Raw genomic sequence first — 53,299 nt, forward strand, 5'->3', positions numbered from 1 at the left:
CCCGGCTCGACGAAGCCGGCGAGGCAGGAATACATGCCCTCGGGCCAGCCCGGCGAGCGGCCGATCAGCGCCCGGTTGCCATGGGTGACCAGCATGATCACCACCGGATCGGTGCGCGGGAAGTGATGCGCGGCGCAGACCGTGCAGACCCGCTGCCACCCCGCCATCGCCGGGGCCGAGACCGCGCCGCAGGCCGAGCAGTAGCCGTGGCTGCGGTGCCATTGCACCAACGCCTTGCCGGTCGCCGCCAGCTCCGCCTCGCGCGGGGTCAGAAGCAGCATCGCCCCGCGCAGCTCGCCGAAGGCAAGGCTCTCCGGCAGCGCCGGATGGGTCTGGAACGAGGGATCGAAGAAACCGGCCTGCACCGCCTCGGCCCCTGCCTCGGGCGACCAGTCCGAGATGTCGACGGCGAAGCAGCCGCGCCCCTCGTTCCGCCCGAGGAAGATCGGTGCCCCGCCGCCCGCCAGCACCGGGCTGTCGGCCGCGACCCAGCCCAGCGCCGCGCCGTCCCGCATCAGGGGCTTGCCGCGCCAGATCGGCAGCACCAGCCCCTCGGCCAGCAGCGCCGCCATCCGCTCCGGGTCGCCGCGCAGCTCTGCCGCCCGGTCCAGCCCAGAGCCCCCGAAAGTCACCGTCTCCGCGATCCGCATCCGTCCGTCCCCTGCCCCACCGGCCCGCCCCTCATGCCATGCCGGCCCGGTGGTGGCAAATGCGGCAGTCTTGCCGCCTGCACCCTTCCCGAGCGGGGGTCGATCCGCTAGATCAACAGCAGACAGAAGGAAGATACATGTTCGATGCAGTGATTTTCGATCTCGACGGCACCCTGATCGACACGGAAAGCCTCGCGCTGGCCTCCGGGATCGAGGCCTTCGCAAGCATGGGCCAGCCGGTCGACGAGGCCTTCATGCACGGGCTGGTCGGCAAGGACCTGCCCACCGGTGCCCGGATCATCGCCGCGGCCTTCCCCGAGCTGGATCTGGCCGAACTGGACCGGCGCTGGACGCATGGCATGAAGGTGCTGATGGATGACGGCCTGCCGCTGAAGCCGGGGGTAGAGGAGCTGCTGGCCCGCCTCACCCTGCCGCGCGCCATCGCCACCTCCAGCGGCCGCGACGCTGCCCATGCCAAGATCGGCCGCACCGGCCTCGCCGCGCATTTCGAGCATATCGTCACCTATGACGACGTGACCGCGCACAAGCCCTTCCCCGATCCCTACATCTTGGCCGCCCGCCTGCTCGGCGTGGATCCGGCGCGCTGCGTGGTGTTTGAGGACAGCGATGTCGGGGCCGAGGCCGCCCATGCCGCCGGGATGCATGTCATCCAAGTGCCGGACGTGATGGCGACCGAGGGGCGCTTCGCCCATCTGGTGGCCGAGGACCTGCTGTCGGGCGCGATTGCCGCAGGCGTGATCAGCGCATAGTCCGACTTGCGAATCCTGCCGCCCCCGCCTATATCGGCGGGGAGAGGTTGGCGCGGGCGAGCGCCTCGCCAACCCGGTCAGGTCCGGAAGGAAGCAGCCGTAACGAGCCCCGCTTGGGTCGTTGTCAGCCTCTCACCTCCTCCCCTTACGCCCGTCGCAGCGCCGATCCGTCGGCCCCTCGCGATTGGGCCGGAGCGCGGGTGGACGCCGCCGCGCCCCCGGCCTAATCTTCCCGCTCGAATCCCGAACCGCCAGAGGCCCAATGTCCGACGCACCCGAGCAAGGCTATCAGGTTCTCGCCCGCAAATACCGGCCGCAGACCTTCGCCGACCTGATCGGTCAGGACGCGATGGTGCGGACGCTGAAGAACGCCTTCGCCGCCGACCGCATCGCCCATGCCTTCGTGATGACCGGGGTGCGCGGGGTGGGCAAGACCACCACCGCCCGGATCATCGCCAAGGGGCTGAACTGCGTCGGGCTCGACGGCAAGGGCGGCCCCACGACCGAGCCCTGCGGCAGCTGCGACGCCTGCCGCGCGATCTCCGAAGGCCGCCATGTCGACGTGATGGAGATGGACGCCGCCAGCCGCACCGGCGTGGGCGACATCCGCGAGATCATCGACTCGGTGCATTACCGGGCGGCCTCGGCGCGCTACAAGATCTACATCATCGACGAAGTCCACATGCTCTCCACCAGCGCCTTCAACGCGCTGCTGAAGACGCTGGAAGAGCCGCCCGCCCATGTGAAGTTCATCTTCGCCACCACCGAGATCCGCAAGGTGCCGGTCACGGTGCTGTCGCGCTGCCAGCGCTTCGATCTGAAGCGGATCGAGCCCGAGGTGATGATGGCGCATCTCTCCAAGGTGGCCGGGATGGAGAAGGCGAGCCTCGCGCCCGACGCGCTGGCGCTGATCACCCGCGCGGCGGAAGGCTCGGTGCGCGACGCGATGAGCCTGATGGATCAGGCCATCGCCCATGGCGCGGGCGAGACCTCGGCGGCGCAGGTGCGCGCCATGCTGGGGCTGGCCGACCGCGGCCGGGTGCTCGACCTCTTCGACATGATCATGAAGGGCGCGGCGGCCGAGGCGCTGACCGAGCTTTCGGGCCAATATGCCGACGGCGCCGACCCGATGGCGGTGCTGCGCGATCTGGCCGAGATCACCCACTGGATCTCGGTCATCAAGATCACCCCCGAGGCCGCCGAAGACCCGACCACCCCGCCCGACGAACGCTCGCGCGGGCTCGACATGGCCGGGCGGCTGCCGATGCGGGTGCTGACGCGGATGTGGCAGATGCTGCTCAAGGCGCTGGAAGAGGTGGCGTTGGCCCCCAACGCCATGATGGCCGCCGAGATGGCGGTGATCCGCCTGACCCATGTCGCCGACCTGCCCGACCCGGAGACGCTGATCCGCAAGCTGCAGTCGACCCCCGCCCCCGCTGCGATCGCGCCGGGCGGCCCCTCCGGCGGCGGCGCGCCCGCGCCCGCCACGCGGATGCAGGGCCCGACGCGCGCCACCCATGCTTCGGGCGGGGCCGCCCCTGCCGTGGCCGTGGCGCAGGGTGCGCCGATCACCTGCCAGAGCTTCGATCAGGTCGCCGAGCTGATCCGGGGCAAGCGCGACATGAAGCTGCTCTACGAGATCGAGACCTGCCTGCGCCTCGTCCGCTTCGCGCCGGGCCGGATCGAGTTCGAGCCGACCGCCGACGCCGCCCCCGACCTTGCCGCACGGCTGTCGCAGCGGCTGCAGGGCTGGACCGGGATGCGCTGGGGCGTGTCGGTGGTGAGCAGCGGCGGCGCGCCGACGCTGGCCGAGGAGCGCGACAAAGGGCGGCTTGCGGAAGAGGCGAAGGCGCTGGAAAACCCGCTGGTCAAGTCGGTGCTGGCCGCCTTTCCGGGTGCGCGGATCTCCGAGATCCGCAAGCCGCAGGAACTGGCGGCGGTCGAGGCGCTGGCGGAAGTCGAGGATGAATGGGATCCCTTCGAGGATGGCTGAAAGGATGACGGTATGCTGAAAGGTTTGGGCGGGCTTGGCGACATGGCCAAGATGATGAAGGCCGCGCAGGGGCTGCAGGAGAAGATGGCGCAGCTGCAGGAGGATCTGGAGAAGATCACCGTGACCGGCGAATCCGGCGCGGGGCTGGTGAAGGCCACGGCGACCGCCAAGGGCGAGCTGACGGGGCTGGAGATCGACCCGTCGATCTTCGTCGCCTCCGAGAAGGAAGTCGTGGAGGACCTGATCCTTGCGGCGATCAAGGATGCGCAGCAGAAGGCCTCGGCGCGGGGGCAGGCCGAGATGGCCAAGCTGACCGACGGGATGGGCCTGCCGGCGGGCATGAAACTGCCGTTCTGACATGGCCGAAGCGCCGGGCGACATCGAGCAACTCATCGATCTGATGGCGCGTCTGCCGGGGCTCGGACCCCGCTCGGCGCGGCGCGCGGTGCTTCTGATGCTGAAGAAACGGGGGGCCGTGATGGCCCCTCTGGCCACCGTCATGGCGCAGGTCGCGGTCTCGGCGCGCGATTGCGCCAGATGCGGGAACATCACCAATTCCGAGCTCTGCGAGATCTGTCGCGACGAGCGGCGGGCGACGGGCGAGCTCTGCGTGGTGGAGGATGTGGCCGACCTCTGGGCGCTGGAGCGCGGCGGCGCCTTCAAGGGCCGCTACCATGTGCTCGGCGGCACGCTTTCCGCGCTGGACGCGGTGGGCCCGGACGAGCTGCGCATCCCCCGGCTGGTGGAGCGCGTGGCGGAGGAGGGCATCACCGAGGTGATCCTGGCGCTGAACGCCACGGTGGACGGCCAGACCACCGCGCATTACATCGCCGATGTGCTGACCGCCTCGGGCGTGTCGCTGACCTCGCTGGCGCAGGGCGTGCCGATCGGGGGAGAGCTGGATTACCTCGACGACGGAACGATCGGCGCGGCGCTCAGGGCGCGGAAGCGGTTCTGAGCGGCGGGGATCGATGCAGATTCTTGCGGTTTTGTCGGGAATGCACGGGCGGTGCACGGATCATGCACGGGCGGTGCAGATCGGTGGCGGGGGTGGGGTGGCCGCCGTCGCGCGATGGGTGAGGTGGCCCCCCCCTACGGGCTTGGGCGATGCGCATCCGAGGGGCGGAAGGTGCGCAATGAATGCGCACCCTACGGGTGGCGAGGTGGGACGGGCAAAGAAAAAGCCCCGGGGGTCCGGGGCTCTGTCGTCGGCGTGGCGATGACCCTCGCGCTCAGCGCTGGTCTTCGTCCTCGTCTTCCTCGTCATCGCCATGCGGCAGGTTGAAGAAGCTGTCGGCGTCGGAGAAGTCGGCCGGTTTCGCCTCTTCCTCGCTGCGGCGGAACTGCTCCAGATCCGCGAGGCCGGAGGGGATGCGGGCCTCTTCCGACATGCCGAGCGACTGCTCGGTCGAGACCAGCTTGCGCCGCTCGTCATCGGTCATCACCGAGCCCTCGGCGGCCTTCTTGCGGGCCGCGGCCTGCACGGCGGAGTCGAGCTCGGACTGCTTGCAGAGGCCGAGCGCCACCGGGTCGATCGGGGTGATGGAGCCGATGTTCCAATGGGTGCGCTCGCGGATCGACTGGATCGTCGGCTTGGTGGTGCCGACCAGCTTGCCGATGGCGCCGTCGCTCAGCTCGGGGTGGAACTTCACCAGCCAGAGGATCGCGGCCGGACGGTCCTGCCGCTTGGAGAGCGGGGTGTAGCGCGGACCGCGGCGCTTCTCCTCGCCCACGGCGGCGGCGTTGAACTTCAGCTTGAGCCGGTAGAACGGGTCCTTCTGGCCCTTCTCGATCTCGCCCGGATCGAGCTGGTTGTTGGCGACCGGGTCGAAGCCCTTCACGCCCGTGGCCACGTCGCCATCGGCGATGCCCTGCACCTCCAGCTCGTGCATGCCGCAGAATTCGGCGACCTGTTTGAAGGTGAGCGTCGTGTTGTCGACCAGCCAGACGGCGGTCGCCTTGGACATCAGTGGCTTGTTCATCGGACGATCCTTTGCAAATCTCTCCCGTGCCGGGAAAACGGCTGCGGCGGTCGCCGCGTCTTCTCGTTTTCAGGGAAGTCAGCGGGCTGTATAATCTCGAATCCGGTCAAGGAAAAGCGAAAATGCGTTGGGTGATTGCGTGGCTGGGGCTCTGCGGGGCGGCGCTCGCCGAGGGCGAGCAGGCCGGGGACTTCGATTACTACGTGCTGTCGCTGAGCTGGCAGCCAACCTGGTGCGCGCTGGAAGGCGCGGGGTCGGAGGACTGCGCGCAGGGCCGTGGCTTCGTGCTGCACGGGCTCTGGCCGCAATACGAGCGGGGCTGGCCCTCCTACTGTGCGACGATGGAGCGCGATCCGCCGCGGCGCCAGACCGAAGCCATGGCCGACGTGATGCCGCCGGGGCTGGCGTGGCATCAGTGGAAGAAGCACGGGCGCTGCTCGGGCCTGCCCGCCGCCGATTATTTCGCGCTGATGCGGGAGGCGGCGGAGCGGGTGGCGCTGCCGGAGGTCTTCGACGGGCTGCGGCAGGATCTGGCGCTGCCCGCCCGCGTGGTGGAGGACGCCTTCCGCGAGGCCAACCCGGGGCTGCGGCGCGACGCGATCCCCGTGACCTGCGAGGCCGGGCGGATCCAGGAGGCGCGGATCTGCCTGACGCGCGACCTCGACTTCCGCGACTGCGGCGCGGACGTGGTGCGCGACTGCCGGCTGCCGGATGCGCTGATGGACGGGGTGCGGTAGGGCCGATGCTGCGCTCCCCGCCGGCGTCGAAGCCTCCGGCGGGGATATTTGAGGACAGAAAATGCCGGATCAGAGCTTGAGGACGATCTTGCCGATATGGTCCGAGCTCTCCATCCGGGCGTGCGCTTTTGCCGCGTCTTCCAGCGGATACTCGCTGTCGATCAGCGGGCGCAGCGCGCCGCGGGCGATCATCGGCCAGACGTGGGTCTCGAGTTCGGCGGCGTAGCGGGCCTTGGCGAGATCGCTCTGCGGGCGCAGGGTGGAGCCGGTGATGGTGAGGCGGCGCATCATCACCTCTGCGAAGTTCAGCTCCACCTTCGGCCCGGTGAGGAAAGCGATCTGCACGAGGCGGCCCTCCATCGCCAGCGCCTTCACGTTGCGCGGCAGGTAGCTGCCGCCGACCATGTCGAGGATCAGGTCGGCCCCGCCCTCGGCCTTGAGGATCTCGACGAAATCCTCCTCGCGGTAGTTGATGGCGCGGTCGGCGCCGAGGCCGAGGCAGGCCTCGCATTTCCCGGCCGAGCCGGCGGTGGTGAAGACGCGGGCGCCGAGCGCCTTGGCGATCTGGATCGCGGTGGTGCCGATGCCGGAGGAGCCGCCATGGACGAGGAAGCGCTCGCCCGCCTTCAGCCCGCCGCGCATCGCCATGTTGGACCAGACGGTGAAGCAGGTCTCGGGCAGGCAGGCGGCCTCGCGCAGGCCGAGGCCTTCGGGGATCGGCAGGGCGTGGGCGGCGTTGGTGACGGCATATTCGGCATAGCCGCCACCGGGCAGCAGCGCGCAGACCGCGTCGCCCACCGACCAGCGGCTGACGCCGGGGCCGATGGCGGCGACATGCCCGGAGCCTTCCAGACCGGGCAGCGGCGAGGCGCCGGGCGGCGGGGCATAGGCCCCTGCCCGCTGCAGCGCATCGGGGCGGTTGACCCCGGCATAGGCCAGCTTGATCAGGATCTGGCCGTGCAGTGGAACCGGCAGCGGCTGGGTGGCGGGACGCAGCGCCTCCGGCCCGCCGGGCTCGGGGATGTGCACGGCGCGCATGTCTATGGGCAGGGTCATTCGGGGTCCTTCGTTAAGGGCAATCAGCGACGGCTCTGGCCGGGCAGGTCGGCGGGCAGGTTCGGCGCGCGGATCCTGTCGATCAGCTTCATCGGGCCGGCGGTCAGCGCCTTGACCAGCGGGTTCTTGGCGGCGTCGGCCTTCAGCTTCTCGAAGCGCATCACATTCTCGATGCGGCGGTCGAGGAACTCCCATGTCGCGAAATGGCCGGGGCTGTCGTCGCCGAGCCAGTAGAGCACGGTGGAGGCATAGACCGCGGAGAGCGTGGCGCGCTTGGTGTACCAGTTCACGTCGCGCGAGCTGTCGCCGAGCGCGGTCCAGATCTTGTCGGCAGTCCCCCAGATCGCGGCGGCGCCGTCGGCGGCGTGCTGGGGCAGCGAGAACAGCGTCGAGCCGCGCCGCACCAGCTCCTTGTCCTCCACCGCCTCGAGCCGGAAGCGGATCAGCGCCGCCACCCGTTCGGAATAGCGCATCATGCCGAGATTGGCCCGCGCCGCCTTCGCCTGCATGGCCGCGTCGCCGCGGGCGTGATAGGCCAGCGCCAGATCGACGCCGCCGCGCGGGAAGAGCGCCTTGGCCAGACCGGGGGCCACCCCCGAATCGCGCACCGCGGCGCGCAGGGTGGCCTCTGACCAGCCGTCGAAGGGCACATGCAGCAGCGCTGCGTCGAGAAGGGCGTTTTTTGCCGTTTCCAGTCCGTCTTCCGCTTCCATCGCCGTCTCCTTTGCTGTGGACGAGGTGGACAAGCCACCCCTCTGTCTGATATAGGCGCCCAGCCTGCACATTCGTGCAACTCTAACTTAGGAAGGTGGTGACAACCACATGCAGGTCAGCGTCCGCGATAACAACGTCGAACAGGCCCTTCGGGCCCTGAAGAAAAAGCTCCAGCGCGAAGGCGTGTTCCGCGAAATGAAGCTCAAGCAGCATTTCGAGAAACCCTCCGTCAAGCGCGCCCGTGAGCAAGCCGAAGCCGTCCGCCGTGCGCGCAAGCTCGCGCGCAAGAAGGCGCAACGCGAAGGCGGTCTCTGAGACGTCACGCGACACTGTGACGGAAAGGCCCCGGCCCGACCGTCATCCGAAGGGCCCCCGCGCGCGAGTGTCGGGGGTTTTTCATTGGGAAGCGGCGGGACAGGAGTCCTTGCCGGTCCTTCAGGGATGAGCGAAGCTCTGTCGTCCTTGCCATCACGGAGCGAAGGATCATGGAAACCAACCGACTGCACCGAGGTCGCTTGATTGACCACATTCAGCTTGTGGTGCGGGATCTCGAGGTCAGCGAAACCTTCTACAAGGCCGTCCTGTCCGTATTGGACATACCGGTTGTCGGCACGGAGAATGGCTACTTCATGGCCGATGAGCTTGTCGTCTCTTCCGCCGACAGCGTGACAGCTTCGGGCGTGCTGACCGGGCGGCATCATCTGGCCTTTCAGGCGAAGGATCGCGAGACGGTCGATGCCTTCTACAGCGCCGCGCTGGCGCAGGGAGGCCGCGACAATGGCCCGCCCGGCCTGCGGCCCTACCATCCCGGATATTACGCGGCCTTCGTGCTCGACCCCGACGGCAACAATATCGAGGTGGTCCACCAAGGGGTGGCGAAGCGCAGCGCGCCGTCGGTCACCATCGACTTCTAGCGCTGAAGCGCGGCAGCCCGCTCCGCCCGCCTAACGACCGCCGCTGTGCACGGATCGGGCCGCGCCCTCCACCACCCCGCCCGTGCGGCATCCCGCCCCGGCCACAATCCGCCCCCCGGGTTGAAACCGATTGTCATGTGGGGTGTTATCTGCATAACCGACCCACGCCCTGCGACCCGCAGGCAATGAGGATCCTGATGGCCGTAGACATGCTCTCCACCTTCGTGAAACCGATGCACCGCGAGGGCTACAAGTTCGTGGCCATCTTCGCCGCGGTGACGCTGGTGCTGTTCCTGATCTGGGAGCCGCTCGGCTGGATCGGGGTCGGGCTGACGGTCTGGTGCTACTACTTCTTCCGCGATCCCGACCGCGTGACGCCGCTGCGCGAGGGGCTGGTGGTCAGCCCCGCCGACGGCGTGGTCTCGCTGATCGAGCCCGCGGTGCCGCCGGAAGAGCTGGGGCTGGGGCCGCAGCCGATGATGCGGGTCTCGGTCTTCATGAACGTGTTCAACTGCCACGTGAACCGCGCCCCGGTGCCGGGGATCATCTCGCGCATCGCCTACCGGCCGGGCAAGTTCCTCAACGCCTCGCTCGACAAGGCGAGCGTGGACAACGAGCGCAACGCGCTCCTGATCCGCATGGCGGACGGGCGCGACGTGGCGGTGGTGCAGATCGCCGGGCTGGTGGCGCGTCGCATCCTCTGCGAGACCACCGAGGGCAGCACGATGCAGACCGGGCAGCGCTTCGGCATGATCCGCTTCGGCTCGCGCGTCGATGTCTACCTGCCCGAGGGGGTCAACCCGCTGGTCTGCCTCGGTCAGGGCACCATCGCCGGCGAGACCGTGCTGGCCGACATGGCCTCGGCCGAGCCGCGCCGGCTCGGCATGGTGCGCTGAGCCATGCCCCGCGACCGCGAAAGAAGCATGCCGATCCTGCTCTTGCTGCCCAATCTGGTGACGATCACCGGGCTCTGCGCCGGGCTGACCGCGATCCGCTTCATCATGGTCGACCGGCTGGACTATGCCGCCATGCTGATCATCTTCGCCGCCGCCATCGACGGGCTGGACGGGCTGATCGCGCGGCGGCTGAACGCGCAGAGCACCTTCGGGGCCGAGCTCGACTCGCTCGCCGATTTCCTGAACTTCGGCGTGGTGCCCTCGCTGATGGTCTACCACTTCGCGCTGGCGGGCACCTACACCACCAACTGGGTCTTCGTGCTGGTCTACACGATCTGCGCCTGCCTCAGGCTGGCGCGGTTCAACACCAACCGCGACACCCCGCCCCCGCCGGGCACCAAGCCGCATTTCGTCGGCGTGCCGGCGCCGGGCGGCGCCATGCTGGCGCTGCTGCCGATGTTCGTAGGCTTTCTGGGTCTGGCGGATTTCTCCGACTGGTCGCTGGCCTATGGCATCTATCTGGCGCTGGTCGGGCTGTTGATGACCAGCCGGATCCCCACCATATCGGCCAAGGCGATGCGGATCCCGCGCGACAAGACCGTCTTCGTGCTGATCGGCATGGCCATCGCCATCGGCCTGCTGGTCACGCGGTTCTGGCTGCTGATGGTGCTGGCGGGCGCAGGATATGCGGTGGTCACGCTGTGGGCCATCGCGGCGTATCTCAGGGGAAAACGTCCCTGACTTCTAGAAGGAAGACCGGATGGAACTGGACGCTGTCAGCCGCAGCTACAAACGCTGGGCGCCTATCTACGACTTCAGCTTCGGCAAGGTCAGCGAGAGCCCGCGCCGCCGCACCGCCGCCCATGTGAACGCAAGGGGCGGCCGGGTGCTGGAGGTCGGGGTCGGCACCGGCCTGTCGCTGCCGCTCTACGACCCGGATCTCGACGTGACCGGCATCGACTTCTCGCATGACATGCTGGCCAAGGCGCAGGAGAAGGTCGACGCGCTGGGGCTGACCGCGGTGAAGCAGCTGCGCCAGATGGACGCCCGGTCGCTGGACTTCCCGGACGAGAGCTTCGACACCGTGGTAGCGATGTTCCTCGTCTCGGTGGTGCCCGAGCCGGAGAAGGTGGTCTCGGAGATGGCGCGTGTCTGCAGGATCGGCGGCGAGGTGGTGATCGTGAACCATTTCGCCACCGAGAAGGGCCCGCTGGCGGCGGTTGAGAAGGCCTTCGCCCGCTTCGAGAACACGCTGGGCTGGCATTCCGACTTCTCGGTCGACCGCGTCACCGGCGATCCGCGGCTGGAGGTGGTGAAGCGCCGGCCGATGTCCCCCGCCGGGCTGTTCACCTTCCTGCAGTTCGAGCGCCGGCACTGACCGCCGCCCACCGCGCGGGGCCGCGCCGGAGGGCGCGCCCCGTGCGGCTCACACCGGGATCGCCGTGGTCTTGAACACGGTGCGCAGCGCGAAGCTGGAATGCATCTGCGCCACCCCCGGCAGCCGGGTCAGGTACTGGCGGTGGATGCGCGCGAAATCCTCGGTGTCCTGCGCCATGACCTTCAACAGGTAATCCGCCGTCCCCGCCATCAGGTGGCACTCGAGGATGTCCGGCACCCGGGCCACCTCGCGCTCGAAAGCTTCCAGGAGCTCGTCCGCCTGCCCCTGCAAGGTGATCTCGACGAAGACCGTGGTCGGCCGCCCGAGGCTGCGCGGGTTCAGGAGCGCGACATAGCCGGCGATGATCCCCTCCTCCTCCAGCCGCTGCACCCTTCGGTGACAGGCCGAGGGCGACAGATGCACCTGTTCGGACAGCTCGGCATTGGTGATGCGGCCCTGCCGTTGCAGAACGGTCAGGATGCGGCGGTCTGTGGCGTCAAGATCCATCCGGGCGCAAGCTTCTTTCGTGGATGAGAGGGTCCGCCGAAGAACCTACGCCAAGGCCCCCGCGGGGTCACGCAAGAAATCAAAGCATCGACGGCGGAGGCGGCGCAGGATGGGTCCAGATAACGCAGGGAGGCGTCAGATGAAGATCGGTTGTCCGAAGGAGATCAAGCCACAAGAATTCCGCGTGGGCCTCACGCCCCATGCGGCGCGTGAGGCGGTGGCCCATGGCCACGAGGTGCTGGTGGAGACCGGCGCCGGCACAGGCTCCGGCTTCGCCGACGCGGATTACGAGGCGGCAGGCGCGCGGATCGTCGGCACGGCAGAGGAGGTCTTTGCCGAGGCCGGGATGATCGTGAAGGTGAAGGAGCCGCAGGCGGTGGAACGCAAGCGGCTGCGCGAGGGGCAGCTTCTGTTCACCTATCTGCACCTCGCGCCCGACCCGGAGCAGACCCGCGACCTGCTGGCCTCGGGCGTCACCGCCATCGCCTATGAGACGGTGACCGACGACCGCGGCGGGCTACCGCTCCTGGCGCCGATGTCGGAGGTCGCCGGGCGGCTGGCGCCGCAGGTCGGAGCCTGGACGCTGCAGAAGGCCAATGGCGGGCGCGGCGTTCTGTTGGGCGGCGTGCCGGGGGTCGGCCCGGCGAAGGTGGTGGTGATCGGCGGCGGGGTGGTGGGAACCCATGCGGGCCGGATCGCGGCGGGGATGGGGGCGGATGTCACCGTGCTCGACCGCTCGCTGCCGCGGCTGCGCCATCTCGACGATGTCTTCGGGCGCGCGTTCAAGTCGGTTTACGCCTCGGCGGGCAACACGGCCGAGCTGGTGGCCGAGGCCGATCTGGTGATCGGCGCGGTGCTGATCCCCGGGGCGGCGGCGCCGAAGCTGGTGAGCCGGGCGCAGCTTTCAACGATGAAGCCCGGTGCGGCCATCGTCGATGTGGCGATCGATCAGGGCGGTTGCTTCGAGACCTCGCATGCCACCACCCATCAGGACCCGATCTACGAGGTGGACGGCATCCTGCATTACTGCGTGGCCAACATGCCCGGCGCGGTGGCGCGGACCTCGACCATCGCGCTCGGCAATGCGACGATGCCCTTCCTGCTGGCGCTGGCCGACAAGGGCTGGCGCCGCGCCTGCGAGGAGGACCCGCATCTGCTGGCCGGGCTCAACACCCATGCCGGGCATCTGACCTATGCGGCAGTGGGCATCGCGCTGGGGATCGACGTGCTCTCGCCCCGGCTGGCGCTGAAGCAGTGAGCGCAGGGCCCGCCCCTTCGGGACGGGCCTTCGGCTCAGGCGGCGCGGTTGCGCAGGAGGTCGCGGATCTCGGCCAGCAGCTGCTCCTGCGTCGGGCCGGCGGGTTCCGCTGCGGCCTCGGCGGCGGTCTTGCGGACTGCCGAATCCTTCACCCGGTTCACCAGCTTCACGAGGAGGAACACCACCCAGGCGATGATCAGGAAGTTGATCACCGCGGTGATGAAGGCGCCATAGGCGAAGACCGGCGCCCCGGCCTCGCGCGCGGCGGCGAGACTGGCGAACTCGCCGTCGCCGAGGTTCACGAAGAGGTTGGAGAAGTCGATCCCGCCGGTGATGATGCCGATGATCGGGTTGATCAGATCGGCCACCAGGCTGGAGACGATGGCGGTGAACGCCGCGCCGATGATGATGCCCACGGCCATGTCCATGACATTGCCCTTGGCGATGAAGGATTTGAATTCGTTCAGCATCTCAATGTCTTCCTCGACTACACGCCTGCCTGTCGCCTGCGGTTCCCCTGCAGGGGCGCACAGCTCTCCCTGCAGTATGTCACAGGGACTCATCTTTTCTTATCGCAAATTGGGCGTAGCCTTGACCTCCGCTGACAGGAGTTGCCCGATGACCACCCTCGCCGATTTCCCCATCACCCGCCGCTGGCCGCCGCGCGACGCCAGGGCGATCCAGCTCTATTCGCTGCCGACGCCGAACGGCGTGAAGGTCTCGATCGCGCTGGAGGAGATGGGGCTGGCATATGACGCGCATCTGGTCAGCTTCGAGACCCAAGACCAGATGACGCCGGAGTTCCTGTCACTGAACCCCAACAACAAGATCCCGGCGATCCTCGACCCCGAGGGGCCGAACGGCGCGCCGCTCGGCCTGTTCGAGAGCGGGGCGATCCTGATCTATCTGGCGGAGAAGAGCGGCAAGCTGCTGCCGGAGGCGAACCGCTACGAGGTGCTGCAGTGGCTGATGTTCCAGATGGGCGGCGTCGGGCCGATGTTCGGCCAGCTCGGCTATTTCCACGCCTATGCCGGCAAGGAGATCGACGACCCGCGCCCGAAGGAGCGCTACCGCGCCGAGGTGGAACGGCTGCTGAAGGTGCTGGACGGCGCGCTGGAAGGCCGCGAGTGGATCGCGGGAGAGTATTCCATCGCCGACATCGCCCTCTGCCCTTGGCTGCGCGGGCTCGGCGTCTTCTACAAGGCCAACGACCTGGTCGGCTTCGACGCGCTGAAGAACGTGCCGGCCTATCTCGAGCGCTTCCTCGCCCGCCCCGCCGTGCAGCGCGGGCTGGAGCAGCCGCCGCGCTGAGGGGGAGCCGCCCTCAGGGGCATCGAGCCCCTTCGGGCGGCATTGCCATGGACCGACGTCCTGGCGTACCTCCCGGAGTCTGCGGTTTCTCCTTGCGCAAATACTCCCCGCGGAGCGTCCGCGGCCGGCTGCGGGCGCCTCCGGCGGGAGTATTTTTTCCAAGAAGAAGCCCTGCCGTGCCGCGCCCGGCCTCCACCTTCCATGGCAATGCCGCTGGCGGGGGCTCTATGCCCCCGGCGGCGGCTCCCGGTTTGCGGGGGGGGGCCCCTGTCAGGGGCGGGGGGCGGCGGCGCGGGTCAGGCGGTCGTTGATGGCGCGGCCGAGGCCGTGCTGCGGGATCGGCGCCATGGCGATGCGCCCGCTCGGTCCGGCGCGGCGGTCAGCCTCGCGCAGCATGTGGAACAGGTTCGCCGCCGCCTCGATCAGATCGCCCGAGGGCGAGAGCGAGAGCGGCGCCGTGACCGGACCGAAGCCGATCAGCACCTCGCCCGGGTGTTTGCGCAGCGCCTCGAGACGCAGGCTGGCGGCCGGGGCGTAATGCGAGGCGAGCTGGCCGGGGGCGCTCGGCTTCTCGGCACTGCCGCCGCTGGCCACGGGTTGGCCGAGGCAGGCCTCGATCGCCTCCAGCGGCAGGCCGCCGGGGCGCAGCAGCGTGGGGGGGTCGAGCGCGAGGATGGTGGATTCCACCCCCACCGCGCAGGGTCCGCCGTCGAGCACCGCCTCGATCCGGCCCGAGAGCCCGTCGAGCACATGGGCGGCGCGGGTCGGGCTGATCCGGCCCGAGGGATTGGCCGAGGGAGCGGCGAGCGGGCCGCCGAAGGCGCGCAGCAGATCGCGGGCCAAGGGATGCGCCGGGATGCGGATCGCCACGGTGTCGAGCCCTGCCGTCACCAGCGGCGAGATGCCGGCGCCACGCAGCGGCAGCACCAGCGTCAGCGGGCCGGGCCAGAAGGCCTCGGCCAGACGCTCGGCCTCGGGGCCGATCTCGGCATAGGCGCGGGCGGCGGCAAGATCGGGGAGATGAACGATCAGCGGGTTGAACTGCGGCCGGTTCTTGGCGTCGAAGATCCGCGCCACCGCCCGGTCGGAACGGGCGTCGCCGCCGAGACCGTAGACGGTCTCGGTCGGAAAGGCGACGAGGCCGCCCTCCTGCAGCAGGCGGGCCGCCTCGGCGATGCCGTCCGGCGTGGCTGTGAGGGTCCGGGTATCGGGCATGGGCGTGACGCAGCGTTGAGCTTGAGGAGAAGGGCGCTTAGGATAGGCTTTCCGCCGACATACGTGGGCTTGGCGCGAATGCCAAGCCGCGCCTGCAGGAGAAGACCGATGCCCTATCGCGCCCCGCTCGCCGATTTCCGTTTCCTTCTGTCCGAGGTGGTGGGCTTCGCGCAGGTCGCCGCGACCGAGCGGTTCGCCGAGGCGACGCCAGAGACGGTGGAGGCGGTGCTGGGCGAGGCGGGCAAGCTTTGCGAGGAGGTGCTGGCGCCCCTGCAGCGGTCGGGCGACATCCATCCGGCGCGGCTGGAGAACGGGGTGGTGCGCACCTCGCCGGGCTTTGCCGAGGGCTATCGCGCCATCGTCGAGGGCGGCTGGGTGTCGATCGCCGCCAGCCCCGACCATGGCGGCATGGGGCTGCCGATGACGGTGACGACGGCGGTGAACGAGATGATGGCCTCGGCCTGCCTGTCGCTGCAGCTCAATCCGCTGATGACCCAAGGCCAGATCGAGGCGCTGGAGCATCACGCCTCGGACGCGCTGAAGGCGCTCTATCTGCCGAAGCTGGTGAGCGGCGAGTGGTGCGGCACGATGAACCTGACCGAACCGCAGGCGGGGTCGGATGTGGGCGCCTTGCGGACGCGGGCCGAGCCGCTGGGCGACGGCAGCTATGCGGTGACCGGGCAGAAGATCTACATCAGCTGGGCCGACAACGATTTCACCGGCAATGTCTGCCATCTTGTGCTGGCGCGGCTGCCGGACGGCGCGCCGGGGACCAAGGGGATCAGCCTGTTCCTGGTGCCGAAGTTCCTGCCGGATGCCGAGGGCAATCCGGGCAAGCGCAACAGCCTGAGCGTGGTCAGTCTGGAGCACAAGATGGGGCTGCATGGCTCGCCCACCGCCGTCATGGACTATGACGGCGCGGTGGGCTGGCTGCTGGGCGCACCGCATCGGGGGATGGCGGCGATGTTCACCATGATGAACAACGCCCGGCTCGGGGTCGGGGTGCAGGGCATCGGCGTGGCCGAGGCGGCGACGCAGGCGGCGCTCGGCTATGCGCTGGAGCGGCGGCAGGGCGGGGCCGGGACGATCATCGAGCATCCCGACGTGCGGCGGATGCTGGCGGTGATGAAGGCCGAGACCTTCTCGGCCCGGGCCATTGCACTGGCCTGCGCGGTGGCCATCGACATGGCGCGGGCCACGGGCTCGGCCGAGTGGCAGGCGCGGGCGGCGCTGCTGACGCCGATCGCCAAGGCCTATGGCACCGCGATGGGGGTGGAGGTCGCCGATCTGGGGGTGCAGGTGCATGGCGGCACCGGCTTCATCGAGGCGACCGGCGCGGCGCAATATCTGCGCGACGTGCGGGTGACGGCGATCTACGAGGGCACCAACGGGATTCAGGCGATGGATCTGGTGGGGCGCAAGATGATGGATGGCGGCGAGGCGGCCTTCCGACTGCTGCAGGAGGTGCAGGACGCCGCCGAGGTGGCGCGGCACGGGTTGCCGGATCTGGCGGGCGATGTCTGGAACGCGGCGGAAGCCTTGTGGGAGGCGACCGAGGCGCTGGTGGCGCAGGGGGCGACCGACCGCAATGCCGGGGCGGTGCCCTACCTGCGCGCCTTTGCCCGGGTGCTCGGAGCGCATTACCATCTGACGGCGGCGGCAGCCGACCCGGCGCGGCTGGCCTTGGCGCGGGTGGCGATCCGGCGGCTGTTGCCGGAGCATGCGGCGCTGCTGGCGCAGGTGCGCGAGGGCGCCGAGGGGTTGTTCGCGCTGAGCGCCGAGGATCTGGCGGCGTGACCGCGCCGATCCGCAGCCCGTTCGAACTCGCGCCCGACGAAGGCACGGCGACCGAAGTGGCCGAGGGTGTGCTGTGGCTGCGGCTGCCGCTGCCGATGCAGCTCGATCATGTGAACGTCTTCGCGCTCGACGATGGCGACGGCTGGACGCTGGTCGATACCGGCTTCGACAGCCGGCGCGGGCGGGCGATCTGGCTGCGGTTGCTGGCAGGGCCTCTGGGCGGCAGGCCGGTGAAGCGGGTGATCGTCACGCATTACCATCCCGACCATATCGGCCTTGCCGGCTGGTTTCAGGCGCAGGGCGCCGAGCTGGTGACGACGCGCACCTCGTGGCTCTATGCCCGGATGCTGGTGCTGGATCAGCATGCGGCGCCGGGGCCGGAGACGCTGGCCTTCTGGCGCGCGGCGGGGATGCCCGGGCCGATGCTGGACGAGCGGGCGCTGGCGCGGCCCTTCAACTTCGCCGATGTGGTGGCCCCCCTGCCCCTTGGCTTCACCCGGATCACCGAGGGCGACGTGGTCACGGCGGGAGGTCGCAGATGGGTGGTGCGGATCGGCCATGGCCATGCGCCGGAACATGCGACGCTGTGGAGCCTGGATGACGGGCTGGTGCTGGGCGGCGATCAGCTGCTGCCCTCGATCTCGGCCAATATCGGGGTCTATGCCTCGGAGCCGGAGGCCGATCCGCTGCGGGACTGGCTGACCTCCTGCGAGGGGTTCAAGCCGTTCGCCGAGGACGGGCAGCTGATCCTGCCGGGGCACAAGCTGCCCTTCACCGGGCTGCCGGTGCGGCTGGAGCAGATGATCGACAACCATCTGGGCGCCTTGGAGCGGCTCCGGGCGCATCTGCGCGAGCCGCGGACAGCGGTGCAATGCTTCGTGCCGCTGTTCCGGCGCGAACTGACCGGCGACGCCTATGGCATGGGGCTGGTCGAGGCGGTGGCGCATCTGAACTATCTGTGGCGCCGCGGCGAGGTTTCGCGCGTTGGGGGACCGGACGGGGCCTGGCTCTGGCGGCTGGCCTGAGGCCGGGCGGCAGAGCGGCAACGCCCCGGGAAAACTCGCGCTGCGGCGCGGAAGCACTGTCCGGCAGCGCGTGACAGGGAGGCGTGAATCAGCTAATGGCAAGCGAAGCAAAGAACAAGGGAACCGAACCGATGGCCGATCACTCGCACGACCAGCACGACCATGTTGTCGGCACGATGGATATCTCCGACCACGAGAAGACCTTTGCCGGCTTCATCCGCATGGTCACCTGGGGCGCGATCATCAGCATCGGCGTCCTGGTGTTCATGGGTCTCGCCAACGCCTGACCTCTCCCCGACAGCCTGATCCCGGCGCCGCGCACAAGGATGCCCCATGCGTAATCTCTTCCTGTGTCTGGCGCTTGCGCTGCTGGCCGCCTGCGGCGCCGAGCCGAAATGGTCTTCCGACGCCGAGGTGGCGCGGGCGACCTATGTGCACAACGGCCCGCCCTCGATCACGCTGTTCACCGTGGTCAGCACCACCAACGGCAGCGGCGCGCATTCGGGGCTGCTGATCAACGGCTCGCAGCGGGTGATGTTCGACCCGGCCGGGACATGGCGGCACCCCGCCCTGCCCGAGCGCAACGACGTGCATTTCGGCATCACGCCGAAGATGGTGGACTTCTACATCGACTACCACGCCCGCGAGACCTTCGATGTCTACGAGCAGACGGTCGTCGTCTCGCCGCAGGTCGCCGAGATGGTGATGCAGCGCGCCATGGCGAATGGCGCCGTCGGCAAGGCGATGTGCACCCACAGCGTCACCCAGATCCTGCGCGGCGTGCCGGGCTTTGAAGAGCTGCCCGCCACCTATTTCCCGAAGAAGCTGATGAACAGCTTCGCCAAGCTGCCGGGCGTGACCGGGCGCAAGATCACCGACACCGACGCCGACAACAACCACGGCGTGCTTCTGGTGCAGGCCGGCGACCCGCGGCTGGAATGATCAGAAGAGCAGCGGCGTGAGATAGAGCGCCGCCGCCCCGAGAAAGATCGCCGCGAGCACGTTGCGCGTCAGCACCCCCGCCGCCAGCGTCACCAGCGCCGCCGCCAGCCGGGCCGGGTCGGTCTCGCCCCCTGTCGCGGCGGGCCAGAGCACCAGCGGCGCCACCAGCCCCGGCATCACAGCGACCGGCGTGTAGCGCAGCAGCCGCAGCGCCCAGCCCGGCATCGCCCGGCTGCCGATCATCCCGAGGAACGAGAAGCGCAGCAGGAAGGTGCCGAGCCCGAGGACGATGATCACCGTCCAGATCTGGAGCGTGTCGTCGATCATCGCGCGAGTCTCCGTTCGGTCCAGATCTCGACCTGCGCGCCGGTGATCATGGCGGCGACGGCGGCGATCAGCAGGCCGGTGTTGTAGGGCAAAAAGGCCAGCGCCAGCGTCACCGCGATCGAGACGAAGGCGGCGGCAATATGGGCGGGCGTGCGCAGCAGGGGCGCGATCATCGCGAGGAAGGTGATCGGCACCGCGAAGTCGAGAGCGAACTCCGGCGGGATGGCGGTGCCCAGCACGGCCCCGGCATAGGTCGCGACATACCAGAGCGGGCAGATCGGCGTGACCGCCCCGAAGAAGAAGGCGACCTTCTGCGCCAGCGGCATGCCCGGATCGCGGTCATATTGCATCGAGCTGACCGCGAAGGTCTGGTCGACGAGGAAATAGGCGATCAGCGCGCGCATCCCCGTTGGCGCCTTGCCGAGATGCGGCGTCAGCGCGGCGGAATACATCGCCATGCGCAGGTTCACCGCCAGCGCCGTGGCCAGCACGATCACCGTCGGCGCGTCATCGGCCATCATCTGCAACGCGGTGAACTGCGCCGCGCCGGCAATCACCATGATGGAAAAGCCCATCACCTCGACGATGTTCAGCCCGGCCTCGGCCCCGACCACGCCGAACAGCAGGCCGAAGGGGACGATGACCAGCGCGAAGGGCGCCGAGGCGAGGCAACCGCGGAGATAGGCGGAGCGGCTTGGCGTCATGCGGGGACCTCGGCGGATGGGGTTTACGGGCGGCCTTGCAGGGCTTAGGCAATCTGATCTGGCGATGCAACGGGTGGTGGAGGAGAGCGATGCGGCTTTTCGGCGTGATCCTCGCCGGCGGCGAAGGCCGGCGGATGGGCGGGGCCGACAAGGCGCTGCTTCCCCTTGCCGGGCGGTCGCTGCTCGCCCATGTCCGCGACCGGCTGGAGCCGCAGGTGGAGGCGCTGGCGCTGAGCGCCAATGGCGATGCCGCGCGCTTTGCGGGCTTCGGCCTGCCGGTGCTGACCGACGCCGCGCCGCAGGGGCCGCTGTCGGGCGTTCTGGCGGCGCTCGACTGGGCCGCGGCGCAGGGCGCGGATGCGGTGGTCAGCGCCTCGGTCGACACGCCCTTCCTGCCCGGCGACCTCGTGCCGCAGCTGTGGCTGGCGGGCGATGGCGGGCTGGCGGTGGCGGAGTGTGGCGGGCGGCTGCATCCGACCTGCGCGCTCTGGCCGGTGGATCTGCGCGACGATCTGCGCGGCTGGCTCGCCTCGGGCGAGGCGAAGGTCATGGGCTTTGCCGCGCGGCATGGGGCCGCACGGGCTGGCTTTTCCGACCCGACCGCCTTCATGAACCTGAACACGCCGGAAGACATTGCGGCAGCGGAGGCGGCACTGAGGGCATGAAGGTCTACGGCATCATCGGCTGGAAGAACGCCGGCAAGACGGGGTTGATGGAGCGGCTGGTGGCCGAGATCACCGGACGCGGCTTCACCGTCTCGACGGTGAAGCATGTGCATCACGACGTCGATCTGGACCAGCCCGGCAAGGACAGCTACCGCCACCGCGCGGCGGGGGCTTCGGAGGTGGTGCTGGCCTCGGCGCATCGCTTTGCGCTGATGCGCGAGCATCGCGGGCCGGAGCCGGAGCTGACGGCGGTTCTGGCGCGGATGGCGCCGGTCGATCTGGTGCTGGTCGAGGGCTACAAGCGCGACGCCCACCCCAAGATCGAGGTGTTCCGCGAGGAAACCGGGCAGGCGCTGATCCAGCCCGGCGATCCGCTGGTGCGGGCGGTGGCGACCGACCTGCCGCTGGAGCTGCCGGTGCCGGTGCTCGACCTGAACGACACGGGCGCCGTGGCCGATTTCATCCTGACCGAGACCGGGCTGGCGGGCAGCGGCTTCGATACGGTGGTGGTGGTGGACTGGTCGGGCGCGGCGACGCCCTCGCCGCGCCGGCCCTCGGCGGATGCGATCTGGATCGGCGTGGCCGGAGTCACCGGCGAGACGGTCAGCTATCACCGGACGCGCGCCGATGCCGAGGCCCATCTGAACGACCTCTTCGCGCTGGAGGCGGCGGCGGGGCGGCGGGTGCTGGCGGGCTTCGACTTCCCGCTGGGCTATCCCGAGGGCTTCGCCCGACGGCTGACCGGAGAGGCGAGCGCGCTGGCGCTGTGGGACTGGCTGGCGGCGGGGATCGAGGATGCGCCCGACAACGCCAACAACCGCTTCGCGCTGGCCGATGCGATCAATGCAGGCTTCCCGGTGCAGGGGCCGTTCTGGGGACGGCCGGCCGGGCAGCCGCTGGCGCATCTGCCCGAACGCAGGCTCTGCGACCATGACGTGCTGGGGCTGGCCGAGCGGCGGCGGGTGGAGCGGACGGTGCCGCGGGCGCAATCGGTGTGGAAGCTCTACACCACCGGCTCGGTCGGCTCGCAGGCGCTCTTGGGCCTGCCGGTGCTGGCGCGGCTGCGGCAGCGCTTCGGCGCGAGTGTCTGGCCTTTCGAGCAGGCGACCGGCCCTCTGGTGCTGGCCGAGATCTACCCCTCGCTGCTCGCCCCGCAGGTCGCGGCCTCGGGCGACGAGATCAAGGACCGGGCGCAGGTGCGGCTTCTGGCGCGGGCGCTCTACCGGCTGGGGCGGGCGGGGGAGCTGGGGCAGTTGTTCGACGCCGCGCCCGACTGGCCGGGGCGGTCCGAGGAGGGCTGGATCCTCGGCGTGGGTCAGGCCGATCTGCTGCGGCGGGCGCTGGCGTGACGGTCTCGCTGCAGATGGGGCTGGAGCCGGAGCAGCGCGAGGCGGCGGCGCGGCTCTACTGGCAGGCCTTCGGCGGCAAGCTGGAGCGGGTGATGGGGCCGGAACCGCTGGCGCTGCGCTTTCTGGCCCGGGTGATCCGCGACGACCACGTGATCGCCGCGCTCGATGCCAATGGCGCGCTGGTCGGTGTCGCGGGGTTCAAGACGCCGCGCGGGGCCTTCGCCGCCGGGGGTTTCCGCGACATGCAGGCGGTCTATGGCCGCTTCGGCGGGGCATGGCGGGCGCTGCTCCTCAGGCTGTTGCACGGCGATATCGACAACGAGCGCTTCCTGCTCGACGGCATCTGCGTCGCGCGCGAGCGGCGCGGCGAGGGCATCGGCTCGGCGCTGCTGGTGGAAATCTGCCGCGAGGCGGTGCGGCGCGGCTATCGCGCCGTGCGGCTCGACGTGGTCGACAACAACTGGCGGGCGCAGGCGCTGTACCGCCGGCTCGGCTTCGTCGCGGTGCAGAGCCATGGCATCGGGCTGTTGCGGCTGGTCTTCGGCTTTTCCAGCGCCATCACCATGGTCCGCCCGGTCTGAACTACCAGAGCGTCGCGGGCCCACGGGTCTTCCAGTCGCGGTCGTAGGTCGCGCCGTCGAAGCTGCCCTCGGTCGCGTCGCGCAGCATGTCGCCGGCGGTGGGCAGGCCCTGCGACTGGTCGCCCGAGGTCCAGAGCTCGGCGCGGAGGATGGCGCGGGCGCATTGCGAATAAACCTCGGCGATGTCGATCACGATCACCGTGCGCGGCAGCTTGCCGTCGCGCTCGAACCGGCGGCGCAGCCCCTCGTCGGCGGTGAGCCGGGCGGTGCCGTTCACCCGCAGCGCATTCCTTGCGCCGGCCACCAGGAAGATCAGGCTGACCCGCCCGTCGCGGACGATGTTGCGCAGGCTGTCGATCCGGTCGTTGCCGCGCCAGTCCGGCAGGGCCAGCGTGCCGGCGTCGAGGATGGTCGCCACCGGCCCCTCGTCTCCGCGCGGGCTGCCGTCGGTGCCCTCGGGGCCGACGGTGGTGAGGATGCAGAAGCGGCTGCGGCCGAGGAAGGCGGCATAGGCATCGGTCAGCCGCGGCGTGACCTTCAGCATCGCCGGCTGCGAGGGGGCGCCGTAGTGCGCGTGCAGGTCGTCCAGAGTGTCGATGAAATCCATGGGTGTCTCGGATGGTCAGAGGGTGGCGGCGGCCTGGGCCTCGGCCAGCAGCCGGTCCGAAGCGGTCTCGATCTCCAGCTCCAGCCGGGCCATGAAGGCTTTCAGCGGCACGCCCGGCGGGATCGGCTCGAGGAACTCGATGATCGCGTTGCCCGGGAGGCGGTAGATGCCGTGGCGCGGCCAGAAGAAGCCGACATTGGTCGCCACCGGGATGCAGGGCTGGTTGAGCTGCGAGTAGATCAGCGCGGTGCCGACCTTGTAGGGCAGCTTCGCCTCGGGGGCGACGCGGGTGCCCTGCGGGTAGATCACCAGCTGGCCCGGGCGCTGCTCTCCGCGGTCGACATCGGCCAGCATCTTCTTGATCGCCGCGCCGCGCCGGCCGCGGTCCACCGGGACGCAGCCGATGCGCATGGCGTGCCAGCCCATCAGCGGGATCCAGGCCAGCTCCTTCTTCATGATGAAGCGGGGGGTGTCGAGGATGGCGAAGAGCAGCAGGCTGTCGAGGAAGGACTGGTGCTTGGAGGCGATCAGCGCCGCGCCGGTCGGCACCGGGCCGCGCACCTCGGTGTGCAGGCCCAGCATCCAGCGCGCCGAGAAGCGCACCCAGTTGGAGTAGATCCGCATCCAGGCGAAAGAGGCCCGCCGGGTGAAGAAGGCGGCGGGCGTGAACAGCAGCGCGATGCTGATGATCGTGATGTACATCTGGGCGATGAACAGCAGCGAGAGGATCCATTGCAGGGCGTAGCGCATCAGGTGAGCTCGTTCAGTTTGCGGAAAGCGGCGAGGCGGGTGGCGAAGAAGGCCACCAGCGCGGCGAGGGGCGGCAGGAGCAGCGGCAGGAGCCAGCCCGCCCCCTGGAACCCGAGCCCGGTGAGGAACCCGCCCGCCGCGTCGGCCGAGGGCAGGAGCAGGATGCCGAGCATACCCGCCACCGTCCCCGCCGCCGCGCCGCCCAGGGCGCGCAGGGTGAAGCGGCGGACGAAGGCGCGGGCGATGTAGACATCCCGCGCGCCCACCAGCCGCAGCACCCGGATCACCTGGGCATTGGCGGCAAGGGCGGCATTGGCGGCGAGAGTGATCATCGCGGCCATGGCGGCGAGGATCAGCAGCAAGGAAACCGTGCCGAGCAGCCGCAGCCGGCTGGCGGCGGTGGCCAGCGGCTGGCGCCAGCGGGTGTGATCGTCGAGCAGTGCGCCGGGGGCCTCGGCGGCGAGCCGCTGGCGCAGGCCCTCGCCGTCGTAGCCGTCGCCGGTCTCGGTCAGCTCCACCAGCCGCGGCACCGGCAGGCTGTCGAGCGGCAGGTCGGGGCCGAACCACGGCTCCAGCAACGCGCGCTGCTCCTCGTCGGTCAGGGCGCGGGCCGAGGCGATGCCGGGCGTCGTCGCCAAGAGGTCGAGCACCGCCTGGGTCTGCGCCGCCTGCTGGTCGGCGGGGGCCGAGATGCGGATGGTGGCGGTGCGGGCCAGCGCCTCGGACCAGCGGTCGGCGAGGCGACCGGAGGCGAGCGAGAGGGCCAGCGCGAAGACGGCGAGGAAGGTCATCGCTCCGGCGGTGAAGCTGGTGAGCCAGGCGGTGTGGCCCGAGGGCGGCACGACGCGGGCGGCGTGGCGGTCGGGGGTGGTGAGATCGGCGAGGATGTCGCGGAAGGTCACAGGTCGGCCCCCGCCAGCTGGATGCGCCGGTCCTTGATGCGCAGCACCCGCGCCGCCACCTGCTGCTTGGCGGTGCGGATCAGGTTCAGGTCATGGGTGGCGATCAGGATGGTCTTGCCCATCCGGTTCAGCTCCACCAGCAGCGTCAGCAGCCTGAGCGACATCTCCCAGTCGAGGTTGCCGGTCGGCTCGTCGGCCAGCACGATGTCGGGCGAGGTGATGACCGCGCGGGCCACCGCCGCGCGTTGCCGCTCGCCGCCCGACAGCGAGGGCGGCAAGGCGTCGGCGAGGTGGCCGAGCCCGACCCAGCCGAGCAGGTCGGCCAGATCCTGCGCCCCCGTGTCACGGCCCGAAACCGCCAGCGGCAGGGTAACGTTGGCGGCGATCGGCAGATGATCGAGAAACTGGCAGTCCTGATGCACGACCCCCACCCGCCTGCGCATCCGCGCCACCTCGTCGCGGTCCAGGCTGCGCACCTCGCGGTCGAAGATCGTGACCTGGCCGGCGGTCGGCAGGAGCTCGGCATAGCAGAGCTTGAGGAAGGTGGACTTGCCCGCCCCCGAGGGGCCGGTGAGGAAATGGAACGACCCCGGCGTCAGCCGCAGCGAGACCTCGGACAGAAGCTCTGCCCCGCCATAGCTGTAGGCGACATTGTCGAAGGCAATCACGCAGGGTCTCCGTTCGGGCGGCTGGGGTGCATCTGGCGTCGCCACCCGCAAAGGCTTGGAGAACAGCGGTATCATTGCTACAAGATGACGCAAAGACTTGAGTGATGGCGGCGGGGACAAAAGGTATGCGGCTTATTTGCCCGAACTGCGACGCGCAATACGAGGTCGCCAGTGACGCCATCCCCGCGGGCGGTCGCGACGTGCAATGCTCGAACTGCGGCCATGGCTGGTATCAGCTGCCCGAGATCATCGCCGCCGGCGCCGAGCCGCCAAGCTTCGGCGCCCCGGAGGAGCTCGGCTACCGCACCCCGCCGCCCCCGGCGCCGAAGCCGCCCCCGGTCGAGGCTGCGCCGGCCGTTGCGGAACCTGCACCCTCATCTCCGGAGCCTGCCGCTTCAGAGCCTGCCCCTGTTCCCGAGCCAGCCAAGGCAGAGCCCGCACCTGCCGAACCCGCCACACCGGTCTTCGCCGATCTGCCCGAGAGCGCGGAGCCGGCGGAGACGCTGGTGATCCCTGGGGCCGCCGAGGAGGACGAGGAGGAGGCCGCGCCCACCCCGCCGCCACCGCCGCGGCGCAGCCTCGACGAGAGCCTGCTCGCCGTGCTGCGCGAGGAGGCCGAGCGGGAGGCGGAGCAGCGCAAGGCCGAAGCGCCGCCGATCCCGCCTGCGCCCCCCCCCGCGGCCCAGCCCCGGCCCGCCGCGGCGGAGACCGCGCCGCGCAACCGCGACCTGCTGCCCGACATCGAGGAGATCAACTCCACCCTGCGCGCCAGCAACGAGCGGCGACACGAGGTCGACAACCTGCCGGCCCTCGCCGAAGAGCGGCCCAGCGGCTTCGGCAGCGGCTTCTTCCTGATGCTGGTGCTGGCGGCGGGTCTGGCGGCGGCCTATGTCATGGCCCCGAAAATCTCCGAGCAGATCCCCTCCAGCGCCCCGGCGATGCAGGCCTATGTCGGCGCGGTGGATCAGGGCCGGATCTGGCTGGACGGGCTGATGCAGCAGGCCATCGCGGCGCTGCGCGACATGCAGGGCTAGAACAGCTCCAGCAGCCGCCGCAGGTAGTCGCGCTCGCTCTCCGGCCGGGCCTGTTCGCCCGAGCGGCGACGGATCTCGTCCAGCAGGTTCTGCGCCCGGCGATAGACATCCTCGCCCTGCAACAGGTTGCGGTCGGAGCCGATGCGGCCGGAATCGCCCGGCTCGCGGCCCAAGGGATCGCGCTGGCTGTTCGGGTCGGCGCGACCGAAGGCCTCGCCCTGCGAGGCGCCGTCCTGCTGGTTCTGGCGCTCCTCGGCCATGGCCTCGCCCAGATCACGCATGCCCTCGCGCATCGCTTCCATCGCCTCGGCCTGCCGGTCGAGCGCGCCGGGCAGGTCGCCGTCGCGCAGCGCGCGTTCGGCCTCTTCCATCGCCCGGCCCGCCTCGTCAAGCGACTGCCGCCCGGCCTCGCCCCGCTCCGACCCTTCGCCGGGCAGGCCGTTCAGCCCGTTCAGGCGGTCGCGCAGCTCCTGCTGGCGCTCGGCAAGGCTCTGGCCGCCCTGCCCCGGCTGCTGACCCTGCTGGCCCTGACCTTGCTGGCCTTCGCCCGGCTGACCGGGTTGGCCCGGTTGCCCCTGACCGGGCTGACGGTTCTGCAGATCGTTGAAGGCGTCGTCGGAGAGTCCCTGCTGGTCGCGCAGCGTCTCGGCCAGATCGCGCATGGCCTGACTGCCCTCGCCCTGCCCCTGACCCTCGCCCTGCGCCACCTGCATGTTCTCCATGAGCTGACGCATCATCTCCATCAACTCGGCGGCCTCGGCCATCTTGCCCTCCTCCATCAGCTGCTGGAGCTTGTCGAGCATCTCCTGCAACTGGTCGGAGGACATCTCCATCGTCTGCTGGTTCTCTGACTGCTGCTGGTCGGGGTTGCGCTGCGCCTCTTCGGCCAGTTCCTTCATGTAATTGTCCAGCGCCTGCCGCATCTCGTCCATCAGCTGCTGGATCTCGTCCTCGGAGGCGCCGTTGCGGATCGCCTCGTCCAGCCGGTCCTGCGCCCGGCGCAGCGCCTCGAGCGCGGAGGCCAGATCGCCCTCCTCGACCATCAGCGCGATTTCCCAAAGCTGCTCGGCCATCTCGTCGCGCGCTTCGGGGGCGAGGGTCGCGGCCTCGGCGTCCAGACGGCGCAGGATGACGCGGGTGCGCAGATAGGCGCGCTCGTTGCGGAACAGGCCCTCGGGCTTGTAGGTGACGGCCTTCAGCAGGCTCACCGTCTCGGGCGCGTTGCTACGTGCCCAGAGCAGGTCGCGCCGCATCTCGATCAGCGCGGCGGCGAGCGGGTCGAAGAAGCGCTTGCCGGGAAGCACCACCTTCAGCGGCGCGGCCGCGCCGGTCTGGCCGGCGGCGTCGCTGGCCGAGAGGGTGATGGTGACCGGCAGGTTGGCGAAGGGGTGTTTCGACAGGTCGTCGACCAGCACCTCGGAGAAATCGGCCCGGTCGCCGGTGATCGGCAGCGGCAGGTCCAGCGTCACCGGGTCACGCGGCTCCGGGTTGGCGGCGAGGCCGAAGCGGCGGTCCACCGCTGCGAGGTCGAGCGCGATCACCGCCTGACCGCCGGTCACGCCGTAATCGTCCTGCGCGCTGAATGGCAGGTTCATCTGGCCGTCGGCCGCCCGCTCCATCTCGCCGGTGGAGCTGACCGTGGGCGGGGCGTCGGCCAGCGCCATGATCTCCCAGCTCCGGCCATTCGGGCCGTCGATGCTGATCTTGCCGCTGCGGGTGACGACGAAATCCTGCGCCGGGGCCGAGGCGGGCTCCGGCTGGGTGCTGCCCGAGACGGTCTCGGCCACGGTCAGGTCGCCAACCTCGCCATAGAGCCGCAGCTGGATGCGGCTGCCGACCGGCAGGGTCAGCGCGCCTTCCCTGATGTCGTTGAGATAGAGCGAGGGCTTGCCGGTATGGGCCGGGGGCTGAGCCCAGCCTTCCCATGTCGGACCCATCGCCATGGCGTCGGCGCCGCCCGGCCCCATGCCCGCGACTGAAGCGACGCGCCAGATCGAGCCGAACATCAACGCGATGACCAGCGCAGTCAGCGCGACATAGCGCAGGGCGAAGGGGTCGCGGCGGGCGAGCTTCAGATCGGGGGCGATGGGTTTCGCCGCCGCCGCCCGTGCGGCCATGCGCCGCAGATGCGCCTGCCAGACCGCGAGCGAGGCCGGATCGGTGGTGCCGATGGCCTGCGTGTCGGTCAGCGCCGAGATCGGCCGCCCCGACAGCGAGGCGTCGAGCCGGGCCATCGCCTCGGTTCTCGTGGGTCGGCGGAAGTTGCGGAAGGCATAGACCAGCGAGGCCGCCAGCCCGAGCAGGACGAGCACGGCCCCCGCCCATGCCGCTTCCAACGGCAGGGTGTCCTGCGCGCCGAAGGAGAGCACGGCCAGCGTGGCGATGACCAGCGTCCAGAGCGGCCAGAAGGCGCGGGCGATCCGCTCGGCCCAGAGACCGGCCAGCGTGAGCCGCATCGGCCAGATCAGCCGGTGCAGCGCCGCTTGGGTTGCCGTCTCGCGGGGATTGTCGGTCATGCGCCTCGCTCGGGAGCGGCTGCGCCGATCACAGCCACTCGGGGATGGTATCGCGGTTCAGGATTTCGTCAAACGTCGGTCTCGCCCGGATGACCGCAAAGTGATCGCCCTTCACCAGAACCTCGGGGATCAGCGGACGGGTGTTGTATTCCGACGCCATCACCGCGCCATAGGCCCCTGCCGAGCGGAAGGCCACCAGATCGCCCTCGGCCAAGGGCGGCAGCGGGCGGGCCTTGGCGAAGGTGTCGCCGGTCTCGCAGACCGGGCCAACCACGTCATAGGGCTGCGCCTCGATGGCGGGCTCGGGCTCGACCACCGGGACGATGTCGTGATGCGCGCCATACATCGAGGGGCGCACGAGGTCGTTCATCGCCGCGTCGAGGATCAGGAAGTCGCGGCCCTCGCCCTCTTTCACATAGATCACCCGGCTGACGAGGATGCCGGCATTGCCCGAGATCAGCCGCCCCGGCTCGATCTCGATCTCGCAGCCGAGATCGCCCACCGTTCGCTTGATCAGCGCGCCGTATTCCAGCGGCAAGGGCGGGGCGGAGTTGGAGCGTTCGTAGGGGATGCCCAGACCGCCGCCCAGATCGAGACGGCGGATGTCATGCCCCTCGGCGCGCAGGCGATGGGTGAGATCGGCCACCTTGAGATAGGCCTGCTCGAAGGGTTCGAGCTCGGTCAGCTGGCTGCCGATGTGCACGTCGATGCCGATGACCTCGAGCCCCGGCAGGCGGGCGGCCTCGGCATAGACCTCGGAGGCGCGGGCGATCGGGATGCCGAACTTGTTCTCCTTCTTGCCGGTCGCGATCTTCTCATGCGTGCGCGCGTCGACATCGGGATTCACCCGGACGGTGATCGGGGCGATCACGCCCATCGACGAGGCCACCTCGGACAGCGCCCGCATCTCGGGCTCGCTCTCGACGTTGAACTGGCGGATGCCGCCCCCCAGCGCCAGCCGCATCTCCTCGCGGGTCTTGCCGACGCCGGAGAAGACGATCCGGCTGCCCGGGACGCCCGCCGCCTTCGCCCGCAGGTATTCGCCGCCCGAGACCACATCCATGCCGGCGCCGAGGTCGCCCAGCGTCTTCAGCACCGCGAGGTTCGACAGCGACTTGATGGCGAAGCAGACCATGTGCGGCAGCGGGCTCAGCGCCTCGGTGAAGAGGTGGTAGTGCCGGGTCAGCGTGGCGGTGGAGTAGCAGTAGAACGGCGTGCCGACCGTCGCCGCGATATCGGCGAGGGCCACGTCTTCGGCATGCAGCGCGCCGTTGCGGTAAAGGAAATGGTCCATCTTGGCCTTCAGGTAACGGGTCGGGAGCGGAGGAAGAGATAGAGCGGCAGGCCGCAGGAGACGCCGATGCAGAAGGTCGCCGGGATGGCGACCAGCGCCAGCCAGTTCCTGCGCACGGCGGTTTCGGCGATGATCCAGGCGGTCAGGGTGACGGCGGCGATCGTCAGGTCCCACGTCAGGCCGGTGGTCGAGGCGTTCACATACCACGCGTCGATCAGCCCCGAGAGGCCGCCGCCGGTTTCGGCCATGTGGCGCAGGAACCAGTACATCGGGTGGATCGCGCCCCAGACAGCGAGAGCGAGGAAGATCAGGCGCAGCGGTGAGATCATAGCGAGGCTCCGATGCCGACATTGCCGATGGTCGTGCCGACGGCGGCGCCATGGGGGCTGACGCCGAGGCTGGTGTTGCCGACCCGCGTGGTGACGCGCGGCGTCACCTGCACCCCGCTCGGACCGAAGCCGACCCCGAGCCCGAGATAGGGCGCGTTCGGGTCGGAGCAGCCCGCGAGCAGCAGGGCCGTAGCAAGGGGGAGCCAGAGCCCGCGCATCAGAGCGTGCCGGAGACGCCGAACTTGGCCTGACCGCCAATGCTGATGCCCGGCTCGTCGGTGCCGGGTTTCTGCGGCGGGCCGTCGACCCCGCAGGCGGCGAGGGTCAGCAGGGCGAGGATCAGCAGGGGACGGGTCATGGCTTCTCCGGGGTCGAGAGGGCGGTCTTCCAGCGGGCGACCTGCGCGCGCACGTTGTCGGGGGCGGTGCCGCCGTAGGAGGTGCGGCTGCGGATCGAATTCTCGACGCCCAGCACCTCGAACACATTGGCGCGGATGCCGGCATGGACGGCCTGCATCTGCTCCAGCGTCAGGTCGGGCAGGTCGCAGCCCTGCGCCTCGGCCTCGGCCACCAGCGCGCCGGTGATGTGATGCGCCTCGCGGAACGGCAGGTCCAGCTCGCGCACCAGCCAGTCGGCGAGATCGGTTGCGGTGGAGAAGCCCGAGGCGGCGGCGGCGGCGAGGCTGTCGCGATTGGCGGTCATGTCCTGCACCATGCCGGTCATCGCGGCGAGGCCGAGCATCAGCGTGTCGGCGGCGTCGAAGACCTGCTCCTTGTCCTCCTGCATGTCCTTGGAATAGGTCAGCGGCAGGCCCTTCATCACCGTGAACAGCGCCACCGTCGCACCGAGGATGCGGCCGATCTTGGAGCGCAGCAGCTCGGCGGCGTCGGGGTTCTTCTTCTGCGGCATGATTGAGGAGCCGGTCGTCCACTTGTCCGAAAGCCGGACGAAGCGGAACTGGGCCGAGGACCAGATCACCAGCTCTTCGGCGAAGCGGCTCAGGTGCAGCGCGCAGATCGACGAGGCCGAGAGGAACTCCAGCGCGAAATCGCGGTCGGAGACGGAATCGAGGCTGTTGGCGGTCGGGCGGTCGAAGCCAAGCGCCCGGGCGGTCATCTCGCGGTCGATGGGAAAGCCGGTGCCGGCGAGGGCGGCGGCGCCCAGTGGGCATTCGTTCATCCGGTCCCGGGCATCGACGAAGCGCGAGCGGTCACGACCCAGCATCTCGACATAGGCCAGCATGTGATGGCCCCAAGTCACCGGCTGCGCGGTCTGCAGATGGGTGAAACCCGGCATGACCCAGTCGGCCCCGGCCTCGGCCTGAGCGAGGAAGGCGGCGATCAGCGCCTCGATCCCGGTGATGGCGGCGTCGCACTGGTCGCGGACCCAGAGCCGGAAGTCGACGGCCACCTGATCGTTGCGCGAGCGGGCGGTGTGCAGCCGTCCCGCGGGCTCGCCGATGATCTCCTTCAGCCGGGCCTCCACGTTCATGTGGATGTCTTCCAGCTCCACCCGGAAGGGGAAGGCGCCTGTTTCAATCTCTGACAACACCGTGAGAAGGCCTTCCCCGATGGCCTCGGCATCCTTATTGGTCAGGATACCCTGTGCGGCGAGCATCGCGGCATGGGCGCGCGACCCCTGGATATCCTGGGCGTAGAGCCGCTGGTCGAACCCGATGGAGGCGTTGATCGCCTGCATGATCGCGTCCGGTCCGGCAGCGAAACGCCCGCCCCACATCGCATTGGCTTGAGTGGCGGCATCGGGAGATTTGGGCGAAGCGGTCATGGGAAGCCTTCGGGAGGGAATATGCTGCGTCTGCTGGTTGCCGTGGTCTACACGGCCTTGATCTTCGGTGCAAATGGCGCGGCAGCCCAGGCCCCGGCCCTGACGGGCGACATGAAGAAGCTCGCCATCCATTCCGAGGCGCGCGACCTGCCCGAGGAGGGCCTCGTCGATCTGGAAGATCGGCCGCGCTCGCTGTCGGAATACCGCGGCAAATGGGTGGTGCTGAACTTCTGGGCGACCTGGTGCGCGCCCTGCCGCCACGAGATGCCGGGGCTCGACCGGCTGAATGCCGAGATGGGCGGCGAAGACTTCGCCGTGGTGACAGTGGCCACCGGACGCAACGCGGTGCCCGGCATCCGCAAGTTCTTCGCCGAGGCCGAGGTCACCACCCTGCCCGGCCTGCGCGATCCGAAGTCGGCGCTGGCACGGAAGGCCGGCGTGATGGGCCTGCCGGTGACGCTGGTGCTGAACCCCGAGGGGCAGGAGGTGGCGCGGCTGATCGGCGATGCCGAATGGGACGCGCCCGAGGCCAAGGCGGCGCTGGCCGCGCTGATGGCGGGCGGCTGAGTCAGCCCAGCGCCGCGACCCGGTCGTGGACGTGGCAAGTGACGACGTGATCGTTCACCATGCCCGTCGCCTGCATGAAGGCATAGACGATGGTCGGGCCGCAGAATTTGAAGCCCTCGGCCTTCAGCGCCTTCGACATCGCGCGGGCCTCCGGCGTCTCGGTCGGGATGTCGCCGCCGGTGAAGCGGTTCTGCACCGGGTGGCCGCCGACATGCTGCCAGAGGAAATCGGAAAAACTCCCCCGCTCCTCGATCCGCAGGTAGGCTTTGGCATTGCCGATTGTGGCCTCGATCTTGCCGCGGTGCCGGACGATGCCCGGATCGGCCAAGAGGCGCTGCACCTCCGGCTCGCCCCAGGTGGCGACCACGGCGGGATCGAAACCGGCGAAGGCGGCGCGGAAAGCCTCGCGCTTGCGCAGGATGGTGATCCAGGCCAGCCCCGCCTGAAAGCCGTCGAGCACCAGTTTCTCCCATAGCGCCCGGCTGTCCCACTCGGGCACGCCCCATTCGTGATCGTGGTAGGCGACATAGAGCGGGTGTGTGCCGCACCAGGCGCAGCGTTCTTCGGTCATCGGCGCCTCTCCCATCAAGAACAAATGCGAAACTTCAGCCTTTCTTTACCGCCGCCGGCGCAGGCTGTCACCGGGTCAGGCGGGCCTTGGCCGCGAAAAATCCGCGGCGACCGCCGGCAGCAGCGACCCGGACAGGAGGTAGAGAACCCGTGACGGCATGACTCTTGCGCCCCCTCCCCCGTGGCGGCAATATCCTTGCGTTGACGGCGATGCCTGCCTAGGTATTGCTGCAATGCGGCGGAGCAGCCCTCTGCCAGTCTGCAAGGGAGAGGACCCTCATCATGACCAATGTCGTAATCGTCTCGGCGGCACGCACGGCTGTCGGAAGCTTCAACGGCGCCTTTGCCAGCACGCCTGCCCATGAGCTCGGCGCCGCGGTGATCGAGGCTGTCGTCGCCCGCGCCGGTATCGACAAGGCCGAGGTCGATGAGACCATCCTGGGTCAGGTGCTGACCGCCGGTCAGGGCCAGAACCCGGCGCGTCAGGCGCATATCCGCGCCGGCCTGCCGCAGGAGAGCGCGGCCTGGAGCATCAACCAGGTCTGCGGCTCGGGCCTGCGTACGGTGGCGCTGGCGGCGCAGCACATCCAGCTCGGCGATGCGGGCATCATCGTCGCCGGCGGGCAGGAGAACATGAGCCTCGCGCCGCATGTCGCGCATCTGCGCGCCGGGCAGAAGATGGGTGACCTCAGCTTCATCGACTCGATGATCCGCGACGGGCTCTGGGATGCCTTCAACGGCTACCACATGGGCCAGACCGCCGAGAACGTGGCGAACCAGTGGCAGATCAGCCGCGCGGTGCAGGACGAATTCGCGGTTGCCAGCCAGAACAAGGCCGAAGCGGCGCAGAAGGCCGGGCGCTTCGCCGACGAGATCATTCCCTTCACGATCAAGACCCGCAAGGGCGACGTGACCGTGGATCAGGACGAATACATCCGCCACGGCGCGACGCTGGACGCGATGACCAAGCTGCGCCCGGCCTTCACCAAGGACGGCACGGTGACGGCGGGCAACGCCTCGGGCATCAACGACGGCGCCGCGGCGGTGCTGTTGATGAGCGCGGCCGAGGCCGAGAAGCGTGGACTGACGCCGCTCGCCCGCATCGCCTCCTATGCCACGGCGGGGCTCGACCCGGCGATCATGGGCGTCGGCCCGATCCACGCCAGCCGCAAGGCGCTGCAGAAGGCGGGCTGGAGCGCCGCCGATCTGGATCTGGTCGAGGCGAACGAGGCCTTCGCGGCGCAGGCCTGCGCAGTGAACACGGACATGGGCTGGAACCCCGAGGTGGTGAACGTGAACGGCGGCGCCATCGCCATCGGCCACCCGATCGGCGCCTCGGGCGCGCGCATCCTCAACACCCTGCTGTTCGAGATGGGCCGCCGCGACGCGAAGAAGGGCCTCGCCACGCTCTGCATCGGCGGCGGCATGGGTGTGGCCATGTGTCTCGAACGCCCCTGATCCCTTCGCAACCGCAGAAACGGAGGCGCAATATTATTGCGCCTCCGTTTTCGTTTGGATAACACTATTTCAAATGCTGCAGGCAGAGGAGGAATCATGTCGAAAGTAGCACTGGTCACCGGAGGGTCGCGCGGCATCGGCGCGGCAATTTCCATCGCGCTGAAAGACGCAGGCTATACGGTGGCCGCGAACTATGCCGGCAATGACGAGGCCGCGGCCAAGTTCACCGCGGAGACCGGGATCAAGACCTACAAATGGTCGGTCGCCGATTACGACGCCTGCAGCGCCGGGATCGCGCAGGTCGAAGCCGAGCTGGGCCCGGTCGCGGTGCTGGTGAACAACGCGGGCATCACCCGCGACGCCATGTTCCACAAGATGACGCGCGAGCAGTGGCAGGAGGTGATGGACACCAATCTGTCTGGCCTGTTCAACATGACCCATCCGCTGTGGAGCGGCATGCGCGACCGCAAGTTCGGGCGCATCGTCAACATCTCCTCGATCAACGGCCAGAAGGGTCAGGCGGGCCAAGTGAACTATTCGGCGGCCAAGGCGGGCGATCTCGGCTTCACCAAGGCGCTGGCGCAGGAGGGCGCGCGCGCCGGGATCACGGTGAATGCGATCTGCCCCGGCTATATCGGCACCGAGATGGTGCGGGCCATCGATGAAAAAGTGCTGAAGGAGCGCATCCTGCCGCAGATCCCGGTCGGCCGTCTGGGCGAACCGGCAGAGATCGCGCGCTGCGTCGTCTTCCTCGCCTCCGACGACGCCGGGTTCATCACCGGCTCGACGATCACCGCCAACGGCGGCCAGTTCTTCGTCTGACGAACGGCGGCAGGGGCGGCCCGCGCGGCCGCCCCGCCCCAGAAATCCCTTGCCGCAGCGCAAAAACTGCGGACAGTCCGGGCAGAGCCGTCAGGAGCCCGCCCTATGTCCCGCAACCGCGCCACCCTCATCGGTTTTTCCGCCATCCTGCTCTGGTCGCTGCTGGCGCTGTTCACCATCGGCTCGGCCCCGGTGCCGCCGTTGCTGTTGAACGCGCTCTGCTTCTGCATCGGCGGCACGCTGGGGCTGGTCTGGGTGCTGGCGGGCGGCGGGCTGGCGCGGCTGAAGGGCGTCGGATGGAAGGTCTATGCCTTCGGCACGGTGGGGCTCTTCGGCTACCATTTCCTGTATTTCACCGCCTTCCGGCTGGCCCCCACCGCCGAGACCGGGCTCATCGCCTATCTCTGGCCGCTGTTCATCGTGCTGTTCTCCGGCCTGCTGCCGGGCGAGCGGCTGACCTGGCGGCATGTGCTGGGGGCGCTGACGGCGTTCGCCGGGGCGGCGCTGATCGTGCTGCGCGGCGGGGTCGCGCTGGATGGGGCCGCGGCGCCGGGGTTGGCGCTGGCCTTCCTCTGCGCCCTGACCTGGGCCGCCTATTCGGTGCTGTCGCGCGGGCTGGGCCGGGTGCCGACGGAAAGCGTCACCGTCTTCTGCCTCGCCACGGCGCTGCTGTCGGCGCTGGCGCATCTGGCGCTGGAGCCGACGGTCTGGCCGGCGAATGCGCTCGGCTGGGCCTCGGTCGTGGCGCTGGGATTGGGGCCGGTGGGGCTGGCCTTCTTCACCTGGGACATCGGTGTGAAGCGGGGCGACATACAACTTCTGGGTGTGGCGTCCTATGCGGCGCCGTTGCTGTCGACGGTGGTTCTGGTGCTGACGGGGATCGCGGCCCCGAGCCTCGCCATCCTGATCGCGGCGTTGCTGATCGCCGGAGGGGCGGCGCTGGCGGCAAGCGCCAGCGCCTGAATCTCGTTAACGGGCCGAACTTCTTACTGGGACAGACGGGTGATCTCTTCCTTCAGCTTCAGCTTCTGCTTTTTCATCTCGGCGATCTTCAGGGCATCGGTGGCGGGGCTGCGTTGCGCCCGCTCCACGGTGTCCGAGAGGGTCTCGTGCTTGCGGCGCAGTTCCTGCAGGTGCGAAGCGACAGTCATTCTCTACCTCCTGTGAATGGTCCGAGTGTCATCAGTCCATCACAGAAGATGAGTCGTGTCACGCAAAGTCGGGCCTTCCGGCGATGGATCGCCGACATTTCGATTCAACTCCAGCGATACCGCGCCGGCGTCGCGCAGCAGGGCCGCCGCGGCCCTCGAGAGGCTGTCGCGGTCGCCGTCATGCGCAGCGCCGTCATGCAGGATCAGCGGCGCGAGCAGGGTGAAAGGCCCCCTCCCGCCCTTTTTTGACTGGATGATCAAACGTCCAGCCGCCCTGCCCTGCCGCGCCGCCAGCGGCAGCACCCGGCAGGAGCCCATCCGGTCGTCCAAGGCCGCCAGCGCCGCCGGCAGCCGGTCGGCACCGAGGATCAGCGTCAACATGCCGCGGGGGGCCAGACGGCGGATCCCGGCCTCGATCCAGGCCGAAAGCGGAGTCGCCTCGCGCATCGCGGTCTCGCGCCCGGGGTCGGCCGCGCCGGTGCCGCTGCCCGGCGGATAATAGGGCGGGTTGGCGATCACATGGTCGAAGGAGCCGCGCAGCGCCGCCGGCATGGCGCTCAGGTCGCCCTCGTGCACCTCCAGCGCCATGCCGTTGCGCGCCGCGTTCTCGCGGGCCAGCGCGGCATAGGCCGGCTGCAGCTCCAGCCCCGCCAGCCGCAGCCCCGCTACCCTGAACCCCAGGCAGAGGCTCGCCACGCCGACGCCGCAGCCCAGTTCCAGCACCGTCTGCCCCGCCCGGGCCGGGACGCTGGCCGCCAGCAGCACCGGGTCGGTCGCCGCACGGTAGCCGCGCCTTGGTTGCAGCACATGCAGCCGCCCGCCGAGAAAGCCGTCGTCGGTCAGCTCGCCCGGCGCGAACATCATTGCCCCGTCGGAATGCCGTTGTCGGCCATGACGATCCTGGCGCGATACAGGTCCTGATCGCGCACCATCAGCCGACGCGGCAATATGCCGATCGAGCCTTCGAGGATGCTCATGTGGACGTCCATGGCAAAGGCGTCTATATCCTCGCCCTGTAGGAGCGCTGAGGCGAAGGCGATGACGGTCGGATCGGTCGTGCGCAGAAGCTCTTTCATGACAGGGAAATAATCGGCAATCCCCAGGTTTGTCGAGCAGGTTGCAGGGTCGGGATGGGATTGGACGAAGTTTCGCAGAAGCCGCATGACCGGCTCGCCGCATGGCTTGCCGAGGACATGGCGCAGGTCAACCTGCTGATCCGCGAGCGGATGGCGTCGAAACACGCGCCGCGCATCCCGGAAGTGACGGCGCATCTGGTCGAGGCCGGGGGCAAGCGCCTGCGCCCCCTGCTGACGCTGGCCGGCGCGCGGCTCTGTGGCTACGAGGGGGCCTATCACATCCATCTCGCGGCGACGGTGGAGTTCATCCATACCGCCACGCTCCTCCATGACGACGTGGTGGACGAGAGCGAGCGGCGGCGCGGGCGGCCCACCGCCAACCTGTTGTGGGACAACAAGTCTTCGGTGCTGGTGGGCGACTACCTCTTTGCCCGCAGCTTCCAGCTGATGTGCGAGACGGGCTCCCTGCGGGTCATGGACATCCTCGCCAATGCCTCGGCGACGATCTCCGAGGGCGAGGTGCTGCAGCTGACGGCGGCGCAGGATCTCGGCACGACCGAGGACATCTATCTGCAGGTGGTGCGCGGCAAGACAGCGGCGCTGTTCTCGGCGGCGACCGAGGTCGGCGGGGTGATCGCCGGGGCCTCCGAAGCCGAGGTCGAGGCGCTGCATGCCTATGGCGACGCGCTGGGGATCGCCTTCCAGATCGTCGACGACCTGCTGGATTACGGCGGCACGGCGGATGCCATCGGCAAGAACACCGGCGACGATTTCCGCGAGCGCAAGCTGACGCTGCCGGTGATCAAGGCGGTGGCCAAGGCCGACGCCGAAGAGCGCGCCTTCTGGGTCCGGGTGATCGAGAAGGGCAAGCAGGGCGACGGCGATCTGGAGCAGGCGCTGGCGATCATGGCGCGGCATGGCGCGATGCAGGCGGCGCGGGCCGATGCGCTGGCCTGGGCCGGCGTGGCGCGCGAGGCGCTGACCCGGCTGCCGGAGCACCCGCTGCGCGGCATGCTGCACGATCTGGCCGATTACGTGGTCGAGCGGATCAGCTGATCCGGCTCAGCCGGTCATCCGCGCCGGCTCGACCCACCAGCCGGGCCGCCGCGCCCTGAGCAGCGCCGCGGCCCCGGCAGCGGCGGCTTCCTCGGTGAAGAGGCCAAAACAGGTCGCCCCCGAGCCCGACATCCGCGCCAGAAGGCAGCCGGGCAGCGCCGCGAGCGCCTCCCGGGTCTCGGCGATCTCGGGCGCGAGCCGCATCGCCGGCGCCTCCAGATCATTGCGCTGCGTTGCGAGGAACGCGGCGAGCGAAGCGGCGTCGGCCATGCGCGGCAGTTGCTGCGGCATCGGCGCGTGGTCGCGCCGCTCCAGCGCCTTGAACACGGCAGGGGTAGGCTGCGACACGCCGGGGTTGGCCAGCACCAGCCAGGCGGCGGGCAAGGGATGCGCCAGCGGCAGCAGCACCTCGCCGACGCCGGTCATCCTGAGCGCCCGGCTGTCGAGGCAGACAGGCACGTCGGCCCCCAGCTTCAGCACATCGGCCTGCGACGGCAGCGGCAGATCCCAGAGCCGGCACAGCGCGTGGATCGTCGCCGCCGCATCCGCCGAGCCGCCGCCGATGCCCGAGGCGATCGGCAGCCGCTTCTCCAGCGTGATCGCGGCGCCCCTGCCCTGCCCCACCAGCCGCGCCGCGCGCAGCACGAGGTTGTCGTCGCTGACCGGCAGCGCCGCCGCCTGCGGGCCGGTGATGGTCAGGCTCAGCGCATCGGCCGCTTCGGCGCGGATCGTGTCGCCGGTTTCGGCAAAAACCACGAGGCTGTCGAGCAGGTGATAGCCGTCGGCGCGCTGCCCGGTGACATGCAGCGTCAGGTTGATCTTGGCGGCGGCGAAGGCGTCAGTTGGCATCATCGCCTTCGGTCACGGTGAGGCTGATCGGCTCGGCGCCCTCGGCCTGCAGCACGGAGTCTAGCCCCGCCTCCAGCTTGCGGCGGATCCGGGTCGCATCCTTCTCGGCCGGGTCGAAGGACAGGGCGCGCCGCCACTGGAACTGCGCCTCCAGCCGCCGGCCCACCGCCCAGTAGACATCGCCCAGATGGTCGGTGACCACCGGATCGACCGGCTCCAGCAGCGAGGCCTTCTCCATCGGCTCCACCGCATCGGCATAGCGGCCCAGCCGGAAATAGGCCCAGGCGAGGCTGTCGATGATGTAGCCGCTGTCAGGCCGGGCGGCGACGGCGCGCTCGATCATCTTCAGCGCCTCGTCGAGGTTCTCGCCGCGGTCGACGAAGGAATAGCCGAGATAGTTCAGCACCTGCGGCTGATCGGGGTCGAGCTCCAGCGCGCGGCGCATGTCGGCCTCGGCCTCCGGCCAGTTGCCCAGCCGCTCCTGGCTCATGCCGCGGCTGTAGAACAGCGGCCAATGCTGGCCCTGTGGCTCCGGGATCCGGGCGATGGCGGCGTCATAGGCGGGAACCGCCTCGGCGAAGCGCTCGGCCCGGCGCAGCGCGTCGCCGAGCGCCAGATGCACCTGCATCAGGTCGCCATGGCTGCGGGTCAGGTTCTGCAACACCTCCAGCGCCGCCTCGGTCTTGCCGTCGGCGTAGAGCGCATCGGCGCGGCCGATCTCGGCGACGAAGAACATCGGGTCGTCGGTCGGGATGCGGGCGAAAGTCTCGGAAGCGAGTTGGTACTGCTTCTGCAGCCCCAACAGGCTGGCCGACATCAACAGCGCCTCGGCATGGTCCGGGCGCAGATGGGTCGCGGCGCGGGTGTAGAGCAGGGTATAGGCCTCGTCGGCCTCGCCGCTGATCGCGGTGGCGAGGGTGAAGAACACCTCGGCCATACCGTCAGTAGCGTTGCGGGTCACGTCATAGGCCAGCGTCTCGCCGGCGACCAGTCGGGCGCGCAGCGCGTCGATGCCGGCGTCCTGCCCGGTGCCGAAGGCGCTGTCCAGCAGCGCCACGGCCTCGTCGCCGCGTTCGAGCTGGCTGAGGATCTGCACATGGGCCACCGTGCCGCGCCGCATCATCCGCAGCTTGCCGCCGGCCTCGCCCGAAAGGATCGCATCGGCCCCCTCGAAATCGCCGACCGAGGCCAGCGCCAACGCCTTGTGATAGAGACCGAAGGCCTCCAGCCCCTCGGTCGCGGCCAACGTGTCGAAGCCTTCCAGCGCCTCCGACATCTTGCCGGCGCCGAGCTGCGACCAGGCCAGCACCAGCCCGTCGACCAGCTCGTTCACCGAGGCGCCGGCAGCGGCATCGGCGAGGATCGCGTCGAACTCGCCGCGCTGCGCCTTGTCGGTCAGGATCGCCAGCGCCGCCGGCTGGCTCTGCGCGCCGAGATCCAGCAGGCGCTGCGCCAAGGGCACCGCCACGTCGAAGCTGCCCAGCGCCATCGCCGAGATCAGCGCGCCGTCGAGCAGCCCGGGGTTGGCCTCGTCGCTGGCCAACGCGCGGCTGTACCAGGCGCCGGCGGCGCGATAGTCGCTTTCCGCCGCGGCGACCCGCGCCGCCAGATAGGCCCCGGCATCGCCCGGCCCCGGCTCGGCCTGTTCCGCTGCGGGCGCCGTGACGGCGGGGGCGCCGGCGGTCTGGGCAAGCCCCACCTCGGCCATCAGCGCCGCGAGGGCGAAGGCACAGAGCGGGCGCGCAAGGATCATCGGCATTCGACGTGTCTCCGGCAGGTTTCCCGCGAGGCTAGTCTCCGCCGCCAGCCAAGGCAATGCGACCCGGCCCGGATGCGGCCAGATCGCGCAATTGTCAGCGGCTGGCGCTCACATGTTGGGATAGTTCGGCCCGTCTCCGCCCTGCGGCGTGGTCCAGACGATGTTCTGGCTGGGATCCTTGATATCGCAGGTCTTGCAGTGGACGCAGTTCTGGAAGTTAATAACGAACTTCGGATTGGCCGCATCGGTCGCCACCACCTCGTAGACGCCGGCGGGGCAATAGCGCTGCGCCGGCTCGGCGAATTCCGGCAGGTTCACCGCGATCGGCACCGTCGGATCAACCAGCTTCAGGTGGGCGGGCTGGCTCTCCTCGTGGTTGGTGAAGGAGAAGGCCACGTTGGTCAGCCGGTCGAAGGACAGCACGCCATCGGGCTTGGGATAGTCGATCGGCTTGTGGTCCTTCGCCTTGCCGGTCTCGGCGGCGTCGGACTTGTGATGCGTCAGCGTGCCGAAGAGCGAGAAGCCGAACAGGCTGTTGGTCCACATGTCGAGGCCCCCGGCGAACATCGAGGCGGCGAGCCCGAAATGCGACCAGAGCGGCTTCACGTTGCGGACCTTCCACAGATCCTGACCGATGGCTCCGGTGCGCACCTCGGTCTCGTAGGCGCTCAGCTCGTCGCCCTGACGGCCCGCCTTGATCGCGGCATGAGCGGCCTCGGCGGCGGCCTTGCCCGAGAGCATGGCGTTGTGGTTGCCCTTGATGCGCGGCACGTTGACCATGCCCGCCGAGCAGCCGAGCAGCGCCCCACCCGGGAAGACCATCTTCGGCAGCGACTGGAAGCCGCCTTCGCTGATCGCCCGCGCGCCATAGGCCACGCGTTTGCCGCCCTGCAGCAGCTCGGCCACCATCGGGTGATGCTTGAAGCGCTGGAATTCCTGATAGGGATACATGTGCGGGTTGTTGTAGTTCAGGTGGACCACCAGACCTATGAACACCTGATTGTTCTCGGCGTGGTAGATGAACGACCCACCGCCTGCGTTGCTGCCCAGAGGCCAGCCCATCGTGTGCGACACCCGGCCCGGATGGTGCTTCTTGGGATCGATCTCCCAGATCTCCTTCATGCCGAGACCGTATTTCTGCGCCGGATAGCCGTTGCGCAGATCGTATTTCGCCATGACCTGTTTCGACAGCGAGCCGCGCACGCCTTCGGCCAGAAGGACATACTTGCCCAGCAGCTCCATCCCCGGCTCGTAGTTCGGACCCGGCGTGCCATCGGCGTTCAGGCCGAACTCGCCCGCGACCACGCCCCGCACCTCGCCATTGTCGCCATAGACCAGCGCCGAGCAGGACATGCCGGGAAAGATCTCCACCCCCAGCTCCTCGGCTTGCTGCGCCAGCCAGCGGCAGACATTGCCCATCGAGACGATGTAGTTGCCGTGGTTGTTCATCAGCTTCGGCACCGGCCAGTTCGGCAGCTTCAGCTTGCCCATCGGCCCGAGCAGGAAGAAGTGGTCCTCCTTCACCGGCGTATTGAGCGGGGCGCCCTTCTCCTTCCAGTCGGGGATCAGCGCGGTGAGCCCCACCGGGTCGAGGATCGCGCCGGACAGGATATGCGCGCCGACCTCGGAGCCCTTCTCCAGCAGCACGACCGACAGGTCGGGATCGAGCTGCTTGAGACGGATTGCCGCAGACAGACCTGACGGACCCGCCCCCACGATGACGACATCGTATTCCATCTGTTCGCGGGCGATCTGTTCCGACATGGCGGTTCCTCTGAGGGCTTGGACGGGCATCCGGCTATTGAAGAGTCAATGGGGTTTGCCCGATGCTTGGCGCGAGGTCAATCGTGACGCGACATCCCGCCCTGTGGCCAAAGGGCGGCTGCGGCGCCCGGCAAGGTCGCGCCGCCCGCCCGGCATTCCGCTTGCAATTGCCCCGGCCATCGGATCAGTTGAGGGCTAGGGAACCAACACAGGTCACGGCTCAACCGGGTCGTGGCTCTGTGTTTTTTTACGGGTGAAGACCGATGGAAAAATTTCCGATGACCCGCGTGGGTCACACCGCGCTCGACGAGGAACTCAAGCAGCTGAAGTCGGTTGAACGCCCGACCGTGATCCGCGCCATCGCCGAGGCGCGCGAGCATGGCGACCTGTCGGAAAACGCCGAATACCACGCCGCCCGCGAGAAGCAGAGCTTCATCGAGGGCCGGATCAAGGAGCTCGAGGCGCTGCTGTCGCTGGCCGAGGTCATCGACCCGGCGAAGCTGTCCGGCTCGATCAAGTTCGGCGCCACCGTGACCCTGGTCGACGAGGAGTCGGGCGAGGAGAAGACCTACCAGATCGTCGGCGAGGCCGAGGCGGATCTGGAGCGCGGCCTGCTGAACATCCGCTCGCCGCTAGCGCGGGCGCTGATCGGCAAGGACGAGGGCGACTCCGTCGAGGTGAAGACGCCCGGCGGGCAGCGCGGGTATGAAGTGGTCACAGTGCGCTATATCTGATCGCGCGGGGCAGGTCCGATGACGGAGCCGCAGGACAAACCCATCGACCTTGGCATCTACGGCCGGGACACCGGCCTCGGCCGGCTGTCGGTCGCCGAGCTCTTGGCGATCGCCGTCGGGCTGGTCTGGGTGGCCGGCGTGACCGGCTATGCCCTGACCACGCCGACCGCCGAGGGTGAGGGCGGGCCGCTGGCCACGCTGATGACCGTGCTGGTTGTGGTGCTGCCGCTGGCGCTGATCTGGGCCGCCGTGGCGACGCTGCGCGCGGTCCGCACGCTGCGCGAGGAGGCCAAGCGCCTGCAGGCGGCGGTGGACGCGATGCGCAACGCCTATGTCGCCAGCCAGCAGACCCAGGCCGCCGCCATCCTGCGGCGCGACGATGCGCCGCCGCGGCTGGAAAGCTCGGGCGCCGTCGCCGCCCGCCCGGCCGAGCGTCGGGCCGCCGCGCCGCGCCCGGCCCCGGCGGAGGAGCAGCCGACGCTGGCCTTGGGCACCCCGCCGGAGGATGCGCGCCCGCCGCTGTCGGTGGCCGATTTCATCCTGTCCTTGAACTTCCCCGACAGCCCCGACGACATCGCCGGCATCCAGGCCCTGCGGCTGGCTCTGGCCGACCGCGGCATCGCCAAGCTGATCCGCGCGGCGCAGGACGTGCTGACCCTGCTGAGCCAGGAAGGCATCTACATGGACGACCTCGCCCCCGACCGTCCCCGGGCCGAGGTCTGGCGCCGGTTCGCGGCGGGCGAGCGCGGCCGCAGCATCGCCGGGCTCGGCGGCATCCGCGACCGCGCCAGCCTGGCGCTGACCGCGACGCGGATGCGCGAGGACCCGATCTTCCGCGACGCGGCGCATCATTTCCTGCGCACCTTCGACCGCACCTTCTCGGAGATGGAGAAGGCCGCGACCGATGGCGAACTGGTGGAGCTGGCCAACACCCGCACCGCCCGGGCCTTCATGCTGTTCGGGCGGGTCACCGGCACCTTCGACTGAGGCTCAGCTGTCGGCCTCGCCCGGGCTGACGCGCAGGACGGCCCCGTCCGCGGCGTCGATCAGGATCAGCAGATCGCCCCCGGCGGTCTCCTCGACATCGCGCACCCGTCCGACATCGGTCAGCATCCGCTCCTCGCCGGTCACCCGGCCATCCTCCAGCGTCAGCCGCACCAGGGCGCCCGGCTTCAGCGAGCCGACGAGGATGTCGCCCTGCCAGCCGGGGAAGGCCTCGCCCTCGTAGAAGATCATCCCGCCGGGGGCGATCACCGGGTCCCAGTAATAGGTCGGCTCCTCCATGCCCTCCATCCGGGCCTCGCCGCTGCCGACCGGGGTGCTGTCGTAGTTCAGCCCGTAGCTGACCACCGGCCAGCCGTAGTTCAGACCGGCCCGGGTGTCGTTCAGCTCGTCGCCGCCCAGCGGCCCGTGCTCGATGGTCCAGAGCGTGCCGTCCGCCCCGAAGGCCGCGCTCTGGATGTTGCGGTGCCCGTAGCTCCAGATCGAGGGCGCGCCGCCGCCATCGGCGAAGGGGTTGTCCTCGGGGATAGAGCCGTCGAGGTTCAGCCGGATCACCTTGCCCCAGGTGGCCTCCAGATCCTGCGCCTTCTCGCGCTCCGGCGCGTCGGAATGCTCGCCGGTGGTGATGATCACATGGCCCTCGCCATCGAAGGCGATGCGCGAGCCGTAGTGCTTGGTCGCCTGCGAGACCGGCGACTGCACGAAGATCTCCTCGACCTCGCCGACCGAGGTTCGGTCCTCCGACAGCACCCCACGCGCGGCGGCGGTCACGGTGCCGTCCGCGACGCGCTTGGCGTAGCTCCAGTAGATCATCCGGTCATTGGCGAAATCGGGACCGAGGGCCACATCGAGCAGGCCGCCCTGGCCGCGGGCGTCGACTTCCGGCAGGCCGCTGACCGGGTCGGAAAGCGAACCGTCCGACTCGATCACCCGCAACCGGCCCGGCCGTTCGGTCACCAGAAAGCGGTCGTCCGGCAGGGCGGCGATGCCCCAGGGATGCTCCAGCCCCTCAGCGAAGCGCTCGGATTGCACCGTGCTGTCCTCCAGCGCCGGGGCGCGGGTCTGGGCTTCGAAGGCGGGCTCGAAGCCGGCGTTGGCCGGCCCCTGCTCCACCTGCGCTGTGGCGAGGGAGGGGGTTGCGAAGGCAAGGGCGATCAGGCCCAGACGGGAGAACGGGCGGGAAAACGGGCGGATCATCATGCTGGTCATCAGGTTTCCTCTCTTTGGGTCACCGAGCCAACAGGTCGCCTTCCGCAGCGTTCCGCCGCCTCGCCCAACCGTGAGGAGGCGTGATCACAGGCGCTGATTTGAGGAAAGCCCGGCGGAGGCCAAGCCTCGTACGCCGGGAAAAGCCGGGGCGATCGCCGCCCCGGCGGGCCGTCAGGCGGCGAGGCCCTTGGAGCCCATCTCGAGGAACTTGTTGCGGCGGTCCTTGATCAGCCACTCGGGCTTCTTGCCCGACAGCTCCTTCAGCATGGTCTCGATGGCCTTGCCGACCGCCTCGACCGTCTCGCGCCGACCGCGCTGAGCGCCGCCCAGCGGCTCCTTGATGATCCGGTCGATCACGCCCAGCTTCTGCAGGTCCTGCGCCGTCAGGCGCAGCGCCTCGGCAGCTTCGCGCATCTTCTCGGCGTCCTTCCACAGGATCGAGGCGCAGCCCTCGGGCGAGATCACCGAATAGACCGAGTGTTCCAGCATCGCGATGCGGTTGGCCGTGGCGAAGGCCACCGCGCCGCCCGACCCGCCCTCGCCGATCACCACCGAGATCAGCGGCACGCCGATCTCGAGGCATTTCTGCGTCGAGCGGGCGATGGCCTCGGCCTGACCGCGTTCCTCGGCGCCCTTGCCGGGGAAGGCGCCGGGGGTGTCGACCAGCGTCACCACCGGGATGCGGAAGCGATGCGCCATGTCCATCAGCCGGATCGCCTTGCGATAGCCCTCGGGCCGCGCCATGCCGAAGTTGCGCTCGATCCGGGTCTTGGTGTCATGCCCCTTCTCCTGGCCGATCACCATCACCGGATTGTCGTTGAACCGAGCGAGCCCGCCCATCACCGCATGGTCGTCGGCGAAGTTCCGGTCACCGGCCAGGGGCGTGTATTCGGTGAACAGCGCCTCGATGTAGTCGCGGCAATGCGGACGGTCGGGATGGCGGGCCACCAGGCATTTCCGCCAGGGCGTGAGATCGCGATACAACTCGCGCAGCAGGGCGTCGGCCTTCTTGTCCAGCGCCGCCGCTTCCTTCTCGACGTCCATTTCCTTGTTGCCCCGCGCCATGGCGCGCAGCTCCTCGGCCTTGCCTTCGATTTCGGACAGCGGTTTTTCGAATTCGAGATAGTTCATCGGGCACTCCCGTGGGGTCGCCCCGGTATATGACCTCTGCGCCGGCCGAATGCAACAAGCCCGCCCGGCCGTAAAGGGCGGGACGCCATGCGCGACCCTGTGGCAGATGTTCCCCTGCGGCGAAATGCGTTAGCAGGGGGCGAAGCCATTGGTGTGGAGGGTGCGATGATCATCGGATTTCTGAAACTGGCCATCTTCGGCCTCATCGGTCTGACGGTCGTCTATCTGCTGCTGTCGGCCTATTCCCGCTCGGTGCAGCGGGAAGAACTGGAGAAGCGTTTCGACGCGGGGGATGGGGACGGCCCGCGCGATGCCTATATAGAAGAGGGCATGCGCGACTATGAACGGGGCCTGCGCAAGAAGCTGATCTGGCTGGTCTACATTATCCCGACCGCGGTCTTCGTGGCCGTGTTCTATGGTTTGAATTTTGGGTGAGGATATCATGCGTTACGTGAAATGGACGGCCCTGGCGCTTCTGGTGCTCTTCGTCGCCTCCTTCCTGCATTACACGCTGCCGCAGCATGACGTGGTGCGGATCGTCGGCACCAATACCCAGCGGATGGACCTGGGCGAGAATACATGGTTCTTCTCGGCCCCCGATACCGGCAATGCGACCACGATCGACGGCAACCGCGACGTGAAGTTCATCGAGGCGATCTACCCGAACGGCAAGCCGATGGTCTATCGCAACGAGGACACCGGATGGGGCTGGCCGCCCTACTTCAAGGTCAACAGCTTCGATATCCAGGCCCAGGCGACCGACCTCACCTCGACCGAGGCGGCGCCGAAATGGGTGCTGGTGACGCATTACGGCTGGCGCAGCCAGCTGTTCACCATCTTCCCGAACGCGGTGCGGCTGAAGCAGGTCGAAGGCCCGGACGTGACCGTGATCCCGTGGTTCAACATCTTCTTCTTCCTGATGGTCGCAGGCATCGTCTTCATGGCCGTGAAGATGTGGATGCAGTTCCGCGAGCGGACCATCGACCCGGCGCTGGACGACATGGGCGAGGCCTGGGACGGGGTGGAGGCCCGCGCCGTGGCGGCGCGGAAGGGGGCGCGGACCAATGTGGGCAGGTTCCGCGCCTGGTTGCGGGGGCTCGGGCAGTAGCCCCTCCCCCGTCGCCTGACAGCAGGGGAAGCGGCCCGCGGGCCGCTTCCCGTCTTACGGGCTCAGCGCAACGTGCCGCCCGTCGCCTTGGCGACCTTGTCGACGATCTTGGCCGAGACGGCCTCGATATCCTTGTCGGTCAGCGTCTTCTCGGTCGGCTGCAGCCGCACGGTGATCGCCAGCGACTTCTTGCCCGCGCCCATCTGCGCCTCGGCCTTCTCGCCGCCGAACTGGTCGAAGACCCGCACGCTCTCGATCAGCGCCTTGTCGGCACCCTGCGCGGCGTTCACCAGCGTCAGCGCCTCTACGCCCTTGTCGACGACGAAGGCGAAGTCGCGCTCCACCGCCTGAAGATCGGCCAGCTTCAGCGCCGGGCGGGTCGGCGTCTTCACCTTCGGCAGCGGCACATTGGCCACCATCACGGTGAAGGCGACCGCCGGGCCCTTCACATCCATCGCCTGCAGGATGCGCGGATGCACCTCGCCGAAGCTGGCGAGCACATTCGGCCCGAGCCCGATCACTCCCGACCGCCCCGGATGCCACCAGGAGGCCACCTTGCGGGTGATCTGCATCCGCGCCGGCGCGCCAATCGCCGCCAGCACCGCCTCCACATCCGCCTTGGCGTCGTAGAGATCGACCGGGCGGCGCGAGCCGAAGGCGTCGCGCGGGGCCGAGGCGCCGACCAGAAGGCCGGTGGCCTGCAGATGCTGCTCGCCCGGCTCGCCGCCGTGGAAGGCCGGGCCGATCTCGCACAGCGCCATGTCGGCGAAACCGCGCGCCTGATTGCGGGCGGCGGCGCGCAGCAGCCCCGGCAGCAGGTCGGGACGCAGATGGGTCATCTCGGATGAGATCGGGTTCTCCACCCGCACCGCATCCGACCCGCCGCCGAACAGCGTCGCCGCCTCGGAGTCGATGAAGCTGTAGGTCACGCATTCATTGTAGCCGAGCGAGGCCAGCATGCGCCGCGCCGTCTGCTCGCGCACCTGCAGCGGCGTCAGGATCGGCTTCGGCACCCCCGCCTCGCGGCGCGGCAGCGGCTTGCCCTGCAGCAGCGACAGCGAGGCGACGCGGGCGATCTCCTCGATCAGATCCGCCTCGCCCAGCACATCGGGCCGCCAGCTCGGCACCGAGGCCATGTCGCCGTCCAGCGTGAAGCCCAGAGCCTCCAGCGTGCGGCGCTGCTCGTCCTCCGGAATGTCCATCCCGACGAGGCTGACCACCCGCGCAGGATCGAGCCGGTAGGCCCGCGCGGTATCCGGCACGGCGCCATCGACCACCACCTCGGAGGCCTCGCCGCCGCAGAGGTCGAGCACCATCTGCGTCGCCAGCTCCAGCCCCGGCAGGGTGAAGGCCGGGTCCACGCCGCGCTCGAAGCGGTAGCGCGCATCGGAGTTGATCTTCAGCGCCCGCCCGGTGGCGGCGATGGTGATTGGATCCCAGAAGGCCGATTCGAGGAAGACATCGGTCGTCTCCTCGGTGCAACCCGAAAGCTCGCCGCCCATGATCCCCGCCAGCGACTGCGGCGCCCGGTCGTCGGAGATCAGCATCTGCCCGGCGCGCAGCGTGTAGGTCTTGCCGTCCAGCGCCTGCAGCGTCTCGCCGCCCTCGGCCGCATGGATGCGCAGCCCGCCCGCCAGCTTTGCCACGTCGAAGACATGCAGCGGGCGGTTCAGCGCGAAGGTGAAGTAGTTGGTGATATCGACCAAGGCGGAGATCGGCCGCAGCCCGATGGCGCGCAGCCGGGTCTGCAGCCAGTCGGGCGACGGCCCGTTCTTCACGCCGCGGATCACCCGCCCGGCGAAGAGCGGGCAGCCCTTCGCCTTCAGCGCCGCATCGATTGTCACCGAGACCGGCGAGGCGAAGCCGCCCGCGACCGGCGTGATCTCCAGCGGTTTCAGCACGCCGAGCCCGCGCGCCGCCAGATCCCGGGCGATGCCGCGGATCCCCAGCGCGTCGGGGCGGTTCGGGGTGACCTTCACGTCGATCATCGGGTCGTTCAACCCGCGCAGGTCGATCAAACGCACGCCGAGCGGCGTGTCCTCGGGCAGGTCGATGATGCCGTCATGGTCATCCGACAGCATCAGCTCGCGCTCCGAGCAGAGCATGCCGTTCGACTCGACTCCGCGGATCACCCCCGGCTTCAGATCCACCCCGGTCCCCGGCACATGGGTGCCGACCGGGGCGAAGACGCCGACGAGCCCCGTGCGCGCGTTGGGCGCGCCGCAGACCACCTGCACCTCTTCCGAGGCCGCCTCCGGCCCGTTCGGCCAGGTCTCCACCCGGCAGAGCCGCAGGCGGTCCGCGTTCGGATGCGGCTGCGCCTCGATGACGCGGCAGGTGCGGAAGGCGCCCAGAGTCTTCTCCGGGTTCTCGACGCCCTCGACCTCGAGCCCGAGATCGGTCAGGGCGTAGAGCAGATCTTCCAGCTTGGCCTCGGTGTCGAGGTGATCCTTGAGCCAGGACAGGGTGAATTTCATGCGCGTGCCCCTCGGATTGATTGCGGCTTGGCCTTAGCGCAAAGCCGCGGCAAGGGGAAGGCCGGGCTTGCCCGGGCGGGGCCGCACCGCCGCCCCGACGCCGCTAACGGTTCGTAAACCTTTCGGCCCTAGACCGGGCCGGATGGATGACTGGCTGAAGCCCCCACCCGGACGAAAACCCAGCCGCACAGTGCTGCTGTGCCTGATCCTGGGCTGCACCGGCCTGCTGCTGATGACCGACAGCGCCAGTCAGGGCCTGTCCTTGCTGCTCGGCCTGCTGCCGTGACGGACCGCTTTACCAGCGCAGCGCGCCCAGATCGCCGAGCGTGGCGAAGCGCAGCACCGCCAGCGCCAGCAGAAGCACCACCAGCGCCCGGAAGCCGAAGGCCGAGAAGCGGAAGGCCAGCTCCTTGTCGAACAGGTCGCGGATCAGCTGATCCTGCAGAAGCCCCGCCGCCGCCGCGTCGTCGCTGCTGCGGGTCATCATCTTGTGGGTCTCGAGTTGGTCGATCTGCGAGATGCCGAGCACCAGCCGCGCCGCATAGGGCACGCTCCACACCGCCAGCGCCGCTATCAACAGCTGCCCGGCCTGCCAGTTGCGCTGCAGCAGCGACAGCGCCGCCAGCCCGACCAGCACCACACCCCAGAGCGCGGCCAGCACCGCCGTCCGGGTCTCGACCTTGCGCAGCGAGCCGAGCAGCACCTCCTGCGCCTCCGGCCCGCGGTCCGACACGTTGTCGGGGGCCGTGGCCTGCAGCCGGGCGTAGAGCTTCATCCGCCGCCGCCACAGCGGGTAGCGGCTGGCGAAGGGGTATTCGGGGAAACGGAACTGGCGGCGCAGCTCCAGATAATAGACCGCCGTGAAGTACCAGACCACCGAGGTGGCCGCGAGCACGTTCTGGAAGGTGATGAACTGTTGAGCGGAAACCATGACCGAAACCTTTACCAAGTTTCGGTCAGGGTATCAGCGGCTCAGGCCCCCCGCCAAGTCCGGCATATCCAGCGCGGCAAAGCCATAGTGACGCAGCCAGCGCAGGTCGGACTCGAAGAAGGCCCGCAGATCGGGAATGCCGTATTTCAGCATGGCGATCCGGTCGATGCCCATGCCGAAGGCGAAGCCCTGCCACTCGGTCGGGTCCACCCCCGCCGCCGCCAGCACCTTCGGGTGCACCATCCCCGAGCCGAGGATCTCCAGCCAGCCGACGCCCTCGCCGATCTTCAGCTGTCCGCCCTCCCAGGAGCAGCGGATGTCGACTTCGGCCGAAGGCTCGGTGAAGGGGAAATGCGAGGCGCGGAAGCGCAGTTCGACCGAGGGCACCTCGAAGAAGGCGCGGCAGAACTCTTCCAGCACCCATTTCAGGTTCGCCATCGAGATGTCGCGGTCGATCGCCAGCCCTTCGACCTGATGGAACATCGGCGTATGGGTCTGATCCATGTCCATGCGGTAGACCCGGCCCGGCGCGATGACCCGGATCGGCGCGCCCTGCTCGGTCATGGCGCGGATCTGCACCGGCGAGGTATGGGTGCGCAGCACATGCGGCGGGCGGTTGTCGCCCTCGGCGCGGTTCATGAAGAAGGTGTCATGCTCCTGCCGCGCCGGATGCTCCGGCGGGATGTTCAGCGCGTCGAAATTGTACCAATCGCTCTCGACCTGCGGCCCCTCGGCCACGGCGAAGCCCATGTCGGCGAAGATCGCCGTCAGCTCGGCCATCACCTGGCTCACCGGATGGATGGTACCCTGGCGCCGCGGACGCCCCGGCAGCGTCACATCCAGCCATTCCGAGCGCAGCCGCTCGTCCAGCGCCGCATCGCCGAGCGCCGCCTTCTTGGCGCGAAGCGCCGCGTCGATCTCGTCCTTCAGCACGTTCAGCGCGGCGCCGGTCGATTGCCGCAGCACCGGGTCCATGCCG

General features: G+C 69.3%; 61 protein-coding genes and 1 other RNA gene (1 of these 62 cut by a window edge). 31 read left to right on the forward strand and 31 right to left on the reverse strand.

Annotated elements, in window-relative coordinates; translation table 11 throughout:
• Positions 1-650, reverse strand: a 650-nt coding sequence (locus tag C5F48_RS03675) for an NAD(+) diphosphatase (protein WP_107662556.1), incomplete at its 3' end; no start/stop codon positions are given.
• 137 nt (positions 651-787) lie between these two features.
• Here C5F48_RS03675 and C5F48_RS03680 point away from each other — a divergent pair.
• The 5 genes from C5F48_RS03680 to recR all read left to right on the forward strand — a co-directional run bounded on the left by C5F48_RS03680 (position 788) and on the right by recR (position 4,371).
• A complete protein-coding gene (locus tag C5F48_RS03680; protein WP_170139688.1) occupies positions 788-1,420 on the forward strand; it encodes an HAD family hydrolase in 633 nt (210 codons plus the stop codon).
• A 40-nt stretch (positions 1,421-1,460) separates the two neighbouring features.
• Positions 1,461-1,558, forward strand: an RNA gene (gene ffs / locus C5F48_RS03685) — signal recognition particle sRNA small type.
• 124 nt (positions 1,559-1,682) lie between these two features.
• Complete coding sequence (locus tag C5F48_RS03690) at positions 1,683-3,413, forward strand: DNA polymerase III subunit gamma/tau (protein WP_107662558.1); 1,731 nt, start codon at positions 1,683-1,685, stop codon at positions 3,411-3,413.
• Between the two features lie 12 nt (positions 3,414-3,425).
• Positions 3,426-3,770 (forward strand): YbaB/EbfC family nucleoid-associated protein, encoded by a 345-nt coding sequence (locus tag C5F48_RS03695; protein ID WP_107662559.1) that lies wholly within the window; start codon positions 3,426-3,428, stop codon positions 3,768-3,770.
• Position 3,771: 1 nt separating this feature from the next.
• Positions 3,772-4,371, forward strand: a complete 600-nt coding sequence (gene recR, locus C5F48_RS03700) for a recombination mediator RecR (RefSeq protein WP_107662560.1) — start codon at positions 3,772-3,774, stop codon at positions 4,369-4,371.
• 274 nt (positions 4,372-4,645) lie between these two features.
• On the opposite strand, the gene C5F48_RS03705 is transcribed toward recR, so the two are convergent.
• Positions 4,646-5,395 carry a DUF1013 domain-containing protein gene (locus C5F48_RS03705; protein ID WP_107662561.1) on the reverse strand — a complete coding sequence of 250 codons (750 nt, stop codon included), beginning with the start codon at positions 5,393-5,395 and terminating at the stop codon, positions 4,646-4,648.
• A 122-nt stretch (positions 5,396-5,517) separates the two neighbouring features.
• Between C5F48_RS03705 and C5F48_RS03710 the strand changes: the two genes are divergently transcribed.
• On the forward strand, positions 5,518-6,132 hold the full coding sequence (locus C5F48_RS03710; RefSeq protein ID WP_107662562.1) for a ribonuclease T2 family protein: 615 nt from the start codon (positions 5,518-5,520) through the stop codon (positions 6,130-6,132).
• Positions 6,133-6,201: 69 nt separating this feature from the next.
• Here C5F48_RS03710 and C5F48_RS03715 read toward each other — a convergent pair whose 3' ends face one another.
• Together C5F48_RS03715 and C5F48_RS03720 are read right to left on the reverse strand one after the other, a co-directional pair.
• Positions 6,202-7,188 carry an NAD(P)H-quinone oxidoreductase gene (locus C5F48_RS03715; protein ID WP_107662563.1) on the reverse strand — a complete coding sequence of 329 codons (987 nt, stop codon included), beginning with the start codon at positions 7,186-7,188 and terminating at the stop codon, positions 6,202-6,204.
• Between the two features lie 23 nt (positions 7,189-7,211).
• Positions 7,212-7,901 (reverse strand): COQ9 family protein, encoded by a 690-nt coding sequence (locus C5F48_RS03720; RefSeq protein ID WP_107662564.1) that lies wholly within the window; start codon positions 7,899-7,901, stop codon positions 7,212-7,214.
• Between the two features lie 109 nt (positions 7,902-8,010).
• On the opposite strand from C5F48_RS03720, the gene rpsU reads away from it, so the two are divergent.
• The 5 genes from rpsU (at position 8,011) to C5F48_RS03745 (ending at position 11,090) form a co-directional block, all read left to right on the forward strand.
• On the forward strand, positions 8,011-8,217 hold the full coding sequence (rpsU, locus tag C5F48_RS03725; protein WP_107325789.1) for a 30S ribosomal protein S21: 207 nt from the start codon (positions 8,011-8,013) through the stop codon (positions 8,215-8,217).
• A gap of 170 nt (positions 8,218-8,387) precedes the next feature.
• Complete coding sequence (locus C5F48_RS03730; RefSeq protein ID WP_107662565.1) at positions 8,388-8,816, forward strand: VOC family protein; 429 nt, start codon at positions 8,388-8,390, stop codon at positions 8,814-8,816.
• A gap of 197 nt (positions 8,817-9,013) precedes the next feature.
• Entirely contained in the window at positions 9,014-9,712 is a 699-nt protein-coding gene (locus C5F48_RS03735; protein ID WP_107662566.1) for a phosphatidylserine decarboxylase, read from the forward strand.
• 27 nt (positions 9,713-9,739) lie between these two features.
• Positions 9,740-10,453 (forward strand): CDP-alcohol phosphatidyltransferase family protein, encoded by a 714-nt coding sequence (locus tag C5F48_RS03740; RefSeq protein WP_245941461.1) that lies wholly within the window; start codon positions 9,740-9,742, stop codon positions 10,451-10,453.
• Positions 10,454-10,472: 19 nt separating this feature from the next.
• Positions 10,473-11,090, forward strand: a complete 618-nt coding sequence (locus C5F48_RS03745) for a class I SAM-dependent methyltransferase (protein ID WP_107662568.1) — start codon at positions 10,473-10,475, stop codon at positions 11,088-11,090.
• Between the two features lie 48 nt (positions 11,091-11,138).
• Here C5F48_RS03745 and C5F48_RS03750 read toward each other — a convergent pair whose 3' ends face one another.
• The gene (locus C5F48_RS03750; protein ID WP_107662569.1) at positions 11,139-11,597 is read right to left on the reverse strand and encodes an Lrp/AsnC family transcriptional regulator; all 459 of its coding nucleotides are present in this window, start codon (positions 11,595-11,597) and stop codon (positions 11,139-11,141) included.
• Positions 11,598-11,736: 139 nt separating this feature from the next.
• On the opposite strand from C5F48_RS03750, the gene ald reads away from it, so the two are divergent.
• Complete coding sequence (gene ald / locus C5F48_RS03755) at positions 11,737-12,855, forward strand: alanine dehydrogenase (protein WP_107662570.1); 1,119 nt, start codon at positions 11,737-11,739, stop codon at positions 12,853-12,855.
• Positions 12,856-12,890: 35 nt separating this feature from the next.
• On the opposite strand, the gene mscL is transcribed toward ald, so the two are convergent.
• A complete protein-coding gene (gene mscL / locus C5F48_RS03760) occupies positions 12,891-13,331 on the reverse strand; it encodes a large conductance mechanosensitive channel protein MscL (RefSeq protein ID WP_107662619.1) in 441 nt (146 codons plus the stop codon).
• A gap of 142 nt (positions 13,332-13,473) precedes the next feature.
• Between mscL and C5F48_RS03765 the strand changes: the two genes are divergently transcribed.
• Complete coding sequence (locus tag C5F48_RS03765) at positions 13,474-14,166, forward strand: glutathione S-transferase N-terminal domain-containing protein (RefSeq protein WP_107662571.1); 693 nt, start codon at positions 13,474-13,476, stop codon at positions 14,164-14,166.
• Between the two features lie 270 nt (positions 14,167-14,436).
• On the opposite strand, the gene C5F48_RS03770 is transcribed toward C5F48_RS03765, so the two are convergent.
• Positions 14,437-15,381: an L-threonylcarbamoyladenylate synthase gene (locus tag C5F48_RS03770; protein WP_107662572.1), complete on the reverse strand. Its 945-nt coding sequence runs from the start codon at positions 15,379-15,381 to the stop codon at positions 14,437-14,439.
• 108 nt (positions 15,382-15,489) lie between these two features.
• On the opposite strand from C5F48_RS03770, the gene C5F48_RS03775 reads away from it, so the two are divergent.
• The 4 genes from C5F48_RS03775 to C5F48_RS03790 all read left to right on the forward strand — a co-directional run bounded on the left by C5F48_RS03775 (position 15,490) and on the right by C5F48_RS03790 (position 19,145).
• Positions 15,490-17,178 (forward strand): acyl-CoA dehydrogenase family protein, encoded by a 1,689-nt coding sequence (locus C5F48_RS03775; RefSeq protein ID WP_107662573.1) that lies wholly within the window; start codon positions 15,490-15,492, stop codon positions 17,176-17,178.
• Complete coding sequence (locus C5F48_RS03780; protein WP_107662574.1) at positions 17,175-18,203, forward strand: MBL fold metallo-hydrolase; 1,029 nt, start codon at positions 17,175-17,177, stop codon at positions 18,201-18,203. Before C5F48_RS03775 ends, C5F48_RS03780 begins: the two co-directional genes overlap by 4 nt.
• A 131-nt stretch (positions 18,204-18,334) precedes the next feature.
• A complete protein-coding gene (locus tag C5F48_RS03785) occupies positions 18,335-18,490 on the forward strand; it encodes an aa3-type cytochrome c oxidase subunit IV (protein WP_107662620.1) in 156 nt (51 codons plus the stop codon).
• 46 nt (positions 18,491-18,536) lie between these two features.
• On the forward strand, positions 18,537-19,145 hold the full coding sequence (locus tag C5F48_RS03790) for a hypothetical protein (RefSeq protein ID WP_107662575.1): 609 nt from the start codon (positions 18,537-18,539) through the stop codon (positions 19,143-19,145).
• On the opposite strand, the gene C5F48_RS03795 is transcribed toward C5F48_RS03790, so the two are convergent.
• Both C5F48_RS03795 and C5F48_RS03800 read right to left on the reverse strand, forming a co-directional pair.
• Positions 19,146-19,472: an AzlD domain-containing protein gene (locus C5F48_RS03795; RefSeq protein ID WP_107662576.1), complete on the reverse strand. Its 327-nt coding sequence runs from the start codon at positions 19,470-19,472 to the stop codon at positions 19,146-19,148.
• Positions 19,469-20,176 (reverse strand): AzlC family ABC transporter permease, encoded by a 708-nt coding sequence (locus C5F48_RS03800; RefSeq protein ID WP_107662577.1) that lies wholly within the window; start codon positions 20,174-20,176, stop codon positions 19,469-19,471. Before C5F48_RS03800 ends, C5F48_RS03795 begins: the two co-directional genes overlap by 4 nt.
• Before the next feature lie 89 nt (positions 20,177-20,265).
• On the opposite strand from C5F48_RS03800, the gene mobA reads away from it, so the two are divergent.
• The 3 genes from mobA to C5F48_RS03815 are packed head-to-tail and all read left to right on the forward strand — an operon-like array spanning position 20,266 to position 22,771.
• Positions 20,266-20,841, forward strand: coding sequence for a molybdenum cofactor guanylyltransferase MobA (gene mobA / locus C5F48_RS03805; RefSeq protein WP_107662578.1), 576 nt, complete (start codon positions 20,266-20,268; stop codon positions 20,839-20,841).
• Complete coding sequence (gene mobB / locus C5F48_RS25025; protein ID WP_111467475.1) at positions 20,838-22,190, forward strand: molybdopterin-guanine dinucleotide biosynthesis protein B; 1,353 nt, start codon at positions 20,838-20,840, stop codon at positions 22,188-22,190. Before mobA ends, mobB begins: the two co-directional genes overlap by 4 nt.
• 14 nt (positions 22,191-22,204) lie before the next feature.
• Positions 22,205-22,771 (forward strand): GNAT family N-acetyltransferase, encoded by a 567-nt coding sequence (locus C5F48_RS03815; RefSeq protein WP_373454325.1) that lies wholly within the window; start codon positions 22,205-22,207, stop codon positions 22,769-22,771.
• Between the two features lies 1 nt (position 22,772).
• Here the strand turns inward: C5F48_RS03815 and C5F48_RS03820 are convergent, their stop codons facing one another.
• From C5F48_RS03820 to C5F48_RS03835, 4 genes are read right to left on the reverse strand one after another with little or no spacing between them, the layout of a single operon-like run.
• On the reverse strand, positions 22,773-23,378 hold the full coding sequence (locus C5F48_RS03820) for an MSMEG_1061 family FMN-dependent PPOX-type flavoprotein (RefSeq protein ID WP_107662580.1): 606 nt from the start codon (positions 23,376-23,378) through the stop codon (positions 22,773-22,775).
• A gap of 15 nt (positions 23,379-23,393) precedes the next feature.
• Positions 23,394-24,128 (reverse strand): lysophospholipid acyltransferase family protein, encoded by a 735-nt coding sequence (locus tag C5F48_RS03825; protein WP_107662581.1) that lies wholly within the window; start codon positions 24,126-24,128, stop codon positions 23,394-23,396.
• Positions 24,128-25,030 (reverse strand): cell division protein FtsX, encoded by a 903-nt coding sequence (locus C5F48_RS03830; RefSeq protein ID WP_107662582.1) that lies wholly within the window; start codon positions 25,028-25,030, stop codon positions 24,128-24,130. Before C5F48_RS03830 ends, C5F48_RS03825 begins: the two co-directional genes overlap by 1 nt.
• Positions 25,027-25,698 (reverse strand): cell division ATP-binding protein FtsE, encoded by a 672-nt coding sequence (locus C5F48_RS03835; protein ID WP_107662583.1) that lies wholly within the window; start codon positions 25,696-25,698, stop codon positions 25,027-25,029. Before C5F48_RS03835 ends, C5F48_RS03830 begins: the two co-directional genes overlap by 4 nt.
• A gap of 125 nt (positions 25,699-25,823) precedes the next feature.
• On the opposite strand from C5F48_RS03835, the gene C5F48_RS03840 reads away from it, so the two are divergent.
• Positions 25,824-26,732, forward strand: a complete 909-nt coding sequence (locus C5F48_RS03840) for a zinc-ribbon domain-containing protein (RefSeq protein WP_107662584.1) — start codon at positions 25,824-25,826, stop codon at positions 26,730-26,732.
• On the opposite strand, the gene C5F48_RS03845 is transcribed toward C5F48_RS03840, so the two are convergent.
• Genes C5F48_RS03845 through argH form a run of 6 tightly spaced genes read right to left on the reverse strand, consistent with a single transcriptional unit; the run spans position 26,729 to position 32,656 of the window.
• Positions 26,729-29,248, reverse strand: a complete 2,520-nt coding sequence (locus tag C5F48_RS03845; protein WP_107662585.1) for a TIGR02302 family protein — start codon at positions 29,246-29,248, stop codon at positions 26,729-26,731. The two genes, C5F48_RS03840 and C5F48_RS03845, sit on opposite strands and share 4 nt — an antisense overlap.
• Before the next feature lie 28 nt (positions 29,249-29,276).
• Positions 29,277-30,542, reverse strand: a complete 1,266-nt coding sequence (gene lysA / locus C5F48_RS03850; protein ID WP_107662586.1) for a diaminopimelate decarboxylase — start codon at positions 30,540-30,542, stop codon at positions 29,277-29,279.
• A gap of 8 nt (positions 30,543-30,550) precedes the next feature.
• Positions 30,551-30,868 carry a DUF2834 domain-containing protein gene (locus tag C5F48_RS03855; RefSeq protein ID WP_107662621.1) on the reverse strand — a complete coding sequence of 106 codons (318 nt, stop codon included), beginning with the start codon at positions 30,866-30,868 and terminating at the stop codon, positions 30,551-30,553.
• Positions 30,868-31,089, reverse strand: coding sequence for a hypothetical protein (locus tag C5F48_RS03860; protein ID WP_107662587.1), 222 nt, complete (start codon positions 31,087-31,089; stop codon positions 30,868-30,870). Before C5F48_RS03860 ends, C5F48_RS03855 begins: the two co-directional genes overlap by 1 nt.
• Positions 31,089-31,229, reverse strand: coding sequence for a hypothetical protein (locus C5F48_RS25030; RefSeq protein WP_169310932.1), 141 nt, complete (start codon positions 31,227-31,229; stop codon positions 31,089-31,091). Before C5F48_RS25030 ends, C5F48_RS03860 begins: the two co-directional genes overlap by 1 nt.
• Positions 31,226-32,656, reverse strand: a complete 1,431-nt coding sequence (gene argH, locus C5F48_RS03865) for an argininosuccinate lyase (protein ID WP_107662588.1) — start codon at positions 32,654-32,656, stop codon at positions 31,226-31,228. Before argH ends, C5F48_RS25030 begins: the two co-directional genes overlap by 4 nt.
• Before the next feature lie 21 nt (positions 32,657-32,677).
• On the opposite strand from argH, the gene C5F48_RS03870 reads away from it, so the two are divergent.
• Positions 32,678-33,223 (forward strand): TlpA disulfide reductase family protein, encoded by a 546-nt coding sequence (locus C5F48_RS03870; protein WP_107662589.1) that lies wholly within the window; start codon positions 32,678-32,680, stop codon positions 33,221-33,223.
• 1 nt (position 33,224) lies between these two features.
• Here the strand turns inward: C5F48_RS03870 and C5F48_RS03875 are convergent, their stop codons facing one another.
• A complete protein-coding gene (locus C5F48_RS03875; protein WP_107662622.1) occupies positions 33,225-33,794 on the reverse strand; it encodes a DNA-3-methyladenine glycosylase I in 570 nt (189 codons plus the stop codon).
• A gap of 281 nt (positions 33,795-34,075) precedes the next feature.
• Between C5F48_RS03875 and C5F48_RS03880 the strand changes: the two genes are divergently transcribed.
• The 3 genes from C5F48_RS03880 to yddG all read left to right on the forward strand — a co-directional run bounded on the left by C5F48_RS03880 (position 34,076) and on the right by yddG (position 37,036).
• On the forward strand, positions 34,076-35,251 hold the full coding sequence (locus C5F48_RS03880; protein WP_107662590.1) for an acetyl-CoA C-acetyltransferase: 1,176 nt from the start codon (positions 34,076-34,078) through the stop codon (positions 35,249-35,251).
• Positions 35,252-35,347: 96 nt separating this feature from the next.
• Positions 35,348-36,073, forward strand: a complete 726-nt coding sequence (gene phbB, locus C5F48_RS03885) for an acetoacetyl-CoA reductase (protein WP_107662591.1) — start codon at positions 35,348-35,350, stop codon at positions 36,071-36,073.
• 105 nt (positions 36,074-36,178) lie between these two features.
• Positions 36,179-37,036 carry an aromatic amino acid exporter YddG gene (gene yddG / locus C5F48_RS03890; RefSeq protein ID WP_107662592.1) on the forward strand — a complete coding sequence of 286 codons (858 nt, stop codon included), beginning with the start codon at positions 36,179-36,181 and terminating at the stop codon, positions 37,034-37,036.
• A 23-nt stretch (positions 37,037-37,059) separates the two neighbouring features.
• Here yddG and C5F48_RS03895 read toward each other — a convergent pair whose 3' ends face one another.
• Genes C5F48_RS03895 through C5F48_RS03905 form a run of 3 tightly spaced genes read right to left on the reverse strand, consistent with a single transcriptional unit; the run spans position 37,060 to position 38,300 of the window.
• The gene (locus tag C5F48_RS03895) at positions 37,060-37,224 is read right to left on the reverse strand and encodes a YdcH family protein (protein WP_107662593.1); all 165 of its coding nucleotides are present in this window, start codon (positions 37,222-37,224) and stop codon (positions 37,060-37,062) included.
• A 39-nt stretch (positions 37,225-37,263) separates the two neighbouring features.
• Positions 37,264-38,085, reverse strand: a complete 822-nt coding sequence (locus C5F48_RS03900) for a tRNA1(Val) (adenine(37)-N6)-methyltransferase (RefSeq protein WP_107662623.1) — start codon at positions 38,083-38,085, stop codon at positions 37,264-37,266.
• Positions 38,085-38,300, reverse strand: coding sequence for a putative signal transducing protein (locus tag C5F48_RS03905; protein ID WP_107662594.1), 216 nt, complete (start codon positions 38,298-38,300; stop codon positions 38,085-38,087). The genes C5F48_RS03900 and C5F48_RS03905 overlap by 1 nt, the downstream gene beginning before the upstream one ends.
• 54 nt (positions 38,301-38,354) lie before the next feature.
• Between C5F48_RS03905 and C5F48_RS03910 the strand changes: the two genes are divergently transcribed.
• The gene (locus C5F48_RS03910) at positions 38,355-39,356 is read left to right on the forward strand and encodes a polyprenyl synthetase family protein (protein ID WP_107662595.1); all 1,002 of its coding nucleotides are present in this window, start codon (positions 38,355-38,357) and stop codon (positions 39,354-39,356) included.
• 6 nt (positions 39,357-39,362) lie between these two features.
• Here C5F48_RS03910 and C5F48_RS03915 read toward each other — a convergent pair whose 3' ends face one another.
• From C5F48_RS03915 to C5F48_RS03925, 3 genes are all read right to left on the reverse strand, one after another.
• Positions 39,363-40,205, reverse strand: a complete 843-nt coding sequence (locus tag C5F48_RS03915) for a 4-(cytidine 5'-diphospho)-2-C-methyl-D-erythritol kinase (RefSeq protein WP_107662596.1) — start codon at positions 40,203-40,205, stop codon at positions 39,363-39,365.
• The gene (locus tag C5F48_RS03920; protein ID WP_107662597.1) at positions 40,195-41,964 is read right to left on the reverse strand and encodes a tetratricopeptide repeat protein; all 1,770 of its coding nucleotides are present in this window, start codon (positions 41,962-41,964) and stop codon (positions 40,195-40,197) included. Before C5F48_RS03920 ends, C5F48_RS03915 begins: the two co-directional genes overlap by 11 nt.
• 108 nt (positions 41,965-42,072) lie before the next feature.
• On the reverse strand, positions 42,073-43,728 hold the full coding sequence (locus C5F48_RS03925; protein ID WP_107662598.1) for an electron transfer flavoprotein-ubiquinone oxidoreductase: 1,656 nt from the start codon (positions 43,726-43,728) through the stop codon (positions 42,073-42,075).
• Between the two features lie 263 nt (positions 43,729-43,991).
• Between C5F48_RS03925 and greA the strand changes: the two genes are divergently transcribed.
• Both greA and C5F48_RS03935 read left to right on the forward strand, forming a co-directional pair.
• A complete protein-coding gene (greA, locus tag C5F48_RS03930; protein WP_169310999.1) occupies positions 43,992-44,462 on the forward strand; it encodes a transcription elongation factor GreA in 471 nt (156 codons plus the stop codon).
• 18 nt (positions 44,463-44,480) lie between these two features.
• Positions 44,481-45,449 (forward strand): hypothetical protein, encoded by a 969-nt coding sequence (locus tag C5F48_RS03935; protein ID WP_107662599.1) that lies wholly within the window; start codon positions 44,481-44,483, stop codon positions 45,447-45,449.
• Positions 45,450-45,452: 3 nt separating this feature from the next.
• On the opposite strand, the gene C5F48_RS03940 is transcribed toward C5F48_RS03935, so the two are convergent.
• Positions 45,453-46,673, reverse strand: a complete 1,221-nt coding sequence (locus tag C5F48_RS03940) for a PQQ-dependent sugar dehydrogenase (RefSeq protein WP_373454323.1) — start codon at positions 46,671-46,673, stop codon at positions 45,453-45,455.
• Positions 46,674-46,844: 171 nt separating this feature from the next.
• A complete protein-coding gene (locus C5F48_RS03945; RefSeq protein ID WP_107662600.1) occupies positions 46,845-47,804 on the reverse strand; it encodes an acetyl-CoA carboxylase carboxyltransferase subunit alpha in 960 nt (319 codons plus the stop codon).
• 87 nt (positions 47,805-47,891) lie between these two features.
• On the opposite strand from C5F48_RS03945, the gene C5F48_RS03950 reads away from it, so the two are divergent.
• Together C5F48_RS03950 and C5F48_RS03955 are read left to right on the forward strand one after the other, a co-directional pair.
• A complete protein-coding gene (locus C5F48_RS03950) occupies positions 47,892-48,239 on the forward strand; it encodes a hypothetical protein (protein ID WP_308812741.1) in 348 nt (115 codons plus the stop codon).
• Between the two features lie 7 nt (positions 48,240-48,246).
• Positions 48,247-48,912, forward strand: a complete 666-nt coding sequence (locus tag C5F48_RS03955; protein ID WP_107662602.1) for a DUF1523 family protein — start codon at positions 48,247-48,249, stop codon at positions 48,910-48,912.
• Positions 48,913-48,974: 62 nt separating this feature from the next.
• On the opposite strand, the gene pheT is transcribed toward C5F48_RS03955, so the two are convergent.
• Positions 48,975-51,389 (reverse strand): phenylalanine--tRNA ligase subunit beta, encoded by a 2,415-nt coding sequence (pheT, locus tag C5F48_RS03960; RefSeq protein WP_107662603.1) that lies wholly within the window; start codon positions 51,387-51,389, stop codon positions 48,975-48,977.
• 142 nt (positions 51,390-51,531) lie between these two features.
• Between pheT and C5F48_RS25035 the strand changes: the two genes are divergently transcribed.
• Positions 51,532-51,675, forward strand: coding sequence for a hypothetical protein (locus tag C5F48_RS25035; RefSeq protein ID WP_170139690.1), 144 nt, complete (start codon positions 51,532-51,534; stop codon positions 51,673-51,675).
• 9 nt (positions 51,676-51,684) lie between these two features.
• On the opposite strand, the gene C5F48_RS03965 is transcribed toward C5F48_RS25035, so the two are convergent.
• Positions 51,685-52,320, reverse strand: coding sequence for a hypothetical protein (locus tag C5F48_RS03965; RefSeq protein WP_107662604.1), 636 nt, complete (start codon positions 52,318-52,320; stop codon positions 51,685-51,687).
• Positions 52,321-52,353: 33 nt separating this feature from the next.
• Positions 52,354-53,299: the 3' portion of a phenylalanine--tRNA ligase subunit alpha gene (gene pheS, locus C5F48_RS03970; protein WP_170139693.1), read on the reverse strand. Its footprint extends 128 nt past the window's final position; 946 of the gene's 1,074 nt are visible here — the last part of the coding sequence; its start codon lies beyond the right edge, outside the window — the gene reads right to left on this strand; the stop codon is at positions 52,354-52,356.

The sequence above is a fragment of the Cereibacter changlensis JA139 genome, assembly GCF_003034985.1.
Taxonomy (GTDB): Bacteria; Pseudomonadota; Alphaproteobacteria; order Rhodobacterales; family Rhodobacteraceae; genus Cereibacter; species Cereibacter changlensis.

Coding starts and splice junctions, on each gene's coding strand:
- C5F48_RS03680 (WP_170139688.1), top strand. CDS start 788: ATGTTCGATGCAGTGATTTTCGATCTCGACGGCACCCTGATCGACACG.
- C5F48_RS03690 (WP_107662558.1), top strand. CDS start 1,683: ATGTCCGACGCACCCGAGCAAGGCTATCAGGTTCTCGCCCGCAAATAC.
- C5F48_RS03695 (WP_107662559.1), top strand. CDS start 3,426: ATGCTGAAAGGTTTGGGCGGGCTTGGCGACATGGCCAAGATGATGAAG.
- recR (WP_107662560.1), top strand. CDS start 3,772: ATGGCCGAAGCGCCGGGCGACATCGAGCAACTCATCGATCTGATGGCG.
- C5F48_RS03705 (WP_107662561.1), bottom strand. CDS start 5,395: ATGAACAAGCCACTGATGTCCAAGGCGACCGCCGTCTGGCTGGTCGAC.
- C5F48_RS03710 (WP_107662562.1), top strand. CDS start 5,518: ATGCGTTGGGTGATTGCGTGGCTGGGGCTCTGCGGGGCGGCGCTCGCC.
- C5F48_RS03715 (WP_107662563.1), bottom strand. CDS start 7,188: ATGACCCTGCCCATAGACATGCGCGCCGTGCACATCCCCGAGCCCGGC.
- C5F48_RS03720 (WP_107662564.1), bottom strand. CDS start 7,901: ATGGAAGCGGAAGACGGACTGGAAACGGCAAAAAACGCCCTTCTCGAC.
- rpsU (WP_107325789.1), top strand. CDS start 8,011: ATGCAGGTCAGCGTCCGCGATAACAACGTCGAACAGGCCCTTCGGGCC.
- C5F48_RS03730 (WP_107662565.1), top strand. CDS start 8,388: ATGGAAACCAACCGACTGCACCGAGGTCGCTTGATTGACCACATTCAG.
- C5F48_RS03735 (WP_107662566.1), top strand. CDS start 9,014: ATGGCCGTAGACATGCTCTCCACCTTCGTGAAACCGATGCACCGCGAG.
- C5F48_RS03740 (WP_245941461.1), top strand. CDS start 9,740: ATGCCGATCCTGCTCTTGCTGCCCAATCTGGTGACGATCACCGGGCTC.
- C5F48_RS03745 (WP_107662568.1), top strand. CDS start 10,473: ATGGAACTGGACGCTGTCAGCCGCAGCTACAAACGCTGGGCGCCTATC.
- C5F48_RS03750 (WP_107662569.1), bottom strand. CDS start 11,597: ATGGATCTTGACGCCACAGACCGCCGCATCCTGACCGTTCTGCAACGG.
- ald (WP_107662570.1), top strand. CDS start 11,737: ATGAAGATCGGTTGTCCGAAGGAGATCAAGCCACAAGAATTCCGCGTG.
- C5F48_RS03765 (WP_107662571.1), top strand. CDS start 13,474: ATGACCACCCTCGCCGATTTCCCCATCACCCGCCGCTGGCCGCCGCGC.
- C5F48_RS03770 (WP_107662572.1), bottom strand. CDS start 15,381: ATGCCCGATACCCGGACCCTCACAGCCACGCCGGACGGCATCGCCGAG.
- C5F48_RS03775 (WP_107662573.1), top strand. CDS start 15,490: ATGCCCTATCGCGCCCCGCTCGCCGATTTCCGTTTCCTTCTGTCCGAG.
- C5F48_RS03785 (WP_107662620.1), top strand. CDS start 18,335: ATGGCCGATCACTCGCACGACCAGCACGACCATGTTGTCGGCACGATG.
- C5F48_RS03790 (WP_107662575.1), top strand. CDS start 18,537: ATGCGTAATCTCTTCCTGTGTCTGGCGCTTGCGCTGCTGGCCGCCTGC.
- C5F48_RS03795 (WP_107662576.1), bottom strand. CDS start 19,472: ATGATCGACGACACGCTCCAGATCTGGACGGTGATCATCGTCCTCGGG.
- C5F48_RS03800 (WP_107662577.1), bottom strand. CDS start 20,176: ATGACGCCAAGCCGCTCCGCCTATCTCCGCGGTTGCCTCGCCTCGGCG.
- mobA (WP_107662578.1), top strand. CDS start 20,266: ATGCGGCTTTTCGGCGTGATCCTCGCCGGCGGCGAAGGCCGGCGGATG.
- mobB (WP_111467475.1), top strand. CDS start 20,838: ATGAAGGTCTACGGCATCATCGGCTGGAAGAACGCCGGCAAGACGGGG.
- C5F48_RS03815 (WP_373454325.1), top strand. CDS start 22,205: ATGGGGCTGGAGCCGGAGCAGCGCGAGGCGGCGGCGCGGCTCTACTGG.
- C5F48_RS03820 (WP_107662580.1), bottom strand. CDS start 23,378: ATGGATTTCATCGACACTCTGGACGACCTGCACGCGCACTACGGCGCC.
- C5F48_RS03825 (WP_107662581.1), bottom strand. CDS start 24,128: ATGCGCTACGCCCTGCAATGGATCCTCTCGCTGCTGTTCATCGCCCAG.
- C5F48_RS03840 (WP_107662584.1), top strand. CDS start 25,824: ATGCGGCTTATTTGCCCGAACTGCGACGCGCAATACGAGGTCGCCAGT.
- C5F48_RS03845 (WP_107662585.1), bottom strand. CDS start 29,248: ATGACCGACAATCCCCGCGAGACGGCAACCCAAGCGGCGCTGCACCGG.
- lysA (WP_107662586.1), bottom strand. CDS start 30,542: ATGGACCATTTCCTTTACCGCAACGGCGCGCTGCATGCCGAAGACGTG.
- C5F48_RS03860 (WP_107662587.1), bottom strand. CDS start 31,089: ATGCGCGGGCTCTGGCTCCCCCTTGCTACGGCCCTGCTGCTCGCGGGC.
- C5F48_RS25030 (WP_169310932.1), bottom strand. CDS start 31,229: ATGACCCGTCCCCTGCTGATCCTCGCCCTGCTGACCCTCGCCGCCTGC.
- argH (WP_107662588.1), bottom strand. CDS start 32,656: ATGACCGCTTCGCCCAAATCTCCCGATGCCGCCACTCAAGCCAATGCG.
- C5F48_RS03870 (WP_107662589.1), top strand. CDS start 32,678: ATGCTGCGTCTGCTGGTTGCCGTGGTCTACACGGCCTTGATCTTCGGT.
- C5F48_RS03875 (WP_107662622.1), bottom strand. CDS start 33,794: ATGACCGAAGAACGCTGCGCCTGGTGCGGCACACACCCGCTCTATGTC.
- C5F48_RS03880 (WP_107662590.1), top strand. CDS start 34,076: ATGACCAATGTCGTAATCGTCTCGGCGGCACGCACGGCTGTCGGAAGC.
- phbB (WP_107662591.1), top strand. CDS start 35,348: ATGTCGAAAGTAGCACTGGTCACCGGAGGGTCGCGCGGCATCGGCGCG.
- yddG (WP_107662592.1), top strand. CDS start 36,179: ATGTCCCGCAACCGCGCCACCCTCATCGGTTTTTCCGCCATCCTGCTC.
- C5F48_RS03895 (WP_107662593.1), bottom strand. CDS start 37,224: ATGACTGTCGCTTCGCACCTGCAGGAACTGCGCCGCAAGCACGAGACC.
- C5F48_RS03900 (WP_107662623.1), bottom strand. CDS start 38,085: ATGTTCGCGCCGGGCGAGCTGACCGACGACGGCTTTCTCGGCGGGCGG.
- C5F48_RS03905 (WP_107662594.1), bottom strand. CDS start 38,300: ATGAAAGAGCTTCTGCGCACGACCGATCCGACCGTCATCGCCTTCGCC.
- C5F48_RS03910 (WP_107662595.1), top strand. CDS start 38,355: ATGGGATTGGACGAAGTTTCGCAGAAGCCGCATGACCGGCTCGCCGCA.
- C5F48_RS03915 (WP_107662596.1), bottom strand. CDS start 40,205: ATGCCAACTGACGCCTTCGCCGCCGCCAAGATCAACCTGACGCTGCAT.
- C5F48_RS03920 (WP_107662597.1), bottom strand. CDS start 41,964: ATGCCGATGATCCTTGCGCGCCCGCTCTGTGCCTTCGCCCTCGCGGCG.
- C5F48_RS03925 (WP_107662598.1), bottom strand. CDS start 43,728: ATGTCGGAACAGATCGCCCGCGAACAGATGGAATACGATGTCGTCATC.
- greA (WP_169310999.1), top strand. CDS start 43,992: ATGGAAAAATTTCCGATGACCCGCGTGGGTCACACCGCGCTCGACGAG.
- C5F48_RS03935 (WP_107662599.1), top strand. CDS start 44,481: ATGACGGAGCCGCAGGACAAACCCATCGACCTTGGCATCTACGGCCGG.
- C5F48_RS03940 (WP_373454323.1), bottom strand. CDS start 46,673: ATGACCAGCATGATGATCCGCCCGTTTTCCCGCCCGTTCTCCCGTCTG.
- C5F48_RS03945 (WP_107662600.1), bottom strand. CDS start 47,804: ATGAACTATCTCGAATTCGAAAAACCGCTGTCCGAAATCGAAGGCAAG.
- C5F48_RS03950 (WP_308812741.1), top strand. CDS start 47,892: ATGCGCGACCCTGTGGCAGATGTTCCCCTGCGGCGAAATGCGTTAGCA.
- C5F48_RS03955 (WP_107662602.1), top strand. CDS start 48,247: ATGCGTTACGTGAAATGGACGGCCCTGGCGCTTCTGGTGCTCTTCGTC.
- pheT (WP_107662603.1), bottom strand. CDS start 51,389: ATGAAATTCACCCTGTCCTGGCTCAAGGATCACCTCGACACCGAGGCC.
- C5F48_RS25035 (WP_170139690.1), top strand. CDS start 51,532: ATGGATGACTGGCTGAAGCCCCCACCCGGACGAAAACCCAGCCGCACA.
- C5F48_RS03965 (WP_107662604.1), bottom strand. CDS start 52,320: ATGGTTTCCGCTCAACAGTTCATCACCTTCCAGAACGTGCTCGCGGCC.